The sequence below is a fragment of the Brachybacterium sp. JB7 genome, from assembly GCF_003335205.1.
Taxonomy (GTDB): Bacteria; Actinomycetota; Actinomycetes; order Actinomycetales; family Dermabacteraceae; genus Brachybacterium; species Brachybacterium alimentarium.
The window spans coordinates 56,349-113,693 of record NZ_QPGN01000007.1 but is presented as its reverse complement, the minus strand read 5'-3'; the positions used below and the strand labels follow the sequence as shown (position 1 = coordinate 113,693).

At 69.9% G+C, this 57,345-nt stretch carries 51 protein-coding genes and 1 tRNA gene (2 of these 52 running past the window's edge); 24 read left to right on the top strand and 28 right to left on the bottom strand.

Annotated features, from left to right (window positions below):
- The 8 genes from CIK81_RS10615 to CIK81_RS10580 form a co-directional block, all read left to right on the top strand.
- A protein-coding gene (locus CIK81_RS10615) for a M56 family metallopeptidase (RefSeq protein ID WP_158541989.1) crosses the window boundary here: on the top strand, positions 1-726 show its 3' portion. 120 nt of this gene lie to the left of the window's left edge; 726 of the gene's 846 nt are visible here — the last part of the coding sequence; the start codon falls outside the window, past its left edge; the stop codon is at positions 724-726.
- A 78-nt stretch (positions 727-804) separates the two neighbouring features.
- Complete coding sequence (locus CIK81_RS10610) at positions 805-2,733, top strand: cytochrome c oxidase assembly protein (protein WP_241964119.1); 1,929 nt, start codon at positions 805-807, stop codon at positions 2,731-2,733.
- A complete protein-coding gene (locus tag CIK81_RS10605) occupies positions 2,730-5,069 on the top strand; it encodes a cation-translocating P-type ATPase (RefSeq protein WP_241964118.1) in 2,340 nt (779 codons plus the stop codon). Before CIK81_RS10610 ends, CIK81_RS10605 begins: the two co-directional genes overlap by 4 nt.
- Before the next feature lie 45 nt (positions 5,070-5,114).
- Positions 5,115-6,215 (top strand): tyrosine-type recombinase/integrase, encoded by a 1,101-nt coding sequence (locus CIK81_RS10600; protein WP_241964117.1) that lies wholly within the window; start codon positions 5,115-5,117, stop codon positions 6,213-6,215.
- Positions 6,193-6,543, top strand: a complete 351-nt coding sequence (locus tag CIK81_RS10595) for a helix-turn-helix transcriptional regulator (protein WP_096166878.1) — start codon at positions 6,193-6,195, stop codon at positions 6,541-6,543. Before CIK81_RS10600 ends, CIK81_RS10595 begins: the two co-directional genes overlap by 23 nt.
- Before the next feature lie 368 nt (positions 6,544-6,911).
- Entirely contained in the window at positions 6,912-8,006 is a 1,095-nt protein-coding gene (locus CIK81_RS10590; RefSeq protein ID WP_147271634.1) for a hypothetical protein, read from the top strand.
- 11 nt (positions 8,007-8,017) lie between these two features.
- On the top strand, positions 8,018-9,403 hold the full coding sequence (locus tag CIK81_RS10585) for a GMC oxidoreductase (protein WP_096165478.1): 1,386 nt from the start codon (positions 8,018-8,020) through the stop codon (positions 9,401-9,403).
- Between the two features lie 145 nt (positions 9,404-9,548).
- The gene (locus tag CIK81_RS10580; protein WP_096165480.1) at positions 9,549-11,120 is read left to right on the top strand and encodes a DHA2 family efflux MFS transporter permease subunit; all 1,572 of its coding nucleotides are present in this window, start codon (positions 9,549-9,551) and stop codon (positions 11,118-11,120) included.
- Between the two features lie 50 nt (positions 11,121-11,170).
- On the opposite strand, the gene CIK81_RS10575 is transcribed toward CIK81_RS10580, so the two are convergent.
- Positions 11,171-12,679, bottom strand: coding sequence for a polysaccharide pyruvyl transferase family protein (locus CIK81_RS10575; protein WP_096197599.1), 1,509 nt, complete (start codon positions 12,677-12,679; stop codon positions 11,171-11,173).
- A 238-nt stretch (positions 12,680-12,917) separates the two neighbouring features.
- Here CIK81_RS10575 and recQ point away from each other — a divergent pair, with 238 nt between their 5' ends.
- Complete coding sequence (gene recQ, locus CIK81_RS10570) at positions 12,918-14,813, top strand: DNA helicase RecQ (RefSeq protein ID WP_096165482.1); 1,896 nt, start codon at positions 12,918-12,920, stop codon at positions 14,811-14,813.
- 147 nt (positions 14,814-14,960) lie between these two features.
- Positions 14,961-16,046: a hypothetical protein gene (locus tag CIK81_RS10565; protein WP_147272351.1), complete on the top strand. Its 1,086-nt coding sequence runs from the start codon at positions 14,961-14,963 to the stop codon at positions 16,044-16,046.
- Positions 16,047-16,236: 190 nt separating this feature from the next.
- On the opposite strand, the gene CIK81_RS10560 is transcribed toward CIK81_RS10565, so the two are convergent.
- From CIK81_RS10560 to CIK81_RS10525, 8 genes are all read right to left on the bottom strand, one after another.
- A complete protein-coding gene (locus tag CIK81_RS10560; protein ID WP_114311502.1) occupies positions 16,237-17,592 on the bottom strand; it encodes an RNA polymerase sigma factor in 1,356 nt (451 codons plus the stop codon).
- Entirely contained in the window at positions 17,589-17,957 is a 369-nt protein-coding gene (locus tag CIK81_RS10555) for a YciI family protein (protein ID WP_096165718.1), read from the bottom strand. The genes CIK81_RS10560 and CIK81_RS10555 overlap by 4 nt, the downstream gene beginning before the upstream one ends.
- A 174-nt stretch (positions 17,958-18,131) precedes the next feature.
- Positions 18,132-19,277, bottom strand: coding sequence for a metallophosphoesterase family protein (locus tag CIK81_RS10550; protein ID WP_096165489.1), 1,146 nt, complete (start codon positions 19,275-19,277; stop codon positions 18,132-18,134).
- 30 nt (positions 19,278-19,307) lie between these two features.
- Positions 19,308-20,531: a heparan-alpha-glucosaminide N-acetyltransferase domain-containing protein gene (locus CIK81_RS10545; RefSeq protein ID WP_096197597.1), complete on the bottom strand. Its 1,224-nt coding sequence runs from the start codon at positions 20,529-20,531 to the stop codon at positions 19,308-19,310.
- 162 nt (positions 20,532-20,693) lie between these two features.
- Positions 20,694-22,412 (bottom strand): ABC transporter ATP-binding protein, encoded by a 1,719-nt coding sequence (locus CIK81_RS10540; RefSeq protein ID WP_114329266.1) that lies wholly within the window; start codon positions 22,410-22,412, stop codon positions 20,694-20,696.
- Entirely contained in the window at positions 22,409-23,434 is a 1,026-nt protein-coding gene (locus CIK81_RS10535) for an ABC transporter permease (protein WP_096165495.1), read from the bottom strand. Before CIK81_RS10535 ends, CIK81_RS10540 begins: the two co-directional genes overlap by 4 nt.
- Position 23,435: 1 nt before the next feature.
- Complete coding sequence (locus tag CIK81_RS10530; RefSeq protein ID WP_096165498.1) at positions 23,436-24,530, bottom strand: ABC transporter permease; 1,095 nt, start codon at positions 24,528-24,530, stop codon at positions 23,436-23,438.
- On the bottom strand, positions 24,527-26,170 hold the full coding sequence (locus tag CIK81_RS10525) for an ABC transporter substrate-binding protein (RefSeq protein WP_114305862.1): 1,644 nt from the start codon (positions 26,168-26,170) through the stop codon (positions 24,527-24,529). The genes CIK81_RS10530 and CIK81_RS10525 overlap by 4 nt, the downstream gene beginning before the upstream one ends.
- A gap of 215 nt (positions 26,171-26,385) precedes the next feature.
- On the opposite strand from CIK81_RS10525, the gene CIK81_RS10520 reads away from it, so the two are divergent.
- Complete coding sequence (locus CIK81_RS10520; protein ID WP_096165501.1) at positions 26,386-27,345, top strand: SMP-30/gluconolactonase/LRE family protein; 960 nt, start codon at positions 26,386-26,388, stop codon at positions 27,343-27,345.
- Between the two features lie 54 nt (positions 27,346-27,399).
- On the opposite strand, the gene CIK81_RS10515 is transcribed toward CIK81_RS10520, so the two are convergent.
- From CIK81_RS10515 to CIK81_RS18350, 3 genes are all read right to left on the bottom strand, one after another.
- Positions 27,400-28,359, bottom strand: a complete 960-nt coding sequence (locus tag CIK81_RS10515; RefSeq protein ID WP_096165502.1) for a squalene cyclase — start codon at positions 28,357-28,359, stop codon at positions 27,400-27,402.
- Between the two features lie 95 nt (positions 28,360-28,454).
- Complete coding sequence (locus CIK81_RS10510; protein WP_096165504.1) at positions 28,455-28,829, bottom strand: DoxX family protein; 375 nt, start codon at positions 28,827-28,829, stop codon at positions 28,455-28,457.
- Positions 28,830-29,023: 194 nt separating this feature from the next.
- Positions 29,024-30,004 (bottom strand): NYN domain-containing protein, encoded by a 981-nt coding sequence (locus CIK81_RS18350; protein WP_114305863.1) that lies wholly within the window; start codon positions 30,002-30,004, stop codon positions 29,024-29,026.
- A gap of 613 nt (positions 30,005-30,617) precedes the next feature.
- On the opposite strand from CIK81_RS18350, the gene CIK81_RS10500 reads away from it, so the two are divergent.
- Complete coding sequence (locus CIK81_RS10500; RefSeq protein WP_158541988.1) at positions 30,618-32,219, top strand: HNH endonuclease signature motif containing protein; 1,602 nt, start codon at positions 30,618-30,620, stop codon at positions 32,217-32,219.
- Positions 32,220-32,229: 10 nt separating this feature from the next.
- Here CIK81_RS10500 and CIK81_RS10495 read toward each other — a convergent pair whose 3' ends face one another.
- Both CIK81_RS10495 and CIK81_RS10490 read right to left on the bottom strand, forming a co-directional pair.
- Positions 32,230-32,586 carry a cupin domain-containing protein gene (locus CIK81_RS10495; RefSeq protein WP_096197594.1) on the bottom strand — a complete coding sequence of 119 codons (357 nt, stop codon included), beginning with the start codon at positions 32,584-32,586 and terminating at the stop codon, positions 32,230-32,232.
- Between the two features lie 59 nt (positions 32,587-32,645).
- Positions 32,646-33,581: a LysR substrate-binding domain-containing protein gene (locus tag CIK81_RS10490; RefSeq protein ID WP_114305207.1), complete on the bottom strand. Its 936-nt coding sequence runs from the start codon at positions 33,579-33,581 to the stop codon at positions 32,646-32,648.
- An 11-nt stretch (positions 33,582-33,592) separates the two neighbouring features.
- Between CIK81_RS10490 and CIK81_RS10485 the strand changes: the two genes are divergently transcribed.
- Genes CIK81_RS10485 through CIK81_RS10455 form a run of 7 tightly spaced genes read left to right on the top strand, consistent with a single transcriptional unit; the run spans position 33,593 to position 39,355 of the window.
- Entirely contained in the window at positions 33,593-34,666 is a 1,074-nt protein-coding gene (locus CIK81_RS10485; RefSeq protein ID WP_114355681.1) for a YeiH family protein, read from the top strand.
- 35 nt (positions 34,667-34,701) lie between these two features.
- Entirely contained in the window at positions 34,702-35,148 is a 447-nt protein-coding gene (locus tag CIK81_RS10480) for a molybdopterin-binding protein (protein WP_114355680.1), read from the top strand.
- Positions 35,145-35,945, top strand: a complete 801-nt coding sequence (gene modA / locus CIK81_RS10475) for a molybdate ABC transporter substrate-binding protein (RefSeq protein WP_096165514.1) — start codon at positions 35,145-35,147, stop codon at positions 35,943-35,945. Before CIK81_RS10480 ends, modA begins: the two co-directional genes overlap by 4 nt.
- The gene (locus CIK81_RS10470; RefSeq protein WP_096165515.1) at positions 35,942-36,712 is read left to right on the top strand and encodes an ABC transporter permease; all 771 of its coding nucleotides are present in this window, start codon (positions 35,942-35,944) and stop codon (positions 36,710-36,712) included. The genes modA and CIK81_RS10470 overlap by 4 nt, the downstream gene beginning before the upstream one ends.
- A complete protein-coding gene (locus CIK81_RS10465; RefSeq protein ID WP_114307327.1) occupies positions 36,709-37,767 on the top strand; it encodes a sulfate/molybdate ABC transporter ATP-binding protein in 1,059 nt (352 codons plus the stop codon). Before CIK81_RS10470 ends, CIK81_RS10465 begins: the two co-directional genes overlap by 4 nt.
- Positions 37,768-37,794: 27 nt before the next feature.
- On the top strand, positions 37,795-38,742 hold the full coding sequence (locus CIK81_RS10460) for a cation diffusion facilitator family transporter (RefSeq protein ID WP_096165520.1): 948 nt from the start codon (positions 37,795-37,797) through the stop codon (positions 38,740-38,742).
- Positions 38,735-39,355 (top strand): endonuclease III domain-containing protein, encoded by a 621-nt coding sequence (locus CIK81_RS10455; protein ID WP_096165522.1) that lies wholly within the window; start codon positions 38,735-38,737, stop codon positions 39,353-39,355. Before CIK81_RS10460 ends, CIK81_RS10455 begins: the two co-directional genes overlap by 8 nt.
- Here the strand turns inward: CIK81_RS10455 and CIK81_RS10450 are convergent.
- Positions 39,350-40,186, bottom strand: coding sequence for an alpha/beta fold hydrolase (locus tag CIK81_RS10450; RefSeq protein ID WP_199586349.1), 837 nt, complete (start codon positions 40,184-40,186; stop codon positions 39,350-39,352). The two genes, CIK81_RS10455 and CIK81_RS10450, sit on opposite strands and share 6 nt — an antisense overlap.
- Positions 40,187-40,267: 81 nt before the next feature.
- Here CIK81_RS10450 and CIK81_RS10445 point away from each other — a divergent pair, with 81 nt between their 5' ends.
- Genes CIK81_RS10445 through CIK81_RS10435 form a run of 3 tightly spaced genes read left to right on the top strand, consistent with a single transcriptional unit; the run spans position 40,268 to position 43,092 of the window.
- Complete coding sequence (locus CIK81_RS10445) at positions 40,268-40,744, top strand: MarR family winged helix-turn-helix transcriptional regulator (protein ID WP_096165527.1); 477 nt, start codon at positions 40,268-40,270, stop codon at positions 40,742-40,744.
- Between the two features lie 24 nt (positions 40,745-40,768).
- Complete coding sequence (locus CIK81_RS10440; protein WP_096165529.1) at positions 40,769-42,073, top strand: acyltransferase; 1,305 nt, start codon at positions 40,769-40,771, stop codon at positions 42,071-42,073.
- Positions 42,070-43,092, top strand: a complete 1,023-nt coding sequence (locus CIK81_RS10435; protein ID WP_096197586.1) for a nitronate monooxygenase family protein — start codon at positions 42,070-42,072, stop codon at positions 43,090-43,092. The genes CIK81_RS10440 and CIK81_RS10435 overlap by 4 nt, the downstream gene beginning before the upstream one ends.
- On the opposite strand, the gene CIK81_RS10430 is transcribed toward CIK81_RS10435, so the two are convergent.
- On the bottom strand, positions 43,067-43,942 hold the full coding sequence (locus CIK81_RS10430) for a helix-turn-helix transcriptional regulator (RefSeq protein WP_176485610.1): 876 nt from the start codon (positions 43,940-43,942) through the stop codon (positions 43,067-43,069). The two genes, CIK81_RS10435 and CIK81_RS10430, sit on opposite strands and share 26 nt — an antisense overlap.
- A gap of 101 nt (positions 43,943-44,043) precedes the next feature.
- Here CIK81_RS10430 and CIK81_RS10425 point away from each other — a divergent pair, with 101 nt between their 5' ends.
- A complete protein-coding gene (locus CIK81_RS10425) occupies positions 44,044-45,084 on the top strand; it encodes an aldo/keto reductase (RefSeq protein WP_096165532.1) in 1,041 nt (346 codons plus the stop codon).
- Positions 45,085-45,171: 87 nt separating this feature from the next.
- Here CIK81_RS10425 and CIK81_RS10420 read toward each other — a convergent pair.
- The 12 genes from CIK81_RS10420 to CIK81_RS10365 form a co-directional block, all read right to left on the bottom strand.
- Positions 45,172-45,244 (bottom strand) — tRNA-Ala (locus CIK81_RS10420).
- Between the two features lie 54 nt (positions 45,245-45,298).
- Entirely contained in the window at positions 45,299-45,952 is a 654-nt protein-coding gene (locus tag CIK81_RS10415) for a histidine phosphatase family protein (RefSeq protein ID WP_096165534.1), read from the bottom strand.
- A complete protein-coding gene (gene rsfS / locus CIK81_RS10410) occupies positions 45,949-46,326 on the bottom strand; it encodes a ribosome silencing factor (protein ID WP_114329271.1) in 378 nt (125 codons plus the stop codon). Before rsfS ends, CIK81_RS10415 begins: the two co-directional genes overlap by 4 nt.
- A complete protein-coding gene (locus CIK81_RS10405) occupies positions 46,323-47,024 on the bottom strand; it encodes a hypothetical protein (protein WP_114355679.1) in 702 nt (233 codons plus the stop codon). The genes rsfS and CIK81_RS10405 overlap by 4 nt, the downstream gene beginning before the upstream one ends.
- Complete coding sequence (gene nadD, locus CIK81_RS10400) at positions 47,017-47,625, bottom strand: nicotinate-nucleotide adenylyltransferase (protein WP_096165540.1); 609 nt, start codon at positions 47,623-47,625, stop codon at positions 47,017-47,019. Before nadD ends, CIK81_RS10405 begins: the two co-directional genes overlap by 8 nt.
- Before the next feature lie 5 nt (positions 47,626-47,630).
- Complete coding sequence (locus tag CIK81_RS10395; RefSeq protein ID WP_096165542.1) at positions 47,631-47,816, bottom strand: hypothetical protein; 186 nt, start codon at positions 47,814-47,816, stop codon at positions 47,631-47,633.
- 88 nt (positions 47,817-47,904) lie between these two features.
- A complete protein-coding gene (locus CIK81_RS10390; protein ID WP_114355678.1) occupies positions 47,905-49,176 on the bottom strand; it encodes a glutamate-5-semialdehyde dehydrogenase in 1,272 nt (423 codons plus the stop codon).
- Between the two features lie 43 nt (positions 49,177-49,219).
- Positions 49,220-50,383: a glutamate 5-kinase gene (gene proB / locus CIK81_RS10385; RefSeq protein ID WP_096197276.1), complete on the bottom strand. Its 1,164-nt coding sequence runs from the start codon at positions 50,381-50,383 to the stop codon at positions 49,220-49,222.
- A gap of 2 nt (positions 50,384-50,385) precedes the next feature.
- The gene (gene obgE, locus CIK81_RS10380; RefSeq protein WP_114329273.1) at positions 50,386-51,921 is read right to left on the bottom strand and encodes a GTPase ObgE; all 1,536 of its coding nucleotides are present in this window, start codon (positions 51,919-51,921) and stop codon (positions 50,386-50,388) included.
- Between the two features lie 98 nt (positions 51,922-52,019).
- A complete protein-coding gene (gene rpmA / locus CIK81_RS10375; RefSeq protein ID WP_096165549.1) occupies positions 52,020-52,274 on the bottom strand; it encodes a 50S ribosomal protein L27 in 255 nt (84 codons plus the stop codon).
- A 36-nt stretch (positions 52,275-52,310) separates the two neighbouring features.
- The gene (gene rplU, locus CIK81_RS10370; RefSeq protein WP_096165551.1) at positions 52,311-52,619 is read right to left on the bottom strand and encodes a 50S ribosomal protein L21; all 309 of its coding nucleotides are present in this window, start codon (positions 52,617-52,619) and stop codon (positions 52,311-52,313) included.
- Between the two features lie 259 nt (positions 52,620-52,878).
- Complete coding sequence (locus CIK81_RS10365; RefSeq protein WP_114355677.1) at positions 52,879-56,010, bottom strand: Rne/Rng family ribonuclease; 3,132 nt, start codon at positions 56,008-56,010, stop codon at positions 52,879-52,881.
- Between the two features lie 377 nt (positions 56,011-56,387).
- On the opposite strand from CIK81_RS10365, the gene CIK81_RS10360 reads away from it, so the two are divergent.
- A protein-coding gene (locus CIK81_RS10360) for a cytochrome ubiquinol oxidase subunit I (RefSeq protein WP_096165555.1) crosses the window boundary here: on the top strand, positions 56,388-57,345 show its 5' portion. Its footprint extends 599 nt past the window's final position; the window shows 958 of its 1,557 coding nt (coding positions 1-958); its start codon is at positions 56,388-56,390; the stop codon falls past the right edge of the window.

Below are 57,345 nucleotides of genomic sequence, written 5' to 3'. Positions count from 1 at the left end.
GCTCTGGCCGGCGCGCTGGGGTTGGTCGTGACGATCGTGGCCGTTCTCGTTGCGGCCGCGCTGTCGCTGTCGACGAGCTCTGCTGGCGCCCCGATAGAGGGGCTGGCCCTGACGCTCATCGCCTGGGCCGGGCTCGGGGGTCTTGGCATCGCGGGATCCCTTACTCAGCTGGGCCGGGTCGATCTCGGCGAGGATGATGACGAACGGCCGAGCATCACCGAACTGCTCTCACGTCGGCGGACAGGTTCCTGGCAGATGGGCGCCATCGCCGTCGTCGAGATCGAGGATCCGCGCTATGTGGCCGTGGCTATACCGGGCACGCCGTCAACGATCTTCGTCTCGCGTGCTGTCCGGCATGCACTGCCGCCCTCCTATCTGTCCGCTGTTCTCGCCCATGAGGCAGCGCATCTCAGGCAGCGCCACGCGCTGCTGAGGAGGCTTGGAGCGTGGCACACGGCATGTTTGCCCAAGCGTTCCCGCCTGCGACGAGACCTAGCTTCACGGATCACGCTGCTCACCGAGTTGGCCGCGGATGACGCTGCAGCCTCCAAGGTAGGCCCCGCCCACCTGAGGGAGGCTCTGGCCGCTCTCAACCGCCTCACCCCCTCCCGCGAGCTGGGAGTTCGCGCTGCTCGAGTCAGCGCACTCCACCCACAGCACTGCCCGCCGGACGCCTTGCCCTCTTCGCGCACCCCAAGCGGACATCTGCGTCCCGAGCATCGCTGAGTCGCGCACGGGAGACGTCCGCGACATCGCGACCTGTCGCCCCGAGACCAGTATTCGACATCTTGTAGAGTCGGCGTGGTGAAGCAGAGAGCAGTGGCCTTCGCGCTCAGCGCGCTCTTCCTCGCGGCGCTGCCCGCGGTGGCGGCGAACCTGCTCGGCGGCCCCTCCCTGTACGAGGACATCCACCGAGGTTTCCCCGGGACGGGGACGGCCGTGACAGCTGCTGCGCTGCGCGGTGCCGCCGATCTCGCGGCAGTGGTCTCCCTGGGCGCCGTCGTCGCGGTGCTGTTCCTGCATCCGCGCGGGAAGAGCGAGGCAGGCCGGCTGCGATTCGGCCCGGACCTGCGCCTCCTCACTTGGGCGTCGGGCGCCTGGACCGTGCTGGCGGCGGCGAACCTGATCGTCGCTGCACCCGAGTCCAACGGCGTCGAGCTGGGCCGCCTTCTGGAGCCAGGTGCGTTCGGACCGCTCTACACGTTCGGCTACATGCCCCGGGCGTGGACCGTGACTCTGGTCGGGGCGCTGGTCCTGTGGCTGTGCTCCTACTGGGGCACGCGCTGGACGACGCTGCTGCCGGGGCTGTGGGCGGGGATCATCGGCGCGCTGGCGCCGGTGGTGGTGGGGCAGATCCTCGTCGGTCCGAACCATGACATCGGCGGGGATGCCGGCGCGCTCCAGACCATCGCGGCAGGAGTCCTCCTCGGACCGGTCCTGGTCACCGCCGCGGTGCGGCTGATCCGCAGCGGGGAACGGGGCCCTCTCGACGAGGGGCTCGTCCTCCGCGTCGGCCTGGTCGGGGCGGTCGCCGTGCTCGCGGCGGAGCTCGTGGTGACGTGGTTCAAACTTGCCGGGAGCGATCCGTGGGCGAGCGTGACCGGCGTTCTCACCCTGGTGCGTCTTGCTCTTCTGGCAGCGCTCGTGGTCTCTCTCGTGGTGATGCGGCGCAGGGGCTCTCACCGGATGGCGGTCCCGGCCCTGCTGATCACCGTGTGGGTGGCGATCGGTGCGGCGATGACTCGCATTCCGCCACCGCAGTACTTCGTGCCCACGAGCATCCCTGAGGTGTTCATGGGGTTCGAGGTGCCGGATGCGCCGACCTTCGCGACGCTGATGAGCACGGGGAGGCTCAACCTGCTGTTCGCCGTCCTCGCCGTCGTCGGCATCGCGTCCTATCTCGCGATGGTGATCGTCCTGCGCCGCCGGGGCACGAGATGGCCCATCAGCCGCGTACTGCTGTGGTGTGGCGGCTGGCTGGTCGTTCTCGCGGCCACGAGCTCCGGGTTCGGAAAGTACTCCGCCCCCGACTTCGGCGTGCACATGGTGGTGCACATGAGCCTGTCGATGCTCGCTCCGATCCTCCTGGTCCAGGGCGGGGTGATCACGTTGATCCTGCGCACCGCACGCGCGGATCGACACCGAGCGGGCGTGCACTCATGGGTGACGCAGATCCTGCACTGGCGGCTGCTGCGGACCCTCTACCACCCGGCGGTCGTGTTCATCATCTTCATCGGCTCCTACTACGGCCTGTACTTCACTCCGCTGTTCGGCACGATGATGCGCTTCCACTGGGCGCACCAGCTGATGAACCTCCACTTCCTGGCCACGGGGTACGCGTACTACAGCCTGATCATCGGTGTGGACCGTCCGCCGCGCCCGCTGCCCCATATCGGGAAGCTCGGCTACACCTTCGCCGCGATGCCCTTCCACGCCTTCTTCGGAGTGGCCATCTACTCCTCGCCCACGCTGTTCGCCCAGACCTACTACGACTACCTCGCACTGCCGTGGGCGAACCTGTGGGAGTCCCAGAAGATGGCCGGCGCGGTGGCCTGGGCGGGTGGGGAGATCCCGCTGATCATCGCGATCGTCGCACTGTGCATCCAATGGGCGCGCCAGGACGACAAGGAGGCCCGTCGCCGGGATCGGCACCTCGACCGCGGCCTGGACACCGAGTTCGACGCCTACAACGACATGCTCAAGAAACTCTCGGACAGGGAACGCACCCGATGAACCACACCCCCACCGCACAGGCCGCCCCACCAGCCCTCTCCCTGGAGGAGCGGTACACCTTCGACGTCTCCGGGATGACCTGCGCGGCATGCGCGAATCGCATCGAGCGGAAGCTGAACAAGCTCGACGGCGTCAGCGCCACCGTCAACTACGCCACCGAGCGCGCCGTCGTCACGGGCATCACCTCACCGGCGCACGCGATCGATGTCATCCGCGGCGCCGGGTATGACGCCGCCGAGCACGACGACCAGGACGACGAGTGGTCGCGCCGCGCCAACGAGAACCGCATCGTGAGCCTGCGGCGCAGACTCATCACCGCAGCACTGCTCACCGTCCCCCTGATGGACCTCACCATCGCCCTCGCACTCATCGAGCAATGGCGGTTCCCCGGCTGGGAACTGCTGTGCGTCCTCCTCGCGGTCCCCGTCATCACGTGGGCGGCATGGCCCTTCCACCGGGCTGCCTGGAGGAACCTGCAGAACCGCTCCGTCAGCATGGACACTCTCGTCTCCATCGGCATCCTCACCTCGTTCGGCTGGGCCCTGGTCTCGATGCTCGCGGGCATCGACGCCGCCGACGGCGTGTGGCTCGGCATCGGCGAGGTCCCCGAGGGCGCCAACGCCCTGTACCTCGATGTCGCCGCGGGACTGACGACCTTCCAGCTCGCGGGCCGCTACTTCGAGACCCGCAGCCGGCGCCGCGCCGGCGACGTGCTCGGCGCGCTGTCCGCCCTCGGGGCACGGGAGGCCCGCCGTCGACGTGACGGGGTCGAGACGATGGTGCCGGTCGAGGAGCTCCGCACCGGGGACGTCGTGCTCGTGCGCCCCGGCGAGACGATCGCCGTCGACGGCCGGGTCATCGAGGGCACCGCCTCCCTCGACACCGGTGCGATGACTGGGGAATCCCTGCACCGCACCGTCGGACCGGGCGACGAGGTCATAGGCGGCACCGTCTCCGCGGACGGGATCCTCGCCCTCGAGGCGACCCGGGTCGGTGCCCACACCCAGCTCGCACAGATGGCCGCCATCGCCGAGCAGGCGCAGATCCGCAAGGCCCAGGTCCAGCACCTCGTCGACGCCGTGGTGCGCGTCTTCGTGCCCGTCGTCCTCGTCCTCACCGTGCTCGTCGCGTCTGCCTGGCTCCTCTCCGGTGCAGACCTGCCCACTGCGGTGACCAACGGGATCAGCGTGCTGATCATCGCCTGCCCCTGCGCCCTCGGCCTCGCCACCCCCACCGCGCTGATGGTCGGCGTCGGACGCGGCGCGCTGCTCGGGGTCCTGGTCAAGGGACAAGACGCTCTCGAAGCCAGCGGCAAGGTCACCACCGTCGTCCTGGACAAGACCGGAACCCTCACGCTCGGCGCCCCGCGCGTCATCGACATCCACCCCCACGGAGTCACCGCTGAGCAGCTGATGCGCCTGGCCGCGGGGGTCGAAGCATCCTCCGAGCACGCCGTCGCCGAAGCACTCCGCACCCACGCCGCGACCATGGTCGCCGACATCCCTGCCGCCACTGGGCACATCGTCTCCCCCGGTCACGGGATCAGCGCAACGATCAATGGTGAGAGCATCGCAGTCGGAAGCCCCGCCTTCATGCACGAATTGGGCGCCCACCTCAGCGGGCCGATGGAGGAAGCCGTCAGCGAGGCCGAGCAGGCAGGTCGCTCCACAGCGCTGGTCGCACGAGACGCAGAGGTCATCGGAGTAGTCACCCTCTCCGATGCGGTCAAGGAGGACGCCGCGGAGGCCGTCGCCGCACTGCACGGGCTCGGACTGCGGACGGTGCTGCTCACAGGGGACGCCCCGGCCGCTGCCGAGCGCGTCGCAGGCTCCCTCGGCATCCCGGACGTCCGTGCCGGCGTCCTGCCCACCGAGAAGGTCGCCGTGATCGAACAACTCCAGGACGAGGGACACCGAGTCGCCATGGTCGGCGACGGCATCAACGACGCCCCCGCCCTCGCAGCCGCCGACCTAGGACTCGGAATCGTCACCGGCACCGACGTCGCCCTCAAGACTGCCGACATCATCCTCGTCCGGGATGACCTCTACGCGATCGCCGACGCCATCACCCTCGCCCGCGCCACCAACCGCACCATCCGCACCAACCTCATCTGGGCCTTCGCCTACAACATCGCCGCCATCCCGATCGCCGCGATCGGACTACTCAACCCCCTCATCGCAGCCGCCGCGATGTCCCTCTCCTCCGTCTTCGTCGTCCACAACAGCCTCCGCCTCCAAAACATCCAAACGCTCCGCCCTTCCGCAGGCCCGGCACCTCGGGGGCAAGGAGCTAGGTCGGAGACGACCACGAACGCGCGAGCCGAGATGCATCAATGATGCAATAGATGCAATACTGGAGTGGTGGACATGGGCATCCGTGGAGTGTCTCCGCTTCGACAGCTCCGCAACGTGCGGGCGCTGGATGAGCATCGCTTCGTGTTCGAGGCGATGCTCTCGGGCTGGGCTGATCAGCAGATCAGTCGAGGCCTGACTGAGCGGACGATCGGCGGTCGCGAGCTGGTCGTTAGGAGGTTTGAAGAGTTTGTTGGCCGCTACCCGTGGGAGTGGTCGCCGGGGGACTTGGAGGACTTCACGACCCGGGCGAAGTCTGGGCAGAGTCCGGCGACTCCCTCGACGATCCGGGGGTATCACTCCATCATCCGCCTGTTCTGCGACTACCTCACCGATCCTCGGTACCGGTGGGCGGCGGACTGTGAAGAACGTTTCGGAACCGCGCCACAGCAGATCTGCCACGAGTGGAACACGCTCGCACACCTGGTCGATTACGAAGGCCGCCCACAGCGGCGAGCACTCACCTACGACGAGCTCGAGCAGCTCTTCGCGGTGGCCGACCACCGCGTCGAGACAATCCTTCGGCAGGGTCGAAAGGGTGCCCTCGCCGCGCTGCGTGACTCCCAGATCTTCAAGACCATCTACGCCTACGGACTACGCAGGGCCGAGGCCGTCGGTCTGGATGTAGCTGATCTGCGGCCCAACGGTGCTGCCCCGCGGTTCGGACGCTTCGGGGCGGTCGACGTGCGCTGGGGCAAGGGCTCTCACGGCTCAGGCCCGCGTCGACGTTCGGTGCTCACGCTCCCTGAGCTGGACTGGATCACGGAAGGTTTGGCCCAATGGGTCGACCAGGCCCGGTCCCGGTTCACTGCGGACTTGTCGGGACCGCTGTGGCCGACCGAGCGAGGCACGCGCGTCTCTCTGCGCTACATCGACCTGCGTTTCGCGCAGCTCCGCGACGAAGCGGGGCTGCCGCCGGAGCTCAGTGTCCATGCCCTGCGCCACACGTACGTCACCAACCTCATCGAATGGGGATACGCCGAGAAGTTCGTGCAGGACCAGGTCGGGCACGCCTACGCCTCGACAACCGCCATCTACACGTCCGTCGGTGACGACTTCAAGAACCGCATGATCAACCAAGCCCTCTCCCGGATCTATGGAGGACCCGATGCCGACGACTCCCGACTCTGACATCCCGATCACCTGGAATCTACGCCCGATGATGGCTGCGGCTGGGATGTTCCAGACGACAGATCTGATCGCACCGTTGCGCGCCCAGGGAGTGCAGCTCTCGCGCGAGCAAGTGTTCCGGTTGGTGACGAAGACGCCCGAGAGGCTGAACGTCGAAGTGTTCGCCGCCCTCTGCCGGATCCTCGAGTGCACACCCAACGATCTCATCGAGATCCCGAAGGTCCAGAGCGTGCGTCCTCGCCGAGTTGCTGGCGCTCCAGAGGCCTCCGGGCCTGCGATTGGCGAGCTTCGCCCCATCCCCGCCAAGCTGCACCGCCCGCACGAATGACCCCGCCTGGGAGCACACGTGGTCACCAGGTCGGCTGCGACGAATGTGCTCGCCATGTCGCAGCCCGTTACTCGATTCTCGAGCAGCGAATCTGCAACGCCTGCTACTCAAGACTCCGCCGACATCCCGGATCCTGTCCCGGGTGCGCTCAGGTCAAGGTCCTGGCCTTCTACGACTCGGAGCGACGCATCGTCTGCGCGCCCTGTGCTGGCGAACCTCCGCGGTTCGCGTGCATCACTTGCGGAAGCGAGGAACAGCTCACTGGATCTCAGTGCGGCACCTGTCGACTGGCCGAACGCCTCCGCGAGGTCCTCGCTGACGAGAACGGCGATATCCATCCTGGCCTCGCTAGCCTCTACGGCCACCTCATGGCTGCACGTGACCCGCGCGCGGTGGTGCGATGGCTGCGAAGATCGCCGATCGGAAAGACTCTGCGTGCCATGGCTACTGGCGAGGTGCAGATCAGTCACGACACACTCGACGCCCTCCCACTCTCGCCTCGCGTGCGGTATCTGCGCCACATGCTCATCAGTGCCGAAACCCTCCCCACGATCGACGTCCGGCTCAACGACCTCGAGATACTTGCTGAGCATCTCGTCAACGACCTCCCCTCCCACCACGCGCAGATCATCAACCAGTACTTCCGTTGGCAAGTCCTCCGCCAGACCAGGCAGCGGCGCGCGCAAAAGCCCCTGACCGTCGGCATGTTCAACGCTCGATGGTCCGCGTTGCGCAAGATCGCCTCCTTCCTGGTCTGGCTGGATGATCAGGGAGTTCAGATGGGGACGTTGGACCAGCGCTCCGTAGATCGATTCTTCACCCATCACCGCTCCCAGGGAGCGGTCGCCACCTTCCTCAATTGGGCGATCCGGCAGAAGCTGACCAGACCCCTCATGCCGCCTCATCGCCCGCAAGCTCGGCCCGCCCCCTCTGTCCCGGAGGACACCATCTGGCGGAAAGTCGATGAGCTTCTCGATGACACGTCCATCCCGTCCGCAAGCCGCATCATCGGCTTGCTGGTGCTCGTCTTCGCGCAACGGATCAGCGACTGCGTCCGCCTCCGCCAATCAGACGTCTCAGGTCACGAGACGACTTTGAGCATCACCTTCGGGCGCACGCCTCTCGCTCTGCCCGAGCCGATCGCCGAACTCCTCCGCCGCTACGTTAGCGAGCTCGAGGAACAACGGACCTTCGTCGGTGGAGGCCCCGATTGGCTCTTCCCTGGAACAACGCCCCATCTCCATGTCAGCGAAGCGATCGTCACGCTCCATCTCGCACCGCACAAAATCGATGCTCGCAGGACGCAGAACGCCCGTATCGATCAGCTCGTCCAGACCGTGCCCGCCAGCGTCGTCGCAGACACCCTCGGGATCAACATTGGAACCGCTATCAGGCACGCCGCCCGCACCGGCTCGAGATGGGGTAACTACCCCGAACTGCGAGCATCTCTCTCGGATGAATAGTGCAGCGGCGAATGATTCCTTCCCCCGGCAGCGGCGGCACCCGCATGTACGGGGCGCAGGCCTGGCGCTTCGGCCCCAAGGATCTGGCGATGGCCAGCACCTACGGCGTCCCCGAGGGCAGTTCGCTCGCGGACTGGCCGATCACGTACGACGAGCTCGAGCCGTTCTACACGCGTGTGGAGCAGATGCTCGGGGTGAGCGGGGGCCCGTCGACCGACCCGTGGGAGGGCGCGCGCAGCGAGCAGCTGCCCATGGGGCCGCTGTCCCGCTCGCCGCTGGGGTCCCTGCTCGCTGCGGCGGCCGAACGCCTGGGTCTGGGCACCCAGCCGGTTCCGCTGCTGATCAACACGCGGCGCCGCGGCGGTCGAGCGGCCTGCCTCCGCTGCGCCCAGTGCGTCGGCTTCGACTGCCCCGTCGGTGCCCGCGCCGGGAGCCACAACACCACGCTCCCCTCGGCCCTCGCGACGGGGAACGCCACCCTCCTCGGCGACGCCCAGGCCTCCCGCATCGACGTCGGGCCCGACGGTCGCGCACGCTCTGTGGAGCTCGTCGGCGAGCGCGACGGCCGCCGCTGGCACCGCACCGTGCGGGCTGATCTGGTGGTCCTCGCCGCCGGGACGATCGAGAGCGCCCGCCTGCTCCTGGACAGCGCCACCGACCAGCACCCCGCCGGCCTCGGCAATGCCGCCGACCAGGTGGGCCGTCACCTGCAGGGCCATGTCTACGGCGGTGCCAGCGCCCTGTTCGCTGAGCGGGTGGTGGACCTGCGTGGTCCTGGTGTCGACATCTCCACCGCGGACTTCCGCCACGGCAACGAGGGCATCATCGGCGGCGGGATCCTGGCCGACGAGTTCGTGCCCACCCCCTCGAGCACGCAGCGCTACCTGCGCGAGACCGGCCTGGTCGCCGCCGATGCGCCCGTCGGCTCCCCCGAGATGGAACGGGCGATGCTGCGCCTGGGAAAGGTCGTCGGCCCCGTCCAGGAGGTCACCAGCGCTGACTCCCGCGTGCAGGTGAACAGGTCCCGTCGGGACCGCTTCGGCCGGGCGATCGTGCGCCTGTCCGGGAGCCTCCATCGTGAGGATCTTCGGGGCCGGGACCTGCTCTCGTCGCGCGCCGCGGACTGGCTGGCTGAAGCCGGGGCGGTCGACGTGCGGCCGATGAGCCCGATGCGTCTGCCCACGCCGCCCAGCGGCGGACAGCACCAGGCGGGCACCTGTCGCATGGGCACAGATTCGGCGACCTCGGTGGTCGGTCCGGACGGGCGGCTATGGGAGCACCCGAACATCGTGGTGGCCGACGGGTCCACGCACGTCACCAACGGTGGAGCGAACCCCGTGCTGACGATCTATGCGAACGCGCTGCGGATCGCCGAGGGGGTGGTGCGGGCAGGCTGACCGGGTCACGCGGACGCACTACCGCGGACTCATCTCACCGTCCACTGTCCTGCGTGTCACGTCGGGCTCGGTGCCGTGCGCAGCCCGGCGTACCCTTCCCTCGGCGCACCCACCGGGGCGCCGCCCCTCGCGTCGAAGGCCCTCCATGTCATCCACTGAGCACACTGTTCCCGCCGATCCCTCCGCGACCGGCCGTGACCCGCGCCTGGACCGTCCGTGGCCGGCGCTGTGGTCGATCGTCCTGGGCTTCTTCATGATCCTCGTGGACACCACGATCGTCACCGTCGCGATCCCCCGCATGCAGTCCGATCTCGACACCGATCTCACGAATCTGCTGTGGGTGACGAGCGCATATCTGCTGGCCTATGCCGTGCCGCTGCTGATCACGGGGCGACTCGGTGATCGCTTCGGGTTGAAGACGATGTACGTGGCCGGCCTGTTCGTGTTCACCGCCTCGAGCCTGTGGTGCGGACTCTCCGGGAGCGTCGAGATGCTGATCGTGGCCCGCGTGGTGCAGGGACTCGGTGCCGGCATGATGACCCCGCAGACGATGTCCATGATCACCCGCTTGTTCGCCCCGAAGGACCGCGGCCAGGCGATGGCCCTGTGGGGCGCGACCGCGGGCGTCGCCACCCTGGTGGGTCCGATCGTGGGCGGCCTGCTGGTGGACGGGCCCGGCTGGGAGTGGATCTTCTTCGTCAACATCCCGGTCGGCGTGCTCGCGCTGGTGCTGGCCTGGAGGAATGTCCCTCGCTTCTCGCGCCGCGCCCACTCCTTCGACTGGCTGGGCGTGGTGCTCTCCGCAGCGGGCCTGTTCCTGCTGGTCTTCGGGATCCAGGAGGGCAACACCTATGACTGGGGCACGGTCACCGACTCCCTGCAGATCGGCTCCTGGGACACCGGTCTCCCGCTCAGCGTGCCCGGTCTGATCATCGCCGGCGCACTCATCATGGTCGGATTCATCGGCTGGCAGGCGCTGACCCGGAGCGAGCCCCTGGTGCCCCTGTCGCTGTTCAGGGATCGCAACTTCTCGGTCGCCAACGTCGCGATCGCGATGATGGGTGCGGTCGTGCTGACCTTGTCCTTCCCCATCACCCTGTACTTCCAGCGGGTGATGGACATGTCCCCCACCGAGGCCGCGCTGATGACGACGCCGATGGCGCTCGTCTCGCTCGGCCTCGCCCCGTTCGTCGGCCGATGGATGATCACCCACAACCCGCGCTGGATGGCGCTGGGCGGATTCGTGTCCCTCGCCGTCGGGCTCCTCTGGCTCTCCCGGATCATGGAGCCCGGAGCGTCGATCGTGCTGCTCCTGCTGCCCTTCGTGCTCGTGGGGCTGGGCAACGCATTCATCTGGGGGCCGCTGTCGCTCACCGCGACCCGGAACCTGCCGCCGTCACTCGCGGGCGCCGGCTCAGGGGTCTACAACGAGACCCGTCAGATCGGCTCCGTGCTCGGCTCCGCCGCGATCGCGACGCTCATGAACGACCGCATCGCCGCCCGCATCTCCGACACCGTCGGCGAGGCCGGAGGGCAGGTGCCCTCCGGCGGCGAGGGCTCCATGGGTGGCACCCTGCCCGAGTTCCTCCACGCTCCCTTCGCCTCTGCCATGGCCGATGCGTTGCTCCTGCCGGTGGTGCTGTCCCTGGTGGGCGTGGTCGCCGCGTTCTTCATCGGGAAGCCGGTGGACACCGGGGCGTGGGCGAAGGACGAGTGAGCTCCGGCAGGAGCTCACGCCTGCGATGGTCGTGGTGCGTGACCACCGGATCAGCGGTCCTCCTTCGAGCGGGAGACGATCTTCTGCAGACGGGTCGGGATCCGCACTGCACGCTGTGAGCGATCGGTCGCCTCCTCGGTCAGGCGCGAGATCGTGGCCAGCCGTTTCTCGATCTTCGCCATACGGGCCTCAGCCTTCCTCGCGCGGTTCTCCGCGGCCTCCGCACGGCGCTCCGCGTCGTCCAGCCGCTGGGTCAGCTCCGAGATCTGACCCTGCGTCTGCTGCTGGCGCTTGGTGGCGTCCCGTCGGATCGCGCCCTGCGCCTTCTTGCGCGCGGCGTCGCGCTCCTGCAGCACCGCATGCCGGTGCGTGGTCTCCGGGGTCTCGTCGAGCCACGTGGGTCGCACTGCCGGTGGGAAGGTCGTTCCCGCGACCTTCTGCTCGTACTCCTCACGCGCCGACTCCTGGCCGGGGTCGTAGATGTGCTCGAAGCCGTTGTCGTGGATGAAGGAGCTGAGCACCTCGAAGCGTTCGGCGTGGCCGCGGTTGAACTCGGTGAAGTCGGCGTGGGCGTACAGCTCCTCCACGGTCCGCGGATCGTGCTCACCGTCGCGGATCACGTACGGGATGGCGTGGTGCTGCGCGAGCTCGAGCGTGCGCGAATCGTGGGCCAGCATCACGCTGGGCGTTCCTCCCAGCACTCCGGCGATGTTGCCGTGGGCGCGAGCGCCGAAGGAGAACGACATCTGTGACATGCGCTCGATCCACGGGTAGGCGTCGAGGAACATCTCGGCCCGCGCCGACGTGAACTGCGGATGATCGCGCTCGAGCGGCAGGCGCGGATCGCCTCCGGGATACGGGTCCGTCGCCCAGAGCATGAGCTCCAGCGTGCCGTGCTCCTGCGGGATGTACGTGGAGCGGTAATGCCGCTCGGCGTCGTCGATGAGATCCTCGCCGAAAGGATCCTTGGTCTCCAGGTTGTACGCGATCTGCGACCCGGGGGCGAGCGTCTCGGGCACGTCGACCCGGTGCCCGGGGCCGTACAGGGCGAGCGAGGGGCAGCCCACCACCACGACGTCATGGAACCCCAGGGACCGCAGGTAGTCAGCGGTCATCTCGCCCCGCACCGACAGGGCGCTGGACCCGTTCAGCACCGCCCGCGCGAACCGCTTCACCGTCGGCTCCATCGCCTTCAGCGCCGAGGGGTCGCCGTCCAGCGGGAGCTGTGCGCCGCCGGAGAGCATGAGGAAGGGGATCTTCAAGCGCTCGAGGAACTCTGCTGTGCGCAGGAGCTGACCCTCGAACTGCGGACGAAAGGCATTGGCCAGGGGAAGGATGAACCCGTCGTACTCATCGTTCACGACGTCGGCCATCTTCGCGTTGATGCGGTAATAGTTCGCGTCGACCACGGTGTCCCGGGTCGAGAACAGCTTGTGCGACGAGGCCCCGTAGACGAGGTTTCCGCTGTTCGTGCCCAGCAGGTTCTGGTCCAGGGTGTGGAAGGCGTCCACGACGTCGAACGGGGTCTTGCCGAGCCGCATCAGGTACCGAGTGGTCATGGTGTCGCTATCTCTGGAATCGGAAGGCTTCCCGCAGCAGCGGGGCCAGACGTGCGCAGTCCGTCCGAGGGTACTGCGCGCGAACGTGACGCAGGGCGCATTCGGACTGCACACGTCGGGCATCCCCGCGGGGACCGCGGTCCGCCCGCCGGCCCCTTGTCCTCCCCAGCCGGCCGACCGTCCACACACCGCCCGCCGATGGTCACGCTCCGTCGGCCGTCCTCCTAGAGTGGGCACCATGGAATCCCTGCGCGCCGCCGACCCGATCTCCGCTCTCCGTGAGGGCGATGCCGAGCAGACGGATGCCGCCCTCCAGATCCTCTCCACCGTCTTCGGATACGACTCCTTCCGGGGCGAGCAGGCCCAGATCATCGAGCAGGTCGCGGGCGGCGGGGACGCCGTGGTGCTGATGCCCACCGGAGGCGGCAAGTCGCTGTGCTACCAGATCCCGGCGCTGCTGCGGAAGGGCACCGGCATCGTCGTCTCCCCGCTGATCGCGCTGATGTCCGACCAGGTCGCCGCGCTCGAGGCCGTCGGCATCCGTGCCGCGTTCCTGAACTCCACGCTCGAGCGCCACGAGGCGCAGGCCGTCGAGCAGCAGCTGCTGGCCGGCGAGATCGACCTGCTCTACATGGCGCCGGAGCGCCTGGTCCTGCCGCGCACCATCGACCTGCTCCAGCGCGCCGAGCTCGCGCTCTTCGCGATCGACGAGGCCCACTGCGTCTCCCAGTGGGGCCACGACTTCCGCCCCGATTACATGGGCCTGTCGGTGCTGGCGGACGCCTTCCCGACGGTGCCGCGGATGGCGCTGACGGCGACCGCCACCGAAGCCACTCACCGCGAGCTCACCGAGCGCCTGCGGATGGAGGGTGCTAAGCATTTCGTCTCCAGCTTCGACCGCCCCAACATCCAGTACCGGATCGAGCCGAAGGCCTCCCCGCGTGAGCAGCTGCTGCGGCTCATCACCGCCGAGCACGAGGGCGAGTCCGGCATCGTCTACTGCCTCTCCCGCAAGAGCGTCGAGACCACCGCGAGCTGGCTGAACGACCGCGGCATCCCGGCGCTGCCGTATCACGCTGGGCTCGACGCCCGAGTCCGCCAGGATCACCAGGAGAGGTTCCTGCGCGCCGAGGGTCTCATCATCGTCGCGACCATCGCCTTCGGCATGGGGATCGACAAGCCTGACGTGCGCTTCGTGGCCCACCTGGACCTGCCCAAGTCCATCGAGGGGTACTACCAGGAGACCGGCCGCGCCGGCCGAGACGGTCAGCCCTCCACCGCGTGGCTGGCCTACGGGATGGGGGACGTGGTCAGCCAGCGGAGGTTCATCGATTCGGGCGAGGGCAACGAGCAGTTCAAGCGCAATGCCCGCTCCCATCTGGACGCGATGCTCGGCCTGTGCGAGACGGTCTCCTGCCGCCGTGTGCAGCTGCTGCGCTACTTCGGTCAGGAACTGGGCACGCCGGCCTGCGGCAACTGCGACATCTGCCTGAACCCGCCGCGGACCTGGGATGCGACCGTTCCCGCGCAGAAGCTGCTCTCGGCACTGATCCGGCTGGACCGCGAGCGCGGCCAGAAGTTCGGCTCCGGGCAGATCATCGACGTGCTGCTGGGGCGGGAGAACGATCGCTCGCGGCAGTCCCGGCACGACGAGCTCAGCGTGTGGGGCATCGGTGACGAGCTGAGCGAGAAGGAGTGGCGTTCGGTGATGCGCCAGCTGCTGGCGCGCGGCATCGTCGACGCAGAGGGCGAGTACGGAGTGCTGATCCCCGGCACGCAGGCGGGCCCCGTGCTGCGCAGCGAGGAGACCGTCGATCTCGCCGTGGACCGCACTCCGGCCAAGTCGGCCCGGTCCCGCCCGCGGCCGTCCCGGGGCGAGAGCGGCGGCGGTTCCCGTGCCGCTGAGGGGCTGGAGATCGCCGAGCGCGAGCGCTTCGAGGCTCTTCGCGCCTGGCGCACCTCGGTGGCGAAGGACAAGCAGATCCCGCCGTACATGGTGTTCTCCGATGCCACGCTGGTCGCGATCGTCCAGTCGCGCCCGGAGTCCGTCGACGCCCTCAGCGGTATCAGCGGCGTCGGCGCGAAGAAGCTCGCCGAGTACGGCGACGCGGTGCTGGAGGCCCTCGGCCAGTAGCGCGTCGGGCACGCACCGGTCTCGATCCGGCATCGACGGCCCTCCCCGTCCGCGATCCGGATATTCTGGGCACTTCTGTCAGCGAAGTCCCAGGAGCTCCTCGTGTCTCAGCCTCCCGCGTCCCCCATGCCCCAGTACGGTGGCCCGGTGTCGCCCCAGCCACCGTCGCCGACACCGCCGAAGAAGAACCGCACGGGCCTGATCATCGGCATCGTGGCGGGGGCCGCGCTCCTGTTCATCGCCGTGCTCGTGGTGATCGGCCTGATCATCTTCTTCGCCATGCGCGGCGGCGCAGCCAGCACGGACGGCGGCGAGAACGGGGGCGGGGACACGGCCGCCGGCCCGGAGGAGCAGGCCACGACCCTGGTCACCGACTACATGGACGCGCTGGTCGCCGGGGACTCCGCTGCAGCCTTCGACCTCAGCGCCAAGAGCTCGAGCGACATCGAGATGCTGCCGGCCGAGGCGTACGACGCGGCGCTCGCGGCGGCACCGGTGGCTGACGTCTCCGTGGGGGCGCCGGTGATGGACCCTGCAGGGATCGACGGCACCGTGCCGACCACGTTCACCGTGGACGGCGAGGAGGTCTCCTACGATTTCACGGTGAGCGACTACGACTCCGACGAGAGCTTCGAGCTCGACGCTCCTCGCTGGTCCGTCTACGGACCGGACGCCCTGGCCGGTCTCGGCGCCACGATCAACGACTCCGAGCTGCCCACCGATTCCGGCACCCGCATCGCGATGCTTCCGGGCTCCTACGAGATCGCGTTGGGTGTGGACGGCTTCGCCCCGTCCGAGACCGACCCGCTGGTGTACTCGGACTTCGAGTCGGACCTCGAATGGCCCGAGGCGACCCTGACCGATGACGGTCTGGCCAGCTTCCGTGCCGCCGTGCAGAAGGCCGTGGACACGTGCATCGACCAGGACACCCTCGAGGCGGGCTGCGGTATCGGTGAGCTCCCGGCCGAGACGTCCGACGGCTACACGCTCACCGACGGCACGGTGAAGCGGAGTCTTCCCGAGGACGCTCAGCGCACGATCGACAAGATGTCCGCGACGCCGAGCTACGACGAGCCCACCTATGTCGAGGGTGAGTACATCGGCACCATCGATACGACGATGGACTGCACCAAGGGAGACCAGAAGGGCACCTGCGAGATGTTCATGGGCGGGGGCCTTGGCACTCCGAGCGTGGACATGGCCGATCCCGATCTGCCCGTCACCTGGAGCTGATCGCCGACCCGCACAGCTCGATCTCCCGAGCGGACCAGCACCACGTGCTGGTCCGCTCCGCTGTTCGTGCCTGCATCCGCCAGCATCCCGCAGCATCCCGCAGGGGCATCCCGCAGGGCATCCTCCGTGTCATCGTCGACGGCCCCGCCCCGAGGTTCGGCCGGGCCTGGCACCGTCGGGCCGCCTCCGGTCACCTCGCGCGGAGCATCTCGCGCAGCACCTCGGACTCCCCTGCACTGCCCTGCCGGTCCAGCGCCGTCCGGAAGGCCGACGCCGCGGCCTCATGCGCACCCAGACGGCCGAGCAGCTCGCCGCGGATGACATGGAACGAGCGATGGGCGTCGAGCTCATCGGCGAGCGGCTCGAGCTGGTCGAAGGCGACGGCAGCGCCCTCGGCCTCCGAGACCGCGACGACCCTCCCGAGCTGCACGAGGGCTGTGGGCCAGTGCATCAGCAGCGCGTCGTAGAGCTCGACCACCTCGCACCAGTCGATGTCCTCGTGTCGGGCAGGGACGGCGACGGCGGCCGAGATCGCGGCCTGCACCAGGTACGGGCCGCGCCCGCCCCGGGCGAGGGAGCCGATCACCAGGTGATCGGCGCGCTCGATCAGCTCGCGGTCCCAGGCCGTCCGATCCTGCTCCGCCAGCGCGACTGGACGGCCCCGCTCATCGATCCGAGTGCTCGCCCGTGCCTGCAGCAGCAGTGCCTGTGCCAGGAGTCCGCGCGGCTCCGAGTGGTGCGGCAGGAGGTCCCCGAGCACCTGGAGCGTGTGCACCGTGGAGTCGAGCACTGCGGCCTGGGCGTCGGTCGTCCTCGTGGTCTCCCCGTCGCCCGCTGCTCGCGGTCCGGCGTCGCCCCCGGCCTCAGCTTTTCCGCGCATTCCCACGGCCAGGAGCACCGAGAGCACATCGAGGACGTCGACCAGCCGACCATCGAGCTCAGCGGCACCCGGGACCCGGCAGGGAATCCTGCTGAGGCGTATGCGCTTCTTCGCCCGCGTGAGCCGCGCCGCCATCGTCGCCGTCGGGAGGTGGAACGCGGCAGCGATCTGCTCGGTGCTCAGTCCGCTCACCAGACGCAGGGTGAGGGCGATCCGGGAGGTCGGGGCCAGCGCAGGATGCGCCGCGAGGAAGATCAGCCGCAGCCGCTCATCGAGCACCACGGGCGCTGCCTCGTCCTCGATCCGTCGGACCGTCGCTGGCCCGTCGTCGGCCATGGTGCCGGCCATGGCATCGTCTCTGTGGCCCTCCGCGTCCCACACCAGCAGCGGAAGCTTGCGCTGGAGCGTCTGGGAGCGCCGGATCGCGTCGAGCGCGCGGCGCCGGGCCGCCGTGGTCAGCCAGCCGGCCCGATTCTCCGGGATGCCTTCGCGGGTCCAGGCCCTCAGCGCCTGGACGCAGGCCTCCTGGACGCTGTCCTCGGCGAGGTCCAGGTCGCGGGTGAGCGCGACCGTCGCCGCGAGCACCGTGCCCCAGTGGTCACGGTGCGCGGCGGCGACGGCCGCAGCGACGTCATCGGGGACGTCCGCGCGCAGGGCGTCGGTCACGCAGGGACGCTCCCGTGCACGCCCGCCTCGCCGACCGTCATCGGTCGCACCTCGACGCCGCCGCCCTGGTGGATGATCGGGTTGCGCCGTGCCACCGCGATCGCGGCGTCCAGATCGGGCACCTCGATCACGTAGAAGCCCACGATCACCTCGTCCACCTCCACGAATGGTCCGTCCACGAGGCTGTCCGCCCGGATCGAGGTGGTCGCGTCATGATCCTCGAGCGGGCTGCCGAAGATCATCACCCCCTCGTCCAGCAGCTCCTTGCCGTGGGCATCGTGCTCGGCCATCTCGGCCTGCAGCTGCTCGGGATCGGTCGTGGCCTGGCTGGTGGGGTGGTACAGGAACACGGTGTAGCGAGCCATCGGGATCATCCTCCTCAAGGGACGGCGTCTCTCGCCGTCCTCATCCTGATGTCGAACGGGATCGACAGGATCGACAGGACCAGCAGGACCGGCAGGACCAGCAGGACCGGCAGGACCAGCAGGGCCTGAAGGACCAGCAGGACCGGCAGAATCTGAAGGGCCCTGCGGAGGGCCTCAGTGCACCCCGGCCGGGAAGTCCGCCGGCTCGCCGGGCTGCCCGCCCTCGGAGAGGTCGATGCCGTAGTCCGCGGCGAAGCGCAGCTCGGTGCCCGCATAGACCTCCTCGACGCTCTGATCGAGGTGGAAGACGCGAGCTCCGCGCAGGCGGTGGTCCTCGGCGCCGCCCAGTCCGTAGGCCCCGAACCCGGTGCCGGGACCGTAGCCGAGCTGGATGCCGTAGTAGTCGCCCACGTAGGTGTTGATGTGGTCATGCCCCACGAACAGGCCCTTCACGTCGCCGCGCTGCAGCAGAGCGGCGAACATGCCGGAGTTGAAGGGCCCCGTACACTCGTCCTCGTTGCGCTCCCCCACCAGGGAATGCTTCGCGACGGCGCGGTCATGATCGTCCGGCGTACGCGAATCGACGCTCGCGAACCACATGAAGCGGTGCTCCCACAGGGCGATGTGCTGGAACACGAGCCCCGGCACGCGCGCGGCATTCCTGCGCTCAAGCTCCTCGGACGCACGCACGTACCACTGCACCTGATCCGGGCGCAGCCAGTCCCAGGACGGGTAGCCCTCGAAGTCCTGGCCGGCGATGGTCTCGGGCGCGTAGCGGCCGGAATCCAGCAGCCAGAGGGCGAAGGCGTCGCGGGTGCCGTCCGCTGAGCGCACCGGCAGCACCTGGTTGCCGGTTCCGGTCACGTCCCGTGCGCCGACGGTGTTCACGTTGTGCGGATACTGCTGCACGAAGGTCAGGTAAGCGGCCTCGTCCAGGCCGGTGGCCGCGCTCGAATCCTCGTCGTGGTTCCCGAAGGTGAGCGCCCACGCGATCCCGCGGTCCTCCATCGGTCGCACGACGTTGTTGATCGCCTGCTTCGCCTCGAGCGCGGTGGTGGGCGACCCGTCGATGACGTCGCCGTTGATGACCACCACGTCGGGCCGCACGTCGTCCAGCACGGCCTCCTGCAGGGCGATGGTCCGCTGGTCGGTGCGATGGCCGTCCTGGGTGTCGTTGAACTGGACGACGGTGAAGGTGCCGTCGTCATGGAAGGAGAGCTGATTGCGCACGATGCCTTCGCTCGGTCGAGGGGGCCGCTCCGGTGGGGCCGCCGGGGCGGGATCGGCCCCGGCGGTGCCCATCATGCCTGCTGCGGTCATCCCTGTCGCGGTGAAGTCCGCGACGCTGCCTCATGCGGGCACCACCCGTCGGCCGATGCGGGCCAGCAGCGCTTCCAGCGGTCCGCGGCTCCCTCGCCGGGCGAGCACCGCCCCGACTGCGACGACGAGCAGCAGGTGCACGCCGAGCACTCCCATGCCCGCGACGTACCAGGGCATCGTGGTCAGCTCCCCTCCGGAGAGGACGACTGCGGCGATCAGGCCGACGGAGGTGAGCAGCACGTGGAGCACGTACAGGCTCAGCGGCGCGGCCCCGGCGCTGCGCAGGATGCGCGCGGAGCGCCTCACGAGATGCCGTCCCGGAGGCAGCAGCCAGATCGCCGAGGCGATCAGGGCGACGGCGACACCGCCGGTGGCGAGCATGTCTCCCAGCGTCCCGGTGTGGGGCGCCGCCATGTACCAGGCACCCTGGGTGGACGCACCGAGCATCCGGGCGACCAGCGGAAGAGCGTGGCCGAGCAGCGCTGCCAGGACCCCGATCGCGGCGATCCGCCGGGCGGAGCACCGCACCTGCCCGGTCTGCTGGGCGTGCAGGAGACGGCGCATCAGCATCATCCCGAGCACGAGGTACGGCACCCAGGTGATCAGCGGGTACTGGCCGGTCAGAATGATGCCACGCAGCACCCCGATCGGGTCGTCGAGGCTGAGCAGGGTCACGGTGCCGAACTCGACAGGTCCCGGCACGCTCTGCGCCAGGGGATGACCTGCTGCCGCGAGCAGCACCAGGGGCGCCACGAGCGCTCGGCTGGGCACCAGGAGCAGGGGTGCCGTGAGCATCATCGCCAGCCCGAACGGCACCAGCACCACCATCACGGACGAGGGCAGCAGCTCCAGCAGCAGGCCGATCGCCACCACGCAGGCACCGCGCACCAGGACCGAGAGGACGGCCCCACGACGGTCACCGATCTCCAGCCGACGCCGGGTCGCGAGCACGAGGCTGCAGCCTCCGATCACGGCGAACAGGGTCGAGGAGGTGCCCTCGGTGAGCACGTGCGCGACCTGGGCGAGCAGTGCCTGGATCCCGTCGGCGTCGGGCACGAGCGCCAACGGCGCCAGCAGGTGCGCGGTCATCATGCCGACGATCGCGAGCAGACGCACCAGATCGAGGGCTTCGATCCGGGTCGCCGCGCGCTCGTGGGCAGGCTGGTGGTCGGGTGCGCGGGCGGAGTCGCGGACCGGCGCGAGCGCGGTCGCGGAGCCGCCGCGAGGAGCAGGAACGGGCGAGTTCGATGTCATGCCCCCAGCGTTCCGCTGCGGGCGATCCAGCGCGTCGGCGCACGGGTCGATCCTCTGTCCCCCTGCAGGGGGAGAGCGCGGCCCCCTACCAGGTCATACCGCAGTGGGAGCGGAGCGGAATCGATGTTGCCGTCGGCGTCGCGGCCGCCGCCCCGCCCCCGGTCAATCCGTCGCCCCGCGTCCCCACTCGCGCTGGAACGCCTCGCGACGCTTCGCCTGCTCCACCGGGTCCGGTACCGGCAGCGAGGCGATGAGTCGGCGGGTGTAGTCGTGCTGCGGGCGCTGCAGGACGTCGGGCCCGTGACCGTCCTCGACCAGCTCGCCGCGCAGCAGCACCCCGATCCGGTGGGCGAGCGAGTCCACCACGGCCAGATCGTGGCTGATGAACAGCGCCGCAAAGCCCAGGCGCGCCTGCAGGTCCCGGAACAGGTCGAGCACCGTGGCCTGGACGGACACGTCCAGGGCGCTGGTCGGCTCGTCGGCGATCAGCAGCTCCGGATCCAGCACCAGGGCGCGGGCGAGGGAGATGCGCTGGCGCTGACCGCCCGAGAGCTCGTGCGGGTACCTCGTCGCGTACGCGGCCGGCAGCTCGACGGACTCCAGCAGGGAGCGCACCTGCTGCGAACGCTGGGTCGTCGTCTGGCCCGGCTCGTGCACGACGAGCGGCTCGGCGATGCACTCCTCGATCGTCAGGTGCGGGTTGAACGAGGTGGCCGGGTCCTGGAACACGAACCCGATCCGCCGACGCACGGGCTTGAAGTCCTTCTCCCGCACCCCGTTCATCTGGTGCCCGAGCACCTGGAGGCTCCCTCCAGTGGCCCGCTCGAGACCGGCGATGGTGCGGCCGATGGTGGTCTTGCCGGAGCCGGACTCCCCCACCAGCCCGTACACCTCACCGGCGCGGATGGAGAAGTCCACTCCTTTGACGGCACGGAACGGAGCGCGTCCCAGGCGACCCGGATACTCGATGACCAGGTCCTTCGCGACCACGACCGGGGCAGCGTCCTCGATCTCCTGCTGCTGCTGCGTGCTCAGCGCCGTCCAGGCCGATCGGCGCCCCAGGTGCGGCACCGCGGCGAGCAGCTTCTGCGTGTACTCCCGGCGAGGATTCGCGAACAGCTCCTGCACCCCGGCGCGCTCGATGATCGACCCGCGGTACATGACCGCCACCGAATCGGCGAGGTCGGCGACCACACCCATGTTGTGGGTGATGAGGATGACCGAGGTGCCGAAACGGTCGCGCACATCGCGCAGCAGCTCGAGGATCTCGGCCTGCACGGTGACGTCCAGGGCGGTGGTGGGCTCATCGGCGACGATCAGCTCCGCCCCCAGCGCGAGCGCCATCGCGATCATGATGCGCTGCTTCTGCCCGCCGGAGAACTCGTGCGGGTAGCGATCGATGCGCTCTGCCGGATCGGGGATGCCCACGGACTCGAGCGCCGTGATCGCCTCGGCCCGGATCTCCTTCCGGGTGATCTTGGGGCGGTGGGCCTTCAGCCCCTCCCCGATCTGCCACCAGATGGGGAAGACGGGATTCATGGCGCTCGAGGGCTCCTGGAAGATCATCGAGACGTCCTCGCCCCGGAGCTCCCGGAGGCGCCTGCCGCTGAGTCCCACCACATCGGTGCCGGAGACCAGGATCGCTCCGGAATCCTCCGCCGTCTCGGGCAGCAGCCCGAGGATCGAGCGGGCGGTGACGGACTTGCCGGAGCCGGATTCTCCGACGATCGCCAGGATCTCCCCGGGGGCGACGCTGAGGCTCACCCCGTCGACCGCGTGGACGTCGCCGCCGTCCGTCGCGAAGTGGATGTCGAGATCGGTGATCTCCAGGCGGGCCGTGCCCGGTTCCGGGCTGCGGGTGTCGCTGCGCGTCTCGCTCATGCCGCCACCTTCTTCTGCGCGCGCGAGCGCTTCTTGCGGGTGCGCAGGCGCGGATCGTTGAGATCGTTGATGGATTCGCCGACGAGGGTCACGCCGAGCACGGCGGCGACGATCGCGAGGCCGGGGAACATCCCGGTCCACCAGATCCCGCTGGTCGCGTCGCTCATGGCGCGGTTGAGGTCGTAGCCCCACTCGGAGGCGCTGGTCGGTTCGATGCCGAAGCCCAGGAACCCGAGGGCGGCCAGCGTGAGGATCGCCTCGGAGGAGTTCAGCGTGAAGATCAGCGGCAGGGTGCGGGTGGAGTTGCGCAGCAGGTGCGTGCCCATGACGCGCCGATGCCCGGTGCCGATCACCTTCGCGGCCTCCACGAACGGCTCGGCCTTCAGCCGCACCACCTCCGCGCGGATCACCCGGAAGTACTGCGGGACGAACACGACGGTGATGGAGATGGCGGCGGCGAGGATGCCGCCCCAGGCACCGGACTGGCCGCCGGAGATCACGATCGACATGACGATCGCGAGCAGCAGCGAGGGGAAGGCGTAGATCGCGTCGGCCAGCATCACCAGCACGCGGTCCAGCCAGCCGCCCACGTAGCCGGACAGCAGGCCCAGCGCGACCCCGAGGAACAGGGAGGCCACGACGGCGCACACCATCACGGCGACCGCTGTGCGGGTCCCCCAGATCACGCGCGAGAGCACGTCGAAGCCGGTCACCGTGGTGCCCAGCAGGTGCTCGGCCGACGGCGGCTGCTGCCCGCCGAACTTCACGCCGTCGACCCCGGTGTCCGCGAAGCCGTAGGGCGCGAGCAACGGGGCGAACAGGGCTGTGAGCAGCAGGCCGATCACGAGGACGAGCCCCGTGACGAGCATGCCGCGCTGCAGGCCGACGCTGCGGCGCAGGTGGCTGACCACGGGCAGCCGCAGGTACCACGGAGAGCGCGCGGTGGCCGCGACGGTCGCCGATTCGACGGAGAGGTCGTCGGCGCCGCCCTCGCCGGGAGGAACAGGGTTCGAGAGCGTCATGTCAGTACCTCACTCGGGGGTCGATGAGGGCGGCGACCACGTCGACCACGAAGTTCGACAGGGCGACGATGACCGCGAGCATCATGACGATGCCCTGCACGGCCACGTAGTCGCGGGCCTTCATGTACTCCGCGAGCATGTAGCCCAGTCCGTTCCACTCGAAGGTGGTCTCGGTGAGCACGGCTCCGCCCAGCATCATGGCGATCTGCATGCCCATCACGGTGACGATCGGGATCAGTGCCGGTCGCAGGGCGTGGCGGGTGGTCAGGCGGGCTTCGGAGACGCCCCGGGAGCGCGCGGAGTCGATGTACTGCATCTCCAGCGTGCCGATCATGTTGGTGCGCACCAGGCGCAGGAAGATGCCCCCGGTGAGCACGCCGAGCGCGATCGCCGGCAGCACGGCATGGCCGGCCACGTCCATCAGCACGTCCATCCGGCCCAGGCGCAGCGCATCGAGCAGGTAGAACGGCGAGGGGTTGAGGATCGTGCCCATCGTGAGCTCGCCGCGGGTCGAGATCCTCCCTGCCACCGGCAGCCATCCCAGGCCCACGGAGAACACGAGCTTCAGCAGCAGGCCCACGAAGAACACGGGTGTCGCATAGCCGAGGATCGCGACCACGCGCAGCACGGCGTCCGGCCACCGGTCACGGGTGCGCGCGGCGATCATGCCCAGAGGCACACCGGCGACCAGTGCGACCACCACGGCGTAGACGACCAGCTCGAAGGTGGCGCCGCCATAGGTCGTGAGGATCTCCGAGACCGGGGTGCGGTCGGTGTAGGACATGCCGAAGTCGCCGTGCAGCACGCCGCCGAGGTAGTCGAAATACTGCACGATCAGCGGCCGGTCGTAGCCGGCCTCGGCGCGTCGCTGCGCGAGCTGATCAGGGGTGAGGCGGCCGCCGAGGGCCGCCGTGATCGGGTCGCCGGTGATCCTCATCAGGAAGAACACGACCGTCATCAGGATGAACACGGTCGGGATGATGAGGAGGAAGCGGACCAGGATGTAGCGGCCGAGACCCCCGCCGGCCCGTCGGCGTGGACGCGCCGCGGGGCTGGCGGGGGTGTTCTCGACCTCGGTGTCGAGACCCGTGGTCACTTGCTGAGCGGCGAGAGACGGAACTTGAACGAGGAGTCCAGGGTGACTCCCTGCACGTCGGCCGTGGAGACGGCGATCTGCGCGCCCTGCAGCAGCGGCAGGGTCGAGATCTCGTCGGACACGATGTCCTGGATCTTCACGAACAGCGCTTCGCGCTCGTCGGGGTCCTCGGTGCCGCGCTGCTGGGCGACCAGTTCGTTGACCTCATCGTTGCTGTAGTGGTTCACCAGGAAGTTGTCCGTGACGAAGAACGGCGTGAGGTAGTTGTCCGCGTCCGAGTAGTCGGGGAACCAACCCAGCTGGTAGGCGGGATACACGTCGGTGGTGCGGTCGGTGGAGTACTGGACCCACTCGGTGGACTGGAGATCCACGACGAACAGCTCGTCGGCCTCGAGCTGGGACTTCACCGCCGCGTACTCGTCGCCTGAGGAGTTCCCGTAGTGGTCGGGGTTGTACTGCAGGCTCAGCTTCACCGGGATCTCGACGCCCGCGTCCTCGAGCCGCTTCTTGGCCTTGGCGGCGTCGGGCCCGCCCTCGCCGTCGCCGTAGAGGTCCTGGAACTGGGTGCCGTTGCCGGGAAGGCCCTCGGGGATGTACGAGAACAGCGGGGTGTAGGTGTCCTTGTAGACCGAGGTCGCGATGGCCTGACGGTCGATGAGGTCGGCGGCGGCCTGGCGCACGGCCTTGGACTTCGCCGGGTCGGCGTCCTCCGTCTTCGCGCCATAGGGCATCGTGTCGAAGTTGAACACGATGTAGCGGATCTCGCCGCCGGGTCCGTCATGGACCGCCACGGCGTCGTCCCCGGAGAGGTCCTCGATGTCGGTCGCGGACAGCGAGCGCCAGACGCAGTCGATGTTGCCCTGCTGGATGTCCAGCTTCATGTTGTTCTGGTCGGCGTAGTAGGACATCGACACCTTGGAGGTGGCGGGCGTGCCGAACAGCCCCTTGTAACCCTCGAAGGCCTCATACGAGACCAGCTCGTTGAGCTTCCAGCTGGTGATCTGGTACGGACCGCAGAACGCCTTCCCGGAGACGATCTCGCCATCGGGGAGCACCTCGTCGGCCGGGAAGACCTCGGCGTCGACGATGGGCCCGGCCGGGCTGCACAGGACGTACGGGAAGGTCTGGTCGTTGGGCTCCTTGAGGTGGAACTCGACGGTCAGGTCGTCGACGGCCTCCACCTTCTCGAGATTCCCCAGCAGGCTCGAGGGGCCGTTGGGGTCGGCGATCGCGAGCTGGCGATCGAAGGTGTGCTTGACGTCCTCGCTGGTGAGCTCGTTGCCGTTGGCGAAGGTCAGCCCCTCTTGGAGCGTCACGGTGTAGACGTTCTCGCTCGTGAACTCGGCGGACTCGGCGAGGTCGGGCTCGGGCTTGCCGTCCTCGGAGCCGATCTTCGTGTTCATGAGGTAGCCGTAGACCTGGGTCCATACGGTCGAGGAGCCGTTGTCGTAGGCGGCTGCCGGGTCCAGGGCGGTGGCCTTGTCGGTGGTGCCGACGGTCAGGGCCCCGTCGGCACCGCCTCCGCCGCCGCCCGAGCCGCCGTCGTCCGTGGTCTGGGCGCAGGCCGACAGCAGGACGGGGACCCCGGCGAGCGACAGGAGCATCGTGCGTCGCTTGGGGGTGAACGCGGCATCGAACATGAGTTCCTCCAGGGGAATGGGACTGTCCGCGGGGATCACGGCACTGTGAAGCTGGGACGCCGCCGTGTGTGAGGCAGCGCACCGAGGCGTGCTCAGCAAGGTACCAGCGACACCGAGCCACGTCGCCCTCCACGACGGAAAACGCGATCCCGTCATGGAACCGTGACGTGAGCGGGGGTAGCATCGCTGATCCGCGAGCGATCGAAGGAGATCCCATGCCCGAGCATCCGTCGGCCCCGCACCACCTGGTGGAGGAGGGCGCACGGCTCGAGCGCGTCGCCACGGGCGCCACCTGGGCCGAAGGGCCCGTCTGGCTGCCGCGCCGTCGTGCCGTGCGCTTCAGCGACATCCACACCAACCGGATCCTGGAGTACTCGGAGGAGACCGGAGAGCTCACCGTGGTCAGCGACGACGCGGAGTACACCAACGGCCGCACGCTCGATCTGGACGGGCACGTCGTGGAGTGCTCGCACGGCCGGCGCGCGGTCCAGCGCGATACCGCCGTCGGCCCCGGGGACGCGCACCGCCCGATCACTCTCGTCGAGCGCTTCGGCCGCGCGCGCCTGAACTCCCCCAACGATGTCGTGGTGGCATCCGACGGGGCGATCTGGTTCACCGACCCCGCCTACGGCATCAAGCGCCCCGTCGAGGGCCACGCCGGGGACGAGGAGTACGGGGACCGCTATGTGTTCCGCTATGACGAGGAGGCCGACGTCCTCACTCCCGTCGTGATCGACGTGGAGGCGCCCAACGGCCTCGCCTTCTCCCCCGACGAGTCCCTGCTCTACGTCGCCGACTCCTCACTCTCCCCTGCTGATCCCGACACCACCGATACGGCGCGACCGCGCGACCACTCGATCCACGTGTACGACGTCGTCGAGGGCCGGCACGCGAAGAACGGGCGGCCCCTGGTCGAGGTCTCCCCCGGGCTCCCCGACGGGATCCGGGTCGACGTGGAAGGACGGATCTGGAGCTCGAGCCTGTCCGGCGTGCAGGTGTTCACCCCGGACGGCGAGCGCCTGCTGGACCTCGCCGTGCCCGAGAAGACCGCGAACCTGTGCTTCGGCGGGGACGACGGCCGCACCCTCTACATCGCGGCGTCCTCGAGCCTGTACCGGATCCGCACCACCACGACGGATGCCAGCACGGCCGCACGGGGCAGGGCGAGCCGCTGACCGGGAGGCTCGGCCCTTCCCGGAACTCGTGGGGTGCCTGGCGTCCCTGGGGTATCAGCCCTCGTTCCACCAGCGCAGCACGCGCAGCGCCTCGAGGGTGATCCACTTCGACGGCTCGCCCTCGGGCACGTCGACGTCGAACCACACCTCTCCGGGCAGGACCTTCTGCTGGAGCCACGTGCCGTCGCTCTGCTGCGCCTCGCGCACCATGGAGACCGCCTCCTCCATCCGGGGATCACGACGGCCCGCCAGACGGAAGTGCTCCAGTGCCCGCAGTGCCGAGTAGATGTGGCGCGGCGGGTACAGGAAGTGGTCGACCCACGGGCCCAGCAGCTCCTGGGTGCTGAGCCTCCAGGCGAGATGCCGCTCCAGCAGGTACTCCTCGCCGGAGGCGCGTGCGGCCCGGGTGGCCTTCGTGCCCCCGGTGGTCTGCTCATGGATCAGCAGCGCCCGCAGGGAGTTCAACGTGGAGTGCACGCTCGAGCGCACCGATCCGCTCTCCCATTCGCAGTTCCAGCCGCCGTCCTCCATGCGGTGCTCGACGAACCAGGTCGCGAGCGGCTCGACGTCCGCTCCCAGCCACAGACCGTTGGCGAGGGTCATCGCGTTGATGCAGCAGTCGACCTCGCCCGCCCAGTAGGGCAGCGAACGGTCGTACTCCCAGTGGGAGTTCTCCGCCAGGAGCTCAGCGGTGCCGCGCTCGATCAGCGGCGCAGGATCCATGCCCCATTCGCGCAGCGTGGTCAGCGTCCACGTGGTCGCGGTCCACGGCTGGCCCGGGAGGTTCTGGTTCGCGGGGTCGTCGAAGAAGCCGGCCGGGAAGAACGCCCCGCCCGCCCACTGGCCATCCGGATCCTGCTTCGCCAGCAGTGCAGCACCGAATCCCTCGACGGGGATGCGTGCTCGGGTGGCCTCCCACTGGGATGGCGGGGCATCCAGCAGATCCCGCTCGACCTGCCAGCGCAGCGCGGGGTCGGAATCGAGCAGCCAGGAGATCACATCGGTGGGTGACATACAGCGATCCTGCCTCACCATCGTGCGCGTGGCCAGGATCCGACCGGACGTCCCGATCAGGGGAGATCAGCGCGGATCAGGGGGATCAGAGCGGATCAGACGGGGAACGGTCCGAACCGGGACCACGCGACGAACACGGAGCAGATCGCGAGGAGGATCGAGGGCAGTGCCGCCTTCGGACCGTCGCCGCGACGGATGTGCACGAGCGCGGCGAACACCATCGTGATCGCGAGACCGGCCGCGGCGAGCGGGACGAGGATCGGGGCGACCCCGGACAGTGCCGGCAGCACGAGGCCGAGCGCGCCGAGGATCTCCAGCACCCCGATGCCGCGGATCATCCAGTGCGGGAAGTCCTCGACATACGGCGTGCGCTGGATCTGATCGTCGCGAGCGGTGAGCAGCTTGGCCGCCCCAGAGCCGACGAAGACGGCAGCGAGGGCGAAGGCGAGGATCCACAGAAGCATGTTCATCGGGGCGTCTCCTTCATCGGGGTCTCAAGTATCCCCCGTCCGCTGCGTGCTGTCAGGTGAAGCGACAGGCGGACCAGAGATCAGCCGGACCAGAGATCGGGCAGACCAGGGACTGGGCGGGCTGACCAAAGACCGTGCGGACCAGAGAGCGGGCTCATCGGTCGTGTGGGGCGACGCAGTCCCGTCCGCTGCAGTCAGTCGCGGGCGCGCACCAGCCGCTCGTGGCCGGTCTCCTCGAGCACCGCGATGTCGGAGTTCGCCTTGAGGAACTCGGAGAACGTGCGGTATCCGAGGGTCTTCTCGCTGAACGAGGGGTCCATGCGTCGCATGTGCGACTTCACCGCGGAGCTGTGCAGCCATTCGCTGTCCCCGCGGCCGCCGAGCTGCAGAGCGCGCTCGAGCAGGCGGGTCGCGGCCTCCTGCGGATCCTCGATCTCGTCGTAGCCCTCGTCCTCCACCTCGTCGGTGACGTCCGAGGCGGTCCGTGCGGTGGTCTCCGCCTCTGCGGTGCCGTCGGCGCCCTTCCCCTTGGAGCGTCCCCCGTTCCCGCTGGCTGCCTGCCCGCCGCCCTGACCGCGGCGGGTGCGGGTGCGGGTGGGGGCGTCAGGGCGCTCGACGCCCGGGAGGTTGTCATAGGCCTCGAACTCGTCGCAGGCTGCGGCCAGGGACTTCGCGGTGGAGCCCGCGACGCCCATCGCGATCACGTATCGACCCAGCCGCCGGCAGCGCTGCGCGAGGGGCACGAAATCGGAGTCGCCGGCGACGATCACGACGTGGGTGAGATCGGGGGTGCGGAACATGTCCTCGACGGTGTCCACCGCGAGGCGGATGTCGGCGCCGTTCTTGGCGTAGGCGGCCGCGGGGAAGAGCTGGACGAGGTCCACGGCACGGGCCACCAGCTGCGAGCGGTACTCGGCATTGACCGGGGAGGACCAGTCGGCATAGGCACGAGTGAGCATGAGGGATCCGAACGAGGCGGCGTAGTCGATGATCGCGCCGACGTCGACCGTTGCCTTGGCCAGGCGCTCGGCGATCTCCGGCTCGGTGGGGTCGTTCATGATGCGCTGGCGGTCACGGCTGTACGCATTGCGTCCGTGCACGCGGTCGTACCAGGACATGACGATGTTGTCGAAGTCGAGATAGACGGCGACGCGGGGATCAGAGTGTTCGGCCATGGGGCCAGTCTGCCTGGTGTGGCACCACCGAGGCGACGGCAGCGCGCGCGGGCCGGCGGTTGTGGGAAGAGGAACGCGCGAGGAGGAACGACCTGGCCTGGGCTGACGGACTCAGGGAGCCCGGCGGCGGTCCGTCGGAGGCGGTCGTCGGCGCACGCGGGAACGACCCATTGAATGCACGACCGTTCACGAATTTCTTCCTTCGCCGCATATCGGGCATGCGTTGCACGGAGAATTATTGACACATTCCCCTTCGATCTCGGCCGACCTTCATGAATTCGCGCTGGGTCACAGTGCGGGAAAGACCCACCGGGGCCACCCTGGACTGCACAAAGCGGCGCACTGCACAGAACTTAGCGCGCAGCAGCGCGAGGACTGTGGAGGATCCGTCACGCAACCCTTCCTCCACACGCCCCACCTCTCCTCCACATACCGTCGTTTTCCACAGCACCTCCTCCACATTCTGTGGATACCGCTCGGGAGCTTTTTCGAGTTGTCCACAGACCTTTCATCACGCGTTTTCTCGCAGTAGTCTCGAGATATTCAGAGAGGTGGGTGCCGGGCGCGGGGCGGTCGGTGTCAGTGAACGGACGGGGGTCAGGGAATGAGCGCGGTGAAGTGCCTCCCGTCATGGGATGACGACGAGGACGACGCGACAGAGCAGCGCTTCCTGAACTCGCTCCCGCTCCGGCTGCGCATCGTGAACGCGCGGTCTCCGTTCACCCGGGACGGACTGCCGCAACGTGCGGACTGCGCGGATGACCCCACGCTGAGCGCCGCCGCGCGACGTGTCTGGGATGCCGAGAACGGCAGCGCGACCGCCCTCGCAGAAAGGTTCCGGGCACTTGCAGAGCTTGTCACCTGCGAAGTCGGCGAGGTCCCCGAGGAGAGCGACCTCGAGGCAGCTCGGGCGTCGATCACCCTGCGCGTCACGCAGGGAGTCGCCCGGTGGGAACTGCTCTCGGCTCACCGTGCAGTGCATCATCTGCCCCGAACGCTGGACCTCCTCTCTGCGGGCGACCTTCCCTCCTGGTGGTTCCAGCGCATGCTGCGCGAATCCGAGAACCTCTCCGACGAGTCCCGTCGTCTGCTGGACATCGCTGTCGCCACGTGGTCGACCGACATCCCCGTCGACCGCTTCATCACTCTGCTCCGCGCTTTGGTCGGCCTCCTCGCTCGCCGGGAAGAGGAGGACCTTGAGGCAGCGCCGCCTCCGCCACGCGAGGTCACGATCGCGCCCGACTCGACGAGCGGCGTCGGCTCCATGACCGCACGGGGTCCGATCCCCGAGATCCTCGCCTACTGGAAGAGACTCGACGAGACCGCCAGGGCGATCCAGGCAGCGCAGCGAAAGGCTCTTCGGGAGGGCACCGAGATCCCGTACGACGTGGATGAACTGGTGACGACGTCCGGCCGTCCGCTCCCGCTGGATCGACTGCGCTACGAGCTCCAGCTCCACGCCGAGTTCGATACCGAGGGGATCAGCGTGCCCACGCAGCGCTTCCGCCTCCACGTCACGGTTCCCGCCCTCACTCTCCTGGGCGCCTCCGATGCGCCCGGTCTGCTCGAGGGCACCACACCGATCCCGCCGGAGATGGCGCGCGAGCTCGCCGGGCGGGAGGGGACCTGGTTCAGGGTGCTCACCGATCCGTGCTCCGGCGCCTTCCTCCCTCTGCCCGCCGATCGTTACCAGCCCACGCCGGCGATGCTCGAACACCTGCGACTGCGCAACGCGACCTGTGCCGTGCCCGGCTGCACGCGGCCCGCGTCCTGGGCTTCCGAGTGCGACCACATCGAGGAGTTCGATCACGAGAACCCCGCGCAGGGCGGTCGCACGGAGCTCGAGAACCTGCACATGCTGTGCTGGCAGCACCACCAGGACAAGACCGCAGGGCTGCTCGATCCCACCAGGATCCCCACCGGCACGCGCGAGGCGGGGCGCACCCGGTGGCGGATCGGACGCGACGGTGACCAGGTCATCGTCGCGGACGATATCGACCTCGCCACCCGGATCGCGGTCGAACAGCTCGAGACGGCCTGGCGGGTCCACCAGTCGCGGCGGAAGTCAGCAGCATCATCGACGCAGGATCCGCCTCCGCACCGGCTCGCCTCGCGGACGTCACCACCCGACTCGCCGGCTCCCCCACCGCCCATCCCGCTCAGACCCGGGATTCCCCCGGGGGACTGGGACCCGAATGACCCGCCTCCGTTCTGAGCAAGCCCGCTCAGCCATCGGTTCCGGTCGCACGGCCTCCGATCTGCAACGCCTTCCTCCGGCGGTGAACGGTCAGATACTCGAGGCCCTCGCCGCCTGCCTGGAAACCACGCACGGTGCGCCGCGGCAGCAGGGCGATGTCGCCGGTGCGCAAGGGCTCCTCGCCGCCCTCCGTGAGGAGCACGCCGTCGCCGCGCACCACATGGATGAGGGTGTCGACCTCCGCACCGACATGGGCGGGGATGCTCTCGCCGGCCGGAAGCCGGATCACATTCGAGTCCAGCTCTCGGTCGGGCTCGGCGATGGACCAGGCGGCGCCGCGACGGGGCTCGTCAGGCAGCTCGGAGGTGTTCGTGAGGAGGGGCATGGGTGGGCTCCTTGTCGTGGAGGGATAGTCGTCGAGGACCTGCGAAGGTTCTTCTCTGGTCAACCGTCTGCTGCGGTGGAGGTCGTGGAGACGGTGGCGGCGGTAGTGGCAGTGGCAGCGGCGACGAGATCCGCCGCCGGGCCGCCCAGCCGTCTCGGACCCTTCCACACGGCCGTCAGCGGACGCCGCAGGCGAGCACCTGCCACCGGCACCCGGACCAGCTGGCCCGCCTCCAGCTGCGTGCGCACGGCGAGCATGCTCAGCACGGCCGGGCCGGCACCGGACGCCACCGCGATCCGGACCGCGCCGTTGCTGCTGAGCTGCTGCACCGGCGGGGTCGACGCGGCCTGCGGCACCAGCTCCTCGAAGGCATCGCGTGTCCCAGAACCGCCTTCCCGCACCACGAGGGCGGTCGTGGCGAGCTCCTGGATGCTCACCGGCTCCGTGCGTCGGGCCCAGGGATGGTGCGTGGCGACCACCAGGACGAGCTCGTCCTGGCGCAACGACAGCGCGTGCACCCAGCGCGGCACGTGAGGAGTCTCGATGAAGCCGAGCTGGAGCTCGCCGCTGCGGACCTGCTCTAGCACCTGCGTGGAGTTGAGCACGTTCAGATCCACCCGCACACGAGGGCTCGACCGTCGCAGATCGGTGAGCCAGGCGGGCATGAGGTTCTCCGCGATCGTCATGGACGCCCCGACCCGGAGGTCCAGCGTGTCCTCGTCGCGGCTGTGCCGCAGCCACGCCGAGAAGTCGCCGGCCGCCTCGAGGAGCTCACGAGCGTGGGCAGCGTACAGAAGACCGGCCGACGTCGGCCGGGCACCCCGCGGACTGCGATCCAGCAGGGGCACCCCCGCCTGGGTCTCCAGCTGGCCGATCATCCGGCTGGCATTGGGCTGATACATACCGAGCTTCCGGGCGCCCGCGCCGAGCCCGCCCTCGTCGACGACCGCGACGAAGAGCGAGAGAGCCTGAAGATTCGGAAGCTGATCGGGCATATCAGAAGGATATGCCCTACTCGACTATTGCCGTCTACCAGTGGGGACGCAGCGATGACACCGTTCTTCTCATGGCCCAGACCCTCACCGACGCTCCCCCGTCACTCCGCTCCTCCCTCCTGCCCGGACTCGCACTCAGCATCGGGGTCGCCGTCGTCGCACAGGTGATCGCCCCGTTCATCCCCGGGGTGAGCGCACTGATCATCGCGATCGTCGTGGGCGTGACCCTCGCCAACACCGTCTCCGTACCCCAGTCCTTCGCGCCGGGCACGGACTTCGCGGCGAAGAAGCTGCTGCGGGCAGGGATCGTGCTGCTGGGCCTCCAGCTCGTGCTCGGCGACATCCTGGCGCTCGGGGCACCCATGCTGCTGGTGGTGGTCTGCGTCGTCGGAGGCGGCATCTTCGGCACCATCGCGCTCGGGAAGCTGCTCAAGGTGGACCCGCGCCTCAGCGTGCTGATCGCCTGCGGCTTCTCGATCTGCGGCGCGGCCGCGGTGGCAGCAGCCGCCGGGGTCACCGACCCTGAGGACGAGCACGAGGAGAACACGATCACTGCGGTGGCTCTCGTGGTCATCTTCGGCACCCTCATGATCGCCGCACTGCCCGCGGCCGCCCTGCTGCTGGGCCTGTCGGACCACGACGCCGGACTATGGGCCGGCGCGTCGATCCACGAGATCGCCCAGGTGGTCGCCGCCGGTGGCGTGCTCGGCGGCGGCGCGCTGACCGTCGCGGTGATCGTGAAGCTCGCCCGCATCCTCATGCTCGCACCGGTGATGGCGGTGCTCGGTGCCCGGGAGCGTTCGCGCGGTGCGGCAGACGCGAAGCGCCCGCCCCTGGTCCCGCTGTTCGTGATCGGCTTCCTCACCCTGGTGCTGGTGCGCTCCGTCGTGCCGCTGCCCGAGCTGATGCTCGATGCCGGCTCGATCCTGCAGACCACCCTGCTCTCCGCGGCGATGTTCGCGCTCGGCACCGGGGTGAAGGTGCGCAAGCTGCTCCATGTCGGGGCCCGCCCCTTCGCCCTGGCGGCGCTCGCCACACTCCTGGTGGCGGCCATCGCACTGGGAGGCGTACTGCTGATCGCCTGACTTTCCGCCGCACCTGCGGGCCTACACTGACTGTCATGACGCAGATACGGGTGCGGGATGCAGGAATGTTCCTCGGGGTCAGCGACGACACCGTCCGTCGCTGGATCGAGAAAGGGACACTGGAGGCCGCGGCGGACGCCCGCGGCAGAACGGTCATCGAGGGGACCGAAGTGGCACGAATGGCCCGCGAGCTGGCGGTGACTCCAGAGCTCGCGGGCGGGGCCAGGTCCTCGGCACGCAATCGCTTCGTGGGCATCGTGACGAACGTCGTGATGGACACGGTCATGGCCCAGGTCAAGCTGCAGTGCGGACCGTTCCGCGTCGTCTCGCTCATGAGCAGCGAAGCGGCCCGCGAGCTCGGTCTGGAGCCGGGGAAGATCGCCAGCGCCGTCATCAAGGCGACCCACGTGGTCATCGAGGCGGAACCCGCCGCTGCACCGACCGGCCCGAGCACCCCGAGCACTCCGGAGGGCGCAGCATGAGGGCGCCCCGTCATCGCGCCCGTCCTGGTCATCTCGTCCGTCCCGCTGCGGCGGCGCTGCTCGGCCTCCTCGTCACGGTCGGCGCCTCCGGCTGCGGCACCGGTGACGTGGACGCCGCCGAATCCTCGACACTGGTGGTCTACGCGGCCGCCTCGCTCCAAGAACCCTTCGAGGAGCTCGGCGAGCAGTTCGAGGCCGCCCATGAGGACGTCGAGGTGGAGTTCGACTTCGCCGGTTCCTCCACCCTTGTCGAGCAGATCCAGCAGGGCGCACCGGCCGATGTCTTCGCCTCGGCCGACGAGCCGAACATGGACACGCTCGTCGACGCCGATCTCCAGGCGGCAGATCCGGTCCCCTTCGCCACCAACACCCTGATGATCGCCGTGCCCACAGGGAACCCGGCCGACGTCACCGACCTCGCCTCGCTCACGCACGATGGCGTCAACCTCGTCGTCTGCGCGAAGGCGGTGCCGTGCGGTGCGGCGACCGGACGGGTCGAGGAGTCCGCCGGGGTCGAGTTCGCGCCGGTCAGCGAGGAGCAGTCGGTGACCGATGTGCTGAACAAGGTCACCACCGGAGAGGCCGACGCGGGCCTCGTCTACGTCACCGATGTGAAGAAGGCCGGCGACGAGGTCGAGGGGATCGACTTCCCCGAGTCAGACAGTGCGGTGAACACCTACCCGATCACCGCGATCAGCGACTCCGCACAGCAGGAACTCGGCCAGGAGTTCGTCGACCTGGTCACGAGCGAGAGCGGCCAGCGCGTCCTCGACGGATACGGCTTCGGTCGGCCATGAGGGCCCTCCCCCGCTGGGTGCTGATCCCCGGCCTGCTCGGCGCGCTGTTCGTGCTGCTGCCGCTGGTCGCGATGGCCGCGCGCGTGGAGTGGACCGAGTTCGGACGGCTGATCACGAGCGAATCCTCGCTGGCAGCGCTGCGGCTGAGCCTGCAGACCTCCTTGACCAGCGCCGCGGTCTGCGTGGTGCTCGGCGTGCCGCTGGCCCTGCTGCTCGCCCGCTCGAGCTTCCCGGGGCTGTCGATCCTGCGCTCCCTGGTGCTCATCCCGCTGGTGCTGCCTCCCGTCGTGGGCGGCATCGCCCTGCTCTACACCTTCGGGCGGCAGGGCCTGGTGGGCCGGCACCTAGAGGTCCTGGGAGTGCAGATCGCGTTCTCCACCACCGCCGTGGTGCTCGCCCAGACCTTCGTGGCGCTCCCGTTCCTGGTGATCAGCCTCGAAGGTGCGCTGCGCACGGCCGGCACCCGGTACGAAGCGGCGGCGGCCTCCCTCGGGGCGCGCCCCACCCGGGTGCTCACGCACGTCACCCTGCCCCTCGTGCTGCCCGCGCTCGTCTCCGGCACGGTGCTGTGCTTCGCCCGGGCGCTCGGCGAGTTCGGGGCCACCATCACCTTCGCGGGCAGCCTCCAGGGCAGCACCCGCACTCTGCCGCTGGAGATCTACCTCCAGCGCGAGAGCGACCCGCAGGCCGCGGTCGCGCTGTCCTTCCTGCTCATGATCGTCGCGATCCTCATCATCGCGCTCGCCCGGCGGAGGGTGCCGGCATGAGCCTCTCGCTGCAGGCCGTGGTCCCCGAGCGCGGGATCGAGGTCGAGCTCGAGGTCGCCACCGGCGAGACCCTCGCCCTCGTCGGCCCCAACGGCGCCGGGAAGTCCACGATCCTGTCCCTGATCGCCGGTTCGCTGCGCCCCGCCGACGGGCGGATCGTCCTCGACGACCGTGTGCTCACCGCCACCGCCACCCGCACCTGGGTGCCTCCGCACGCGCGGGGCGTCACGACCCTCGCGCAGGACGCCGTGCTGTTCCCGCACCTCACCGTGCTCGGCAACATCATGTTCGGCCTGCGCTCCCAGGGGAGGTCCCGCGCCGCCGCCCGCAGCGAGGCGATGCGGTGGCTGCGGGAGGTGGGCCTCTCCGAGCTCGCCGGTCGCCGACCCGCCCAGCTCTCCGGCGGGCAGGCGCAACGGATCGCGATCGCCCGCGCCCTCGCGTCGGACCCTCGCCTGCTGCTGCTGGATGAGCCGATGGCGGCGCTGGACATCGACGTGGCGCCCGCGCTGCGCGAGCTGCTGCGGCGCTTCCTCGGCGAGCGCACCGCAGTGGTGGCCAGCCATGACGTGCTGGATGCGGTGACCCTCGCCGATCGTCTCGCGGTGCTCGAGAACGGGGCGATCGTGGAGCAGGGGCCGACGCTCGACGTGCTCGCCCGCCCCCGCAGCCCTTTCGCCGCACGCTTCGCCGGGCTGAACCTGCTGCGGGGCACCTGGGACGGCGAGGACGCCGTCCTGCCGAGCGGCGAACGCGTCCCGGCCACGTGCGATGGCGCGGTGCCCGAGGGCTGCGAGGTGCATCTCGCGGTGCGCCCGTCGGCCGTCTCGATCCTCACCTCCGAGGCAGAAGGCGCCGTTCCCGGCCCGCGGCTGCGCCGGCAGATCCTCTCGCTCGAACCTCTCGGAGACCTGGTGCGGGTGCGCGCCGACGGGATCGCGGCCGACGTGCCGCCCCAGCAGATCGCCCAGCAGCAGCTGCGTCCGGGACGGACGATCGCGATGGTGGTCACCGAGGACGGCGCCTCCGCATATCCCGTGCGTCCCGTGCGGTGAGGTGCTGACGCGGCGCACAATGGCCCGATGAGCGACTCCTCCTCGGGCAGCGGCCTCACCGTCGTCCTCGCCTTCACCGCCAACCTCCTCATCGCGATCGCCAAGACGATCGTGGCTGTCCTGACAGGCTCCGCCTCGATGCTCGCCGAGGCGGTGCACTCCTGGGCGGACGCCGGCAACGAGGTGTTCCTGCTGATCGGCGAGCGCCGTCAGCAGCGCGTGCCCGATGCGAGCCACCCGATGGGGTACGGACGGGTGGGGTACGTGTGGGCGATGTTCGCCGCGATCGGGCTGTTCGCCGTCGGCGCCGGGGTGTCCGTGTGGCACGGGATCCAGTCCCTGACCGCCGAGGCGGAGGACGGCACCAGCTACACCTGGGCGTATGTGGTGCTGGCGATCGCCTTCGTGCTCGAGGGCATCTCGTTCCTGCAGGCGCTGCGCCAGGCCCGCAGCGGTGCCCGCACCCGCCGCATCGGGGCGCTGCGGCACGTGAGCACCACCTCGGACCCGATGCTCCGCGCGGTCTTCGCCGAGGACGCCTGCGCGCTGATCGGCCTGGTCATCGCGGCATCAGGCCTCGCACTGCACCAGGTGACCGGTGATCCCGTCTGGGATGCGATCGGCTCGATCCTGGTCGGCCTGCTGCTGGGCGTGGTGGCCCTGATCCTCATCTCCCGCAATGCCGCGTTCCTCTCGGGTGAGGGCGGGTCGCCGCGGACGCGCAACCACCTGCTCCGCGTGCTCAGCGAGCATCCCGACATCGAACGGGTCACCTTCCTGCACACCGAATGGGTCGGCGCGGACCGGCTGTTCGTGGTGGCCTCGGTGGACCTGGTCGGAGACCTCGGCGAATCGGCGCTCCAGGAGCGGGTCCAGGCGGTCGAGGACCTCCTGGAGGAGGAGCCGGGAGTGACACGGGCGCTGCTCACCCTCGCCCGTCCGGACAGCACCGAGCAGCTGGTCCCCGATGCATGACCTGCGTTCGCTGCAGCGGGAGCTCCTGCACCGCCACGGGCCCCAGGGCTGGTGGTGGCCCGGCGAGGAGCCCTTCGAGATCGCGGTCGGGGCCGTGCTGGTCCAGCGCAGCCGATGGGAGCAGGCGGCGATCTCGATCCGGAACCTCACCTCGGCGGGTCTGCTCGCACCCGGCCCGCTCGCCGCGGCCGACGAGGAGCACGTGCGCGAGCTGGTGCGCGGCTCGGGCTTCCCCACCGCCAAGCCGCGACGGGTGCAGGCCCTCGCCCGCTGGGTCGCGGAACGCGCCGAGCACGCCCGCGCCCTGGGCGACGCGGCGTTGCGGTCGGAGCTGCTGTCCGTGGAGGGGATCGGCGCGGAGACCGCCGACGTGATCAGCCTGTACTGCTTCGGCCGGCCCGCATTCATCTGCGACGAGTACGCCCGACGGGTGCTTCGCGCGCGCGGCGCTCAGGTCCCCGGCTCCTATCCCGCGTTCCGACGGGCCGTCGCCCCGGCCCTCGAGCGGGGCGCGTTCAGCGTCGCCGAGCTGGCGGAGCTGCACGGGCTGCTGGTCGAGGAGGGGAAGCTGGCATCGCGAGCCGCGGCGAGGGCGCGACCGGGCCCCTCATGACCCGCTGGAGGACAGGAACGCGCGCACGGCGTGGTCGAAAGCGCCCGGGTTCTCAAGGTTCGGATAGTGGGCGGCTCCAGGGACCTCGACGAAGCGGCCGTCGGGGACCGCACCCGCCAGCCGCCTGGCGTTGCGGCGGTGATCCTCGCCGTCCAGGGCGCCGCACACTGCGAGCACCGGGGTCTCCACGGTGGGCAGCCGTTCCCAGGTCCTGCCGACGGGCGTGGGCGGATGCGGCGGGAGCGGGGTGCCGTCCTCCGCGAGACGGAGATGGTTCATGACGGTGTCCCGGGCCATGGTCCCGATCAGCTCCACCACGTCGGGGGCGACCTGATCCAGGGTGCGACGGGGCCCGGCGGTGAAGCGCTGGAGCACGTCGATCCAGGCCTGCAGGTCTCCGCCCTGCTCGGCGGCCCGCCAGTCCGCGAAGGCCTGCACCGCCCAGGGGTCGGAGAACTGCGGCTCGCTGGTGCCGGTGCCGCTGACCACGATCCCGGCGACCCGGTCCGGATGCTCGAGAGCGAGGTCGCAGGCGGTCCCTCCGCCCATGGAGATGCCGATCGCGACGACCTGCTCGATCCCGAGCGCGTCCAGGAAGGCGCACACGTCATCCACCAGGCGGTACGGCCCTTCGGCGTCCGAGGAGCCGCCGTGCCCGCGGGCATCGGGAACCAGGATGCGTCGGCCGGGGAAGGCTTCGAGCTGAGGGTGCCACATGCGCTTGTCCACCGCGCCGCCGTGAAGAAGCACCAGCGGTGGCGCGCTCGAGGACCGCTCCCCCGCATCGACATAGGCGATGCGCTGATCGGTCAGGTCGAGATGATGCTCCACACGATGATGCTCCATAGGACTCATGACACCCAGGTTGTCATATCTCACGCACGTAGACAACCGGGTTGTCATAATGGCGGGATGAGCACTCCCCTGCCGCCCGACGACCTGGCCGATCGACTCGCGGAGGTCTATGTGGCGCTGGGTCCCGTCTACCGCCGCGTCGCCCGGATCGTCGAGCACGACGAGCACAGCAGCGGACTGGCCGTCGGCGTGCGCAACGTGCTGGACCAGCTGCGCCGCACCGGCGAGCGCACCGTGCCCCAGCTCGCGCGCGCTCAGGATCTCAGCAGGCAGTTCGTCCAGCGCATGGTCCATGAGGCACGGGATCGCGGCTTCGTGGAGCTGGTGGACAACCCCGCCCACCGGCGTTCGTCCCTGGTGAGGATCACCTCCACCGGACTGCTCGCCATCGAGGCGGTCACCGAGCGCGAGCACGAGCTGATGGGACGCGTCGGAGGGGATCTCACCGGCGCCGAGCTCGACGCGACGCTTCGGGTGCTCCACCACATGGAGGCGGCGCTGATCGAGATCGAGACGGCGCGCGGAGCGCGCTGAGCGGTCGATGAGAAGATGTGACCTGTGACGACGACACTGCGCGCCCGGGCCGAGAAGGTCGATGCCGCCACTCCTGAGTCCCGCAACCGGGTGGTCGACTTCCTGCGCGCCGCCGCGATCACCGTGGTGGTGCTCGGGCACTGGACGATCGTCGCGGTGGATGCCGGTGGCGGGATCTCCCCGCACGGCGTTCTCGACACCGCCCGCTGGACCCATCCCCTGACCTGGGTCTTCCAGGTGATGCCGATCTTCTTCCTGGTGGGCGGATACTCCAACGCCCTGTCCTGGCGCTCGGCCCGGCGCAAGCAGATCGGATACGCCCAGTGGCTGCGCGCCCGACTGCGCCGGCTCGGCATCCCGCTGCTGCCGCTGCTGGTGACCTGGCTGCTGATCAGCGTGATCGCCCTGGCGGCCGGCGCTCCGACCGCGGCGCTGCAGCTCGCCACCCAGATGGCGCTCGTGCCCACCTGGTTCCTCGCCGCCTACCTGCTCGTGATCGTGGTGGCCCCGCCGCTGCTCGTGCTGTGGGAGCGCTTCGGCTGGTGGTCGCTCATCGGCGGGATCGTGCTGGCCGGACTGGTGGATGCCGTGAGCATCTCCCTGGACCGGCCGCTGCTGGGCTACCCCAACTACGTGCTGGTGTGGGCGACCTTCCACCAGGTCGGTTTCGCCTGGCTCGACGGCCGTCTCTCCGGGGCGGGGCGCCGTCTCGCCCTCGTCGCGATCGGTGCCGTGGGGCTCGCCCTGCTCGTGGGCCTGGGGCCGTACCCCGTCTCCATGATCACGTCGGGGGCGGACGAGATCAGCAACTCCAGCCCCACCCGCGTGACCATGGCGTTCCTGGGCATGCTCCAGGCGGGTCTGGTGCTCCTGCTGGAACGGCCGCTCACGGCCTGGCTGGCCCGACCCTGGCCGTGGTTCGTCACGGTGCTCGTGAACCAGCGGATCATGACCTGGTTCCTGTGGCATCTCACCGCTCTGGTGGGGCTCGCGCATCTGCTGCTCGCGCTCGGCGGCCCCGGGCTGGGGCCGACGCCGCTCAGCGGCCTGTGGTGGGCGACCAGGCCGCTGTGGGCGCTGGTGCTGCTGGGCGTCACTGCCCTGCTGGTGCTGCTGTTCGGCCGCTTCGAGGATCCGCGGACGGACGACCGCCACGCGCCGCCGCTGTGGCAGCCGCTCCTCGCCGCCGTGCTGGTGTGCTCCGGTCTCGCGGTGATGGCCGACGCCGGCATGGTCGGACCCGACGGGCTCCACTGGATCTGGCCGGTGCTGCCGCTGGTCGGCATGCTGGCAGGGGGCGTGGTGGGCCTGAGAAGATCGACGACATGATGCGTCCCCTGTTGCGATCCCGTCTCCCTCTCGTCGCCGCGCCGATGGCCGGCGGGCCCTCGACCGTCGCGCTCGCCCGGGCGGTCTCGAGCGCCGGCGCCTTCCCGTTCCTCGCGGGCGGGAACACGACGGCCGACGCGCTGGGTGCGGAGATCGATGAGGCGCGCCGGCTCGACGCGGACTTCGGGGTGAACCTCTTCGCCCTGCCGCCGCGCCCGATCGACGAGGCGGCGTTCACGGCCTACGCCGCAGAGCTCGCGGAGGAGGCGGCAGCCCTCGGCGTCACCCTGGAGCCGGCGCCCCGCACCGATGACGACTCCTTCGACGAGAAGCTGGAGCTGCTCACCCGCAGCCCCGTTCCCGTCGTCTCCTTCACCTTCGCGCTGCCCCTCCCCGAGCACGTCGCCGCCCTGCAGGCGGTGCGCTCGACCGTGCTCGCGAGCGTCACGACGCCCCAGGAAGCCCGCGCCGCCGCCGAGATCGGCGTCGACGGTCTCGTGGTCCAAGGGCCGGATGCGGGCGGTCACAGCGCCACTCACGACCCCTCCCGCACCCCTGCACCGATCTCGACGCCCGAGCTGGTGCGCCAGGTGGTCACCGCGGTGGACCTGCCGGTGATCGGCGCCGGCGGGGTGGACGGGCCGGTCGCGGTGCACCGGATCCTCGCCGCGGGCGCCCAGGGCGTGGCCGTCGGCACCCTGCTGCTGCGCACCGACGAGGCCGGCACCTCCCCGACGCACCGGGCGGCGCTCGCGGACGCCTCGTTCACCTCGACATCGTTGACCCGCGCCTTCACCGGCAGGCCCGCCCGCTCTCTGCACAACGCGTTCCTCGAGCGCCACGACGCGTCCGCACCGACCGGCTATCCCGCGATCCATCACCTCACGCGGGAGCTGCGCCGGGCGGCGGGCAGGGCCGGGGACGCCGACCGTCTGCACCTGTGGGCCGGGACCGGCTGGCGGCACGCGCCGGAGGGCTCCGCGGCCGACGTGATCAGGTGGCTCGCCAAGGGCGTCTGACGCGCTGCGCCTCAGGGTCCTGCAGCACCTGGGTGCCGATGACGCCCAGCAGCTCGAGCTTCTCGGCGGCGTCCGTGCCCTCGAGCGGGAAGAAGGCGTGCATCGACACGTCCTCGTCGGGCGTGAGCAGCACCTCGCAGCGCAGCTCGATCGCGCCCACCTCGGGATGCAGGAACACCTTCAGATCGCTCTGCCGCTGCGTGACGTCGTGCAGCGCCCACAGCCGGGAGAACTCGGCGCTGCGCTCCTGCAGTGCGTGGACCAGCGCGGAGACCTCCGCGTCTCCGCCGCGGCGGGCGGACGCGGCACGCAGGTCGCTCACGTGGGCAGCGGAGATGCGCTCCCAGTGCTCCGACGGCATCGGTCGGGCCGACGGCTCGGTGAACCAGCGCCAGAGGATGTTCCGCGCCTGGGAGCTCGTCCCCAGCAGTCCCCCGACCAGCGCCTGGCCGAGCGGGTTGGTCCAGAGCACCTCGCCCAGATCCGTCAGGACGACCACCGGCAGATCCGTCAGCCGATTGCCCAGGGCGATCAGACCCGGCCGCACGTGATGGCCCGCCCGACGCGGCGGCGGCGCGTGACCGCTGAGCCGCAGCAGATGATCGCGCTGCTCCCGGTCGCAGTGCAGCGCCTGCGCGATGGCGGCCACCACGCTCGCCGAGGGCGCAGAGCCCCGTGCCTGCTCGAGACGGGTGTAGTGGTCGACGGAGACCCCGGCGAGCATCGCGACCTCCTCGCGGCGCAGACCGGGGGTGCGGCGACGGGGACCCGCGGGCAGCCCCGCATCGACCGGACGCAGCTGCTCGCGTCGGCGGCGCAGGAAGTCGGCAAGTCCCCGGCGATCGATCATCGCCCCATCCTGCTCCGTCCGCGGGGCACTATCCAGGGACGGCCGCTCCCCGGATGCACCGGGCCTCGTGCCGAGCGCCAGGGACCTCCAGGCTGTCGGACATGACCACCACAGGAAACACCACTTCAGCCACTCCAGCCGCTCCAGCAGCTCCAGAGTCGTTCGGCACCACCACCCGTCGCCTCGGCGCGACGGGGCCCTCCGTCTCCTCGCCGGGGCTCGGCGCCATGAGCCTGTCCGGCGTCTACGGACCGACCGACGACGCCGAGAGCCTGCGCGTGCTTCACGCGTACCTCGACGCGGGCGGCACCCTCCTCGACACCGCCGACTTCTACGGGGCCGGCCACAACGAGATGCTCATCGGCCGCGCGCTGCGGGAGCGCTCGCGGGAGGACGCCGTGCTCTCCGTGAAGTTCGGGGCGACGATCGCGCCGAGCGGCATGCCGGTCGGCTTCGACGGGCGTCCCGAGCACGTGGCCACGTCGCTGGCGTACTCGCTGCGCCGGCTCGACGTCGACCATGTCGATGTCTACCGGCCCGCCCGCCTCGATCCCGAGGTCCCGATCGAGGAGACCGTCGGGGCGATCCAGGAGCAGGTCGACGCCGGGTACGTCCGTCATATCGGCCTCAGCGAGGTCGGAGCGGACACGATCCGGCGTGCCGCCGCCGTCGCCCCGATCAGCGATCTGCAGATCGAGTACTCGCTGCTGACCCGTGAGATCGAGACCAACGGGATCCTGGACGCCTGCCGCGAGCTCGGCATCTCGGTGACGGCCTACGGCGTCCTCGCCAAGGGGCTGGTGGCCGGACGCAGCGGCGGATCCCGGGACATGTTCCCGCGGTTCCAGGGCGAGAACCTCGCGCGCAACCGGGCGCTGCTCGAGCAGATCCAGGGGATCGCCGCCGCGAAGGGCGCCTCCATGGCACAGCTCGCGATCGCCTGGGTCGCGGCCCGCGGTGAGGACATCGTGCCCCTCGTCGGGGCCCGGCGCCTCGACCAGGTCACCTCGATGCTCGGCAGCACCGCGGTGCGGCTGGACGAGGACGACCTCGCGATGATCGACGCGGCCCTTCCCGTCGGAGCGGCCCAGGGCGATCGCTATCCCACCGCGTTCATGGACCAGCTCGACAGCGAGCGCTGAGGCGCCACCGACGCCGCAGCGACAGCAGAAGGGCCCCACCTCACGGCGGGGCCCTTCTGACGAGTCACTGTCTCACGGTTTCTCGAGTGGAGCTAAGGGGATTCGAACCCCTGACCTCTTCCATGCCATGGAAGCGCGCTACCAACTGCGCCATAGCCCCGTATCGGGTGTCCCCCTCATCGGGCGACTGCTCAAGATTACCCCGATCTGCGGTTCAGATGAAATCCGGAGCCAGGTTGTGTGACACCAACCTCATCCTCTGACCAGTGGTGTCGGAGACGAGCGGCTCGAGCACCGAACGATGGCAGTTCTCCAGGCCGGCGATGCCGCGGAACCCGTCCGGGTCCAGGCCCAGCAGCGCCGTGATGCCCAGCGTGATGGCTGCGCCATGAGCGACGACCATCACCGTGCGGCCGGTGTTCTCGGCGGCCAGGCGGCGGCACGCCTCAGCGACGCGAGCGGCCACCTCGGGGCGGTCCTCGAGATCCAGGCCCGCGACCGGGCGGTGGGCGCGCCAGTCGGCGTGCTCCTCCGGCCAATGGCGTCGGATCTCCTCACCGCGCAGGCCTTCCCACTGCCCGAAGCTGCGTTCCAGGAAGGCCTCATCCGTGGTCACGTCGAGCTCACAGGCCTGCCCCACGATGCGTGCCGTGTCCCGGGCGCGCTCGAGCGGCGAGGAGACGATGAGGTCCGGAGGATTCTCGGCGATGGCGGCGGCGAGCACCGCGGCCTGCCGAGCCCCGGTCTCGTTCAGCGGGATGTCGACCTGTCCCTGCAGGCGACCCTCACGGTTGAACTCCGTCTGCCCATGGCGCACGAGCACCAGGCGGGTGCGCACGGCGCCCCCGGTGGAATGCGAGGACTTCACTCCGAGCGGTCCGTATCGATCTGCAGGTCGATGACGGGCGCATCGCGCCACAGCCGCTCGAGCGCATAGAAGGCGCGGTCCTCGGCATGCTGGACGTGCACGACGATGTCGCCGTAGTCCAACAGCACCCAGCGGGCGTCCCGTTCGCCCTCGCGGCGCAGCGGCTTGCGACGTCGTTCCTTCTGCAGGGCCTCCTCGATGCCGCCGACGACCGCGGCGACCTGGCGCTCGGTGTCCCCGCTGCACACCAGGAACACGTCGGTGATCACGACCTGCTCGGAGACGTCGAGAGCGATGACCTCCTCGGCGAGCTTGTCGGCGGCGGCTTGGCCGGCCACACGGGCGAGGTCGAGGGAATCTTCGGGAGCGCTCACGCGGCTGCTACCTCCAGGGCGTCATGGATGTCGAGAAGTTCGGGGGTCGAAGCACCCAGGGCGGATGCCTCGGTGGGGCCGAGGACCCCGGTCAGGAGAAGGGCGACCAGCACGATGAGCGCGATTGCGATGAGGGCCCACACCGCCCACACCAGAGGTCGGCTGGCGGAGGTCTCCGGGCGGTGCAGGACCTTGCCGTCGAAGCGGGGTGCCGGGCGCGGGGACGGCGCCTCGGTCACGGGCACCTCTCCGAGCTCGACCCCGTCGTGGTCGCGATCGATGACGGCGGTCTCGGCGTGGCCCGAGGAGCCCTCGGGCGTCGCTGCGCCGGTGAGCGCCTCGACACCGCTGCCGTCCGTCCCGGCGGAGGCCGACGTCGTCGCGTCGTCGTCGGCGGCGGGATCGGAGTCGTGCTCCATGGCGTCGGCCGACTGCGGTTCGTCCGGGACCGGGCCCAGGACTGCGGTCGCCTCGGGATCGTCGCTGAGCTCGATGATGCGGGCGCGTCGCCCGAACTTGCGCAGGGTCGGCACAGGGCTGTCCGGTCCCGGAGGCGCGACGGCACCGCGCACGCCGGGCACCGGCGCCTGCTCCCCGGTGATCGCAGCAGCAGTGCGGGACTCCAGGGCAGCGCTCTCCTCGGGGCTCAGCGCGCGGGCGCGGCGGCCGCGCCGCGGAGTGGTGTCGGGCTCAGTCATCGCCGTCACCTCCTGTGTAGAGGGCGTACTTGTTGATGTATTGGACGACGCCGTCGGGCACGAGGTACCACACGGGTCCTCCGGCCGCGACGCGGGTGCGGCAGTCGGTCGAGCTGATCGCCATCGCCGGGACCTCGATCAGGCTCACGCCGTCGGCCGGAAGGCCCGAGGTGTCCAGCTCGTGGCCGGGGCGCGTGACCCCCACGAAGTGCGCGAGGGAGAAGATCTCCGCCGAGTCCTTCCAGGTGAGGATCGACTGCAGCGCGTCCGCCCCGGTGATGAAGAAGAGGTCCGCCTCCGGCTGCTGGCGGTGCAGGTCCCGGAGCGTGTCGATCGTGTACGTGGAGCCGGGGCGGTCGATGTCGACCCGCGAGACCGTGAACACGGGGTTCGCGGCCGTCGCCACCACCGTCATGAGGTAGCGGTGCTCCGGATCGGAGATGTACCGCTCAGCCTTCTGCCAGGGGCGTCCGGTCGGGACGAAGACGACCTCGTCCAAGCCGAACACGCTCTGGACCTCGCTGGCAGCGACGAGGTGGCCGTGATGGATGGGATCGAAGGTCCCGCCCATCACCCCGATCCGACGTCGCTGCTGCTCCACGAGGATCAGTGACCGCCGCGCTCGTCGTGCTCGTCGCGCTTGCGGCGGCGCTGGTTGGTGCCGCCGGTGAGGTAGGTGAAGCCGAGCAGGATCATCATGGTCACGAAGACGCCGATCCCGACCATCGGTGGGGTGACGCCGCCGGACGCGTGTTCGCCTGCTTCGGCGAGGATCATCAGCTGGTCGATCATGTTCTTGGGGGCCTTTCCACGAGTGACCGGCCCATCATCCCACAGGCCCGCCCGCGGTCATGCTCCCACGCGGGTGATGCGAGCGCGGTCACGGCCGGACATGGCCCTGGCCGACCACGAGCCACTTCCCCGTGGTCATCTCCACCAGGCCCATCGGACCGCGGGCGTGCAGCTTCTGGGTCGAGATGCCGATCTCCGCCCCGAAGCCGAACTCGCTCCCGTCGGAGAACCGCGTCGACGCGTTGGCCATGACGACGGCGGAGTCGACCTCCGCGAGGAATCGCTGCTGGGAGAGCAGATCACGGGTGAGGATCGACTCGGTGTGCCCGGTGGAGTGCGCCCGGACGTGGGCGAGCGCGTCGTCCAGGTCGGAGACCACCTTCACCGCGAGCTCGAGGCCCAGGTACTCGGTGTCCCAGTCCTCCTCGGTCGCCGGCACGATCTCGGCCGACGTCCCGGCCGCCGCCAGGATCCCGGCGGACTCCTCGTCCACGTGGAAGCGCACACCGGCCTCCGCGAGCGGCGCGGCCAGGCGAGGGAGGGCCTCGGAGGCGACGTCGCGGTGCACGAGGAGGGTCTCAAGCGCATTGCAGACCCCGACGCGCTGGGTCTTGGCGTTGACGACGATCGCCTCGGCCTGGTCGAGGTCCGCACTCGCGTCGACCAGGATGTGGGTCTTCCCGGTGCCGGTCTCGATGACGGGGACCAGGGAGTTCTCCACGACCCTCCTGATCAGGCCGGCCCCGCCGCGCGGGATCAGCACGTCGATCAGGCCGCGGGCCCGCATCAGGGCGTCCACGCCGTCACGACCGTGCTCGTCGATCCGGACGATGAGGTCCTCGGGCAGGTCGTGCTCGGCGAGCACCGAGCGCAGCACCGCGATCAGCGCGGTGTTGGAGTGCAGGGCCGCGGAGCCGCCGCGCAGCACCACAGCGTTGCCGGACTTCAGCGCGAGACCGGCGGCATCGACCGTGACATTGGGGCGGGCCTCGTAGACCATGCCGATCACGCCGAGGGGCACCCGCACCTGGCGCAACTCCAGGCCGTTGCGCAGCACGGAGCCGCGCATCACCTCACCGACCGGATCGGGCAGCGCGGCGGCGTCGCGCAGCTGCTGGGCGACCGCGTCGACGCGCTGGGGGTCCAGGGCCAGGCGGTCGCGCAGACCGGCGGCCATTCCGGCGGCGTCGGCCGCCTCGAGGTCGCGGGCGTTCGCGGAGACGATCTCCTCGGCCCGCGCGACCAGGGCGTCGGCCATGGCCAGCAGGACAGCATCCTTCGTGTCGCGGTGCAGGCGCGCAAGGCTCGGCTGGGCCTCCCGAGCGGCCCGGGCGGCGTCGTGGACAGCATGAACGGTCATGACCGGATCCTAGACGGCCGACCGGGCCGAGGGCAGGTCCGTCTCAGAGCACGACCAGCTGGTCACGGTGCACCGCGGGCCTGCGGAACCGCTCCCCCAGCACCTCGCGCAGCTCGTCCGTCCCCCGGCCCGTCATGGCCCGCAGCTCGTCGCTGCTGAATCCGGTGAGTCCGCGCGCGATGATCTCGCCGTCGGGGGCGGCGAGGTCCACCGGCACGCCGTCGGGGAAGGTGCCGCGCACCTCCGCGATGCCGACGGCGAGCAGGGACCGGCGACGGCTGCGCACGGCCTCGGCGGCGCCCTCGTCGAGCACCAGCGTGCCCGCGCCGCGGGTCGCGAAGCGCAGCCACACCAGTCGCGAGCGGCGGCGGCCATGGTGGCCGGGGAAGAACGTGCCGACGTCCGCGCCGTCGGCGGCGGCGGCGAACTGCGCGGCCGACGTCATCAGCACGGCGGTCCCAGTGGTCGAGGCGAGCTGGGCGGCCGAGAGCTTGGTGACCATGCCGCCGGTGCCGACCTTCGAGCCGACGCTGCCGATGCTCACGCCGCTCAGGCGGGCGGCGTCCTCGACGTGGTCGATGCGCCGTGCGCCGGGCTCGCGGGGCGGGGCCGTGTACAGGGCATCGACGTCGGTGAGCAGGAACAGCGCATCCGCGCCGAGCAGTTGGGCGACGAGCGCGGCCAGGCGATCGTTGTCCCCGAAGCGGATCTCGTGGGTCGCGGTGGTGTCGTTCTCGTTGACCACCGGGAGGGTGCCCAGCTCGAGCAGGGACTCCAGGGCGCTGCGCACGTTGCGATAGGTCTGCGGCCGGATCACGTCCGACTCGGTGAGCAGCACCTGCCCGGTGATCCGCCCGTGGTCCGCGAAGGCGGTGGACCAGGCGGTGGCCAGCAGGGCCTGGCCGACGCTCGCGGCCGCCTGCTGCAGCGGCACCTCCGTCGGCCTCCGCTCCAGGCCCAGCGGGCCGAGCGCCGCCGCGATCGCGCCCGAGGAGACGATCACGACCTCCGTGCCACGGCTCGCGAGATGCGCGGCCGTGGTCGCGATCGCATGGACGTGCGACTGGTCGAGGCGACCGTTCTCGTCGGTGAGGCTCGAGGACCCGATCTTCACCACGATCCGCTCGGCGGCGCCCAGCTCCTCACGGGACGCGATCCGGGCCGGCTGGCGCAGCCCGGCCCCGTTCCCGGCGTTCGACGGGGCCACGCTCAGCGAGCCTCGTCGTCCGATGCGGGGTCGGCCCAGTGACCGGAGCGGCGCTCGGCGTCCATCGCCGCGATGCGGTTCATGCGGGCCTCCGTGCGGGCCCGCTGATCCGCACGCTTCTCGTCCCGGGTGGGGCGATGGGTGTCCTCGAGGCGCTTGTCCGTCCCGCGGCGGCCCAGCAGCAGCTCGGCACCGCCCACCATCGTCGGCTCCCAGTCGAAGACGACCGCGTCGTCCCCGGGGCCGATCAGCACCGTCGATCCGGGGATGGCGCCGGCCTTGTACAGCTGGTCCTCGACGCCGAGCTTCGCGAGCCGGTCCGCGAGGTAGCCCACCGCCTCGTCGTTGGTGAAGTCGGTCTGGCGCACCCAGCGCTCGGGCTTGTCGCCCTGCACGCGGAAGGCGGTGCCGCCGTCGTACTGCTCCGTGACGACGCGGAAGCCCTTGTCGTCGACCGCCTTGGGGGTGAGCACGATGGGAGCGGGCTCGGGCTCGGGCAGCGCGGCGCGTGCCTGGTCGACCAGCTCGCCGAGCACGAAGGACAGCTCGCGCAGGCCCTTGTGGGAGATCGCCGAGACGTCGAGCACCGGCACGTCGCGGTCGGCGAGGCGCTCGCGCACCATGTCCGCCATCTCGGTGCCGTCGGGCAGGTCGGTCTTGTTCAGGACGATGACCGTGGGGCGCTCCATGAGGGGCACCCGGGTCTCGGCCTCCTCGTCGAGGCTGTCGGCGTAGATCGCCAGCTCGTTCTCGATCGTCTCGAGATCGCTCAGCGGGTCACGATCGGATTCGAGGGCCGCCGCGTCCAGGACATGGACCAGCACGTGGCAGCGCTCGATGTGGCGCAGGAACTCCAGTCCCAGTCCCTTGCCCTGGCTCGCGCCGGGGATCAGCCCCGGCACGTCCGCGACGGTGTAACGGAACTGGTCGGCCTCGACGACGCCGAGATTGGGCACGAGGGTGGTGAAGGGGTAGTCCGCGATCTTCGGACGCGCGGCACTCATCGCTGCGATGAGGGAGGACTTCCCGGCACTGGGGAAGCCCACCAGGGCGACGTCGGCCACGGTCTTCAGCTCGAGCACGAGATCGCGCTCCTGCCCCTCCTCGCCGAGCAGGGCGAAGCCGGGCGCCTTGCGCTGCGTGGAGGCCAGCGCCGCATTGCCGAGGCCGCCCGAGCCGCCGCGGGCGGCGACGAAACGGGTCCCGATGCCGATCATGTCCACGAGCACGGTGCCGTCCTCGTCCAGGACGACCGTGCCGTCGGGGACGGGCAGCACGAGGTCCTCGCCGCGGGCTCCGTGGCGCATGTCGCCCTTGCCGAAGCCGCCGCCGGTGGCCCGCTGATGGGGCCGGTGGTGGTACGCGAGGAGCGTGGTGGTGGAGGAGTTGACCTCGAGGATCACGTCACCGCCGCGGCCGCCGTTGGCGCCATCGGGGCCCGCGAGGGGTTTGAACTTCTCGCGACGGATGGAGGCGGCGCCGTGGCCGCCCGATCCGCCGGCGACCTGCAGCACGACACGATCGACGAACGTGGCCATGGGGATTCCTCCAAGAGCTCGAGAATTGCGTCGAGGGGCGGAGCGTTCTGCTCCGCCCCTCGAAGGCAGCTGGTGCCCCGTGATACGGGGCGGGTGGATCAGACCGTCTCGACGACGCTGACCACGCGACGGTCGCGCTTGCGGCCGAACTCGACGGTGCCCGCGGTCAGCGCGAACAGCGTGTCGTCGTTTCCGCGACCCACTCCGTCACCGGGGTGGATGCTGGTCCCGCGCTGACGCACGAGGATCTCGCCCGCGCCGACGACCTGGCCGCCGAAGCGCTTGACGCCGAGACGCTGAGCGTTGGAGTCACGCCCGTTCTTGGAGGAGCTGACGCCCTTCTTTGATGCCATCTGGAATCAATCCTTCTCTGTGTTCGAAGGGATCGCTCAGGCGATGCCCGTGATCTTCAGCCGGGTGAGCTCCTGGCGGTGGCCCTGGCGCTTCTTGTACCCGGTCTTGTTCTTGTAGCGGAGGATTCGGATCTTCTCACCGCGAAGGTCTTCGACCTTCTCGGCGGTGACCTTCACCTTGGCCAGCTCGGTCTGGGCGGAGGTGACCTTGTCACCGTCAACCAGCAGCACGGGAGCGAGATCGACGCTGTCGCCCGCCTCGCCTGCCACGCGGTTGATCACGATGGTGTCACCGACCGACACCTTCTCCTGACGACCGCCTGCGCGGACGATTGCGTACACCACGTCACTGCTCCATCTTGTGATTCGGATCTGCACTTGAGTCATGCGCCTTGCTCGGCAGGACCGCGGACCTGCGACCGTCAACCTGACCCTCATGCCCCGGACGGGGCTTCAGGCGGGAGATGCGGTCGCGCGATACCTACCGGGAAACACGACTGCGGCACGTTTTGCGCCAGGGAACAGCTTACGATCCCCAGCACTCCAGGTCAACCACCAGACGTGCTGCGACCTGCGAGAACGCGGTCACACCCTGTGGAACACGTCACGGCTCGGTCGAGCTGCCCTGATCTGTCGCCTGCTGCTGGTCCGCAGTGCTGCCCGCAGGTGCGCTCTGCGCGACGCCCGCGGTGCCTCCGCTGGCGTCGGCCCCACCGGTCTCGCCCGCACCACCAGCAGCGTCAGCGCTCGCGGCGCTGGTCGAGGCGGCGGCGATCGAGGCGATCGTCGCGCGGGCTGCGGCGCGGCTGTCGGCATCGTCCTCGAGGCGGTGCACGTCGCGCGAGTCCTCACCCGAGGAATCCTCCGAGGAGGAGTCCTCCTTGGCGGAGCCTCCGCGCGAGCGACGGTTGCGACGCTTCGAGGACTTCGAGGAGTCGTCCCCGCCGCCGTTGCCGCCGTTCCCATTGCCGCCATTGCCGCCGTTGCTGTGATCGTGACCGAGGTCGCCGTCGATGTCGACGACGAGGCCGCGCCCGTTGCAGTGCTCGCAGTTCGCGGAGAACGTCTCGACGAGACCCTGGCCCACCCGCTTGCGGGTCATCTGGACCAGTCCCAGCGACGTCACCTCGGCGACCTGGTGCTTGGTGCGGTCACGTCCCAGGCACTCGACCAGGCGACGCAGCACGAGGTCACGATTGGCCTCGAGCACCATGTCGATGAAATCGATGACGATGATGCCGCCGATGTCGCGCAGCCGCAGCTGGCGCACGATCTCCTCCGCGGCCTCGAGGTTGTTCTTGGTGACGGTCTCCTCGAGGGAGCCGCCGGAGCCGGTGAACTTGCCGGTGTTCACGTCCACCACAGTCATCGCTTCGGTCCGGTCGATGACCAGGGAGCCGCCGGAGGGCAGGTAGACCTTGCGGTCCATCGCCTTCAGCAGCTGCTCGTCGATGCGGTGCTTGGCGAACACGTCCTTGTCCGAGACGTGCTTGGTCACGCGCTCCAGCAGATCGGGCGCGACGTCGGAGACGTACTCGTGGACGTCGTCGTAGACCTTGCTGCCCTCGACGATCAGGGAGGTGAAGTCCTCGTTGAAGACGTCGCGCACCACCTTGATGGCGATGTCCGGCTCCTGCGAGAGCGCCACCGGTGCGGACTTGCTCTTCTGCGCCTTCTGGATCTTGTCCCACTGGGTGCGCAGACGCTCGACGTCGTGGGTCAGCTCCTGCTCGCTGGCGCCCTCGGCGGCGGTGCGCACGATGACGCCCGCGTCCTCGGGGATGATCTGGCGCATGATCTTCTTCAGCCGCGTGCGCTCGGTGTCGGGCAGCTTGCGGGAGATGCCGGTCATGGAGCCGCCGGGCACGAAGACGACGTAGCGGCCGGGCAGGGAGATCTGGCTGGTGAGCCGGGCGCCCTTGTGGCCGATCGGGTCCTTGGTGACCTGGACCAGCACCGGGTCGCCGCTCTTCAGCGCGAGCTCGATGCGGCGCGGCTGTCCCTCGAGTCCCACCGCGTCCCAGTTGACCTCGCCGGCGTACAGCACGGCGTTGCGGCCCTTGCCGATGTCGACGAAGGCGGCCTCCATCGACGGCAGCACGTTCTGGACCTTGCCCATGTAGACATTGCCGACCATCGAGGTCTGCGACTTCTGTGCGACATAGTGCTCGACCAGCACGTCGTCCTCGAGGACGGCGATCTGGGTGCGGCCGGGACGCTCGCGCACCACCATGGAGCGCTTGACGGACTCCCGGCGGGCGAGGAATTCCGCCTCGGTGATGACATTGCGCTTGCGGCCGTTGTCGCGACCCTCGCGGCGGCGCTGACGCTTGGCCTCCAGGCGGGTCGAGCCCTTGACAGCCTTGACCTCGTCCCGCGCCTCGCGGACCTTCACGACCGTGTTCGGCGGATCGTCCGTGGTGGAGGAGGACTCGTCGTGCCCGTTGCCGTTCCCGCCGCCCGAGCGGCGGCGACGACGGCGCCGGCGGGAGCTCGAGGAGCTCGAGGAGCCGTGGTCGGATCCCTCGCCGTGATCGCTCGAATCCGAGTCGCCAGTGCCACCGGTGTCGTCGGACTCGGCGCTGCCCGCGGAATGCCCACCGCGGCGGCTCCTGCCGTCGGCCCCTTCGGAGTCGCGGGAGTCGCGGGAATCGTGAGAACCGGAGTCCTGCTCGTCGTCGGACTCGTCCTCCTCCGCGCTGCTGTCGTCGTCCTCTCCGCGGCCGCGACCGCGTCGGCCCCGGCCCCCGCGGCGGCGACGACGGCGCGAGCTGCCCGCGGTCTCGTGGTCCTCGTCGGACTCCTCCTCGGAGGAGTCCTCGGTGCTGGTGTCCTCCTCGACGGTGTCGTCGGAACCGGTGCCGCGGCGCGAGGAGCGGCGCGTGCGGCCCCGGCGCGAGCGGGAGCGGCCGGAGGTGCCGGTCTCGTCCTGCTCGGAGCTGTCCGAGCGTCCCGATCCGTCCGCGTCGGTGTCGTCGTCCTGCGAGGAATCCTCGTCCGCGTCGGCGACGTGCTGCGTCTCCCCGCCCACGGGGGCGTCCCCGGCGCCGACGGTGGTGCGCGGCTGCGGGGTCGGGGCCTGGAACAGCAGCGAGGCGAAGTCCATCTGGACCTGCTCACGGCGGCGGGCGCGGTCGTCGACCTCGGGGTCCTTCGCGGTCCCGGAATCGTCGGCGGCGCCGCGCGACGTGGCCAGCGCCCGCAGATCGTCGACGACGGGGTGGTCCTCAGACTCCTCCGTCGATTCGGCGTCGGTGCTGAGCTCGTCGGTCTCGGCTGCGGGCTCGGTGGCCTCGGGCTCGGTGGGCTCCGGCGCGGCGGCCCGGCGCTGAGTGCGGGTGCGGCGCGTGCGCTTCGGCTCGGTGCGCTCGGGCTGGGCCTCGGTGTCGGGCTGGGCCTCAGGAGCCTCGGGGGCGGCGTTCTCCGGCTCAGCGGTCGTGCTCTCCGGCTCAGCGATCGCGCTGTCCGGCTCAGCGGCCGGGATCACCGGTGCACCCGCGGGAGCGCCGGCTCGACGCCGGGGGCGCTTCGTCGGAGCCGACGGGGCGGGTTCGGCGGGGGCGTCGCTCTGCTGCGCGACGATCGTCCGGGGTGCTGCGGACTGCTCGGGAGCCTCCAGGGGCTCCGGGGTCACCGGGGCCGGAGCCCCTGCCGGCGCACCGGCGCGGCGGCGGCGCCGCGTGGTGGGCGTGGGATCCGACGAGTCGTTCTCGGGATTACGGGTGCTGTCAGCCATGCGGCCGTCTCCTTCTGAAGGAACCAGCGCACCCTGGTTCCGGATGGTCATCGTCCCTGAGGACGGAAGTCTCAAGCCCTCGCCGTCGCGCAGCTCCCTGGACGGAAGCGCTGCGATGCCGATCGCGGGAGCACAGCGGTCGCGGTAGGACGCGTTGCCGGTGCTCCGACGTGACGACGCCGGGAGGTTCCCCCACCCGGTACGGAGCAGGAGAGTGCCAGCGTCAGTATGGCACAGCCCTCTTCGCGCCCCGCGAGCGACATGCACGAACGCGCACGCCCTGGGCAGGAGCGCCGAAGGGGAGGACCATGGTCCTGCTGGACGCCCCCACGGAGCCATAGATTTCGTGATGGCGTATCGCACTCCCAGGAGGATCCATGGAAGCCCTGGACATCGCACGATGGCAGTTCGGCATCACGACCGTCTACCACTTCATCTTCGTCCCGCTCACGATCGGTCTGTCGCTGCTCGTGGCGGTCATGCAGACCACGTCGGTGCTGTCCAAGGACCCGGTGCGCAAGGACGCCTGGACCCGGATGACCAAGTTCTTCGGCTCCCTGCTGATCGTGAACTTCGGCATCGGGATCGCCACCGGCATCGTCCAGGAGTTCCAGTTCGGGATGAACTGGTCGGAGTACTCGCGGTTCGTCGGTGACGTGTTCGGGGCGCCTCTCGCGCTCGAGGGGCTCGCCGCCTTCTTCCTCGAATCCGTGTTCCTGGGACTGTGGATCTTCGGCTGGGGCAAGCTGCCCGAGAAGATCCATCTGCTCACCATCTGGGCGGTGGCGATCGGCTCGACGCTCTCGGCGTACTTCATCATCGCCGCGAACTCGTTCATGCAGCATCCCGTCGGCGCGATGCTGAACCCCGAGACCGGCCGTGCCGAGCTCGATCCCTCGCAGGGCTCGCTGTGGGCGGTGCTCACCAACGTGACCGCGATGGCCGCCTTCCCGCACGTCGTCTCCGGTGCCTGGCTGGTCGCGGGCGCCTTCGTCACCGGCGTCGCCTCCTGGCACATGGTCCGCCACCACAACAGGGCGCGCGACATCGGCCTGGAGACCCCCGAGGGCGAGGAGCACCACCACGCCGCCCGTGACCTCTACCGGCCGGTGGTGCGCTTCGGCGTGATCGCGATGTTCATCTCGGCGATCGTGCTGGTGGTCTCCGGCGACTTCCAGGCCCAGATCATGTTCAAGCAGCAGCCGATGAAGATGGCGTCGGCCGAGGCCCTGTGCGAGACCGAGACCGGCGCGAGCTTCTCGATCCTCACCGTCGGCGGCCCGAACGCCTTCAGCGAGAACTGCGACGACGTCACCCACCTCATCGAGGTCCCCT

Bases quoted from the DNA above. Each gene is read 5' to 3' on its own strand.
- CIK81_RS10605 (WP_241964118.1), top strand. From the start codon at position 2,730: ATGAACCACACCCCCACCGCACAGGCCGCCCCACCAGCCCTCTCCCTG.
- CIK81_RS10595 (WP_096166878.1), top strand. From the start codon at position 6,193: ATGCCGACGACTCCCGACTCTGACATCCCGATCACCTGGAATCTACGC.
- CIK81_RS10590 (WP_147271634.1), top strand. From the start codon at position 6,912: ATGGCTGCACGTGACCCGCGCGCGGTGGTGCGATGGCTGCGAAGATCG.
- CIK81_RS10585 (WP_096165478.1), top strand. From the start codon at position 8,018: ATGATTCCTTCCCCCGGCAGCGGCGGCACCCGCATGTACGGGGCGCAG.
- CIK81_RS10580 (WP_096165480.1), top strand. From the start codon at position 9,549: ATGTCATCCACTGAGCACACTGTTCCCGCCGATCCCTCCGCGACCGGC.
- CIK81_RS10575 (WP_096197599.1), bottom strand. From the start codon at position 12,679: ATGACCACTCGGTACCTGATGCGGCTCGGCAAGACCCCGTTCGACGTC.
- recQ (WP_096165482.1), top strand. From the start codon at position 12,918: ATGGAATCCCTGCGCGCCGCCGACCCGATCTCCGCTCTCCGTGAGGGC.
- CIK81_RS10555 (WP_096165718.1), bottom strand. From the start codon at position 17,957: ATGGCTCGCTACACCGTGTTCCTGTACCACCCCACCAGCCAGGCCACG.
- CIK81_RS10550 (WP_096165489.1), bottom strand. From the start codon at position 19,277: ATGACCGCAGCAGGCATGATGGGCACCGCCGGGGCCGATCCCGCCCCG.
- CIK81_RS10545 (WP_096197597.1), bottom strand. From the start codon at position 20,531: ATGACATCGAACTCGCCCGTTCCTGCTCCTCGCGGCGGCTCCGCGACC.
- CIK81_RS10540 (WP_114329266.1), bottom strand. From the start codon at position 22,412: ATGAGCGAGACGCGCAGCGACACCCGCAGCCCGGAACCGGGCACGGCC.
- CIK81_RS10535 (WP_096165495.1), bottom strand. From the start codon at position 23,434: ATGACGCTCTCGAACCCTGTTCCTCCCGGCGAGGGCGGCGCCGACGAC.
- CIK81_RS10525 (WP_114305862.1), bottom strand. From the start codon at position 26,170: ATGTTCGATGCCGCGTTCACCCCCAAGCGACGCACGATGCTCCTGTCG.
- CIK81_RS10520 (WP_096165501.1), top strand. From the start codon at position 26,386: ATGCCCGAGCATCCGTCGGCCCCGCACCACCTGGTGGAGGAGGGCGCA.
- CIK81_RS10515 (WP_096165502.1), bottom strand. From the start codon at position 28,359: ATGTCACCCACCGATGTGATCTCCTGGCTGCTCGATTCCGACCCCGCG.
- CIK81_RS10510 (WP_096165504.1), bottom strand. From the start codon at position 28,829: ATGAACATGCTTCTGTGGATCCTCGCCTTCGCCCTCGCTGCCGTCTTC.
- CIK81_RS18350 (WP_114305863.1), bottom strand. From the start codon at position 30,004: ATGGCCGAACACTCTGATCCCCGCGTCGCCGTCTATCTCGACTTCGAC.
- CIK81_RS10495 (WP_096197594.1), bottom strand. From the start codon at position 32,586: ATGCCCCTCCTCACGAACACCTCCGAGCTGCCTGACGAGCCCCGTCGC.
- CIK81_RS10490 (WP_114305207.1), bottom strand. From the start codon at position 33,581: ATGCCCGATCAGCTTCCGAATCTTCAGGCTCTCTCGCTCTTCGTCGCG.
- CIK81_RS10485 (WP_114355681.1), top strand. From the start codon at position 33,593: ATGCCCTACTCGACTATTGCCGTCTACCAGTGGGGACGCAGCGATGAC.
- CIK81_RS10480 (WP_114355680.1), top strand. From the start codon at position 34,702: ATGACGCAGATACGGGTGCGGGATGCAGGAATGTTCCTCGGGGTCAGC.
- modA (WP_096165514.1), top strand. From the start codon at position 35,145: ATGAGGGCGCCCCGTCATCGCGCCCGTCCTGGTCATCTCGTCCGTCCC.
- CIK81_RS10470 (WP_096165515.1), top strand. From the start codon at position 35,942: ATGAGGGCCCTCCCCCGCTGGGTGCTGATCCCCGGCCTGCTCGGCGCG.
- CIK81_RS10465 (WP_114307327.1), top strand. From the start codon at position 36,709: ATGAGCCTCTCGCTGCAGGCCGTGGTCCCCGAGCGCGGGATCGAGGTC.
- CIK81_RS10460 (WP_096165520.1), top strand. From the start codon at position 37,795: ATGAGCGACTCCTCCTCGGGCAGCGGCCTCACCGTCGTCCTCGCCTTC.
- CIK81_RS10455 (WP_096165522.1), top strand. From the start codon at position 38,735: ATGCATGACCTGCGTTCGCTGCAGCGGGAGCTCCTGCACCGCCACGGG.
- CIK81_RS10445 (WP_096165527.1), top strand. From the start codon at position 40,268: ATGAGCACTCCCCTGCCGCCCGACGACCTGGCCGATCGACTCGCGGAG.
- CIK81_RS10435 (WP_096197586.1), top strand. From the start codon at position 42,070: ATGATGCGTCCCCTGTTGCGATCCCGTCTCCCTCTCGTCGCCGCGCCG.
- CIK81_RS10430 (WP_176485610.1), bottom strand. From the start codon at position 43,942: ATGATCGATCGCCGGGGACTTGCCGACTTCCTGCGCCGCCGACGCGAG.
- CIK81_RS10425 (WP_096165532.1), top strand. From the start codon at position 44,044: ATGACCACCACAGGAAACACCACTTCAGCCACTCCAGCCGCTCCAGCA.
- CIK81_RS10405 (WP_114355679.1), bottom strand. From the start codon at position 47,024: ATGACTGAGCCCGACACCACTCCGCGGCGCGGCCGCCGCGCCCGCGCG.
- CIK81_RS10395 (WP_096165542.1), bottom strand. From the start codon at position 47,816: ATGATCGACCAGCTGATGATCCTCGCCGAAGCAGGCGAACACGCGTCC.
- CIK81_RS10390 (WP_114355678.1), bottom strand. From the start codon at position 49,176: ATGACCGTTCATGCTGTCCACGACGCCGCCCGGGCCGCTCGGGAGGCC.
- obgE (WP_114329273.1), bottom strand. From the start codon at position 51,921: ATGGCCACGTTCGTCGATCGTGTCGTGCTGCAGGTCGCCGGCGGATCG.
- rpmA (WP_096165549.1), bottom strand. From the start codon at position 52,274: ATGGCATCAAAGAAGGGCGTCAGCTCCTCCAAGAACGGGCGTGACTCC.
- CIK81_RS10365 (WP_114355677.1), bottom strand. From the start codon at position 56,010: ATGGCTGACAGCACCCGTAATCCCGAGAACGACTCGTCGGATCCCACG.